Origin of the sequence: uncultured Paracoccus sp., assembly GCF_937873615.1 — a bacterium.
GTDB lineage: Bacteria > Pseudomonadota > Alphaproteobacteria > Rhodobacterales > Rhodobacteraceae > Paracoccus.
Window position 1 is genome coordinate 1 of record NZ_CALMYP010000006.1, and the last position, 57,671, is coordinate 57,671.

Below are 57,671 nucleotides of genomic sequence, written 5' to 3' on the forward strand. Positions count from 1 at the left end.
GAGTATCCCAAACCGCATGGGCCGGCCCGGATACACAAAGTTCAGGACACTCCCCCTTTGACAGCGCTTCGGCCAGTGTCGTCATGATCGTGGTCTTCTTCGTCTCGCTCGCACTCGGCGTTCCGGTCGCCTTCGCAATGGTGCTGGGTGTCGTCACCACAACATGGAGCGGCGGTCTGCTGCCCACCTCGGGGATCATTCAGAACATGGTTGCGGGATCGAGCAAATTCATCCTGCTCGCCATCCCGTTCTTTCTGACGACAGGCTATTTGCTGAATATCGGTGGCCTGTCGACGCGGCTTATCGACTTCGCTTCGGCCCTGTTCGGTCATTTCCGTGGCGGCCTTGCGCAGATCAATGTCTTCAACAGTGTGCTGGTGGGTGGCATATCGGGATCGTCCGGCGCAGACGCGGCCAGCACGACCAAGGTGCTGGTGCCGCAGATGGTCAGTTGCGGTTATTCACCCGCCTTCGCCTGCGCCGTCACTGCCGCGTCGTCGGTGCTGCCCAATGTTCTGCCTCCGGCCATCGCCATGCTGGTCTACGCGTCTGTCTCCAACGTCTCGATTGCCAAGCTGTTCGTCGCGGGCATCGTGCCGGGCCTGCTGATCGCGGCAGCCCTTATGATCTGCAACAATCTGATCGCCCGCAAGCGTGGCTACGAGAAATCGGGGACGCGTGCGTCTTGCGAAGTCGTGCGCAGGACCTTCCTGCGTGCTCTGCCGGCGCTGGTCATCGCTGTTGCCGTGCTTGGGTGCATCCGCTTTGGCATTACAACGGCAACCGAGGCCGGCGTCATTGCGCTGGTTTGGGCCTTCATTCTCGGCAAGTTCGTGTTTCGCGAATACAACTGGCGCCAGCTTGGCCGGTCTTTGGCCGATTGCTGCGTCGACAGCGCGCTGATCGGCTTTCTGATCGCCGCGTCGGTGCCATTCGCATGGGTTCTGATCGCCGACGGCCTGCCACAGCAACTTGTCGGATTCGCCCGCGATTACGCGCTTGGGCCAACGGCGCTGATTGCGGTGTTGGTGCTGACCCTCTTCGTGGCCGGTTTCTTTCTCGACCTTACGCCTGCAATCCTGACCGCAGCGCCGCTGTTTCTGCCTTTGCTTACTGCCGCAGGGTTCGACCCGGTGCAGATCGGGATCATCATTGATCATCAATCTGCAGCTTGGCGGTCTGACACCCCCTGTGGGCATCCTTGTCTTCATTACGGCCCAGATCAGCAAAACCCCGGCTTCGTCGGTCTTCCGCGAGGTGATGCCTTTTCTCGCTGCGATCATGCTGGTGTTGATGCTGGTATGCGCAATCCCCGCCTTGACGCTAGGACTGTGGGCGTTGATCGGCTGATCATGGCTTCGGCGTCCGGTCGGCGAGATATTGATAGTCACTCCGGTCCAAAGTTCGGACACCGCGCGATTGGCGAAGTGTCGTGTCTGGCTTGGGTCCCCGTGGTAAAGGAACGCTTACCTGTGCCGAGGTCGACTTTTTGATAACGGCTTTACCACCTGACTTGCGGATACCTTCGCCGGCACAGACAAGACTGCGCATCTGCGTCGAAGGGCAGAGTTGTCCCGCAATGCGGCCATCCCCAACCGCCTCCACAACGACGCCTTGCCGCGCAACTGACCTCGTACAAACCATACCCGCGCCCCTCCCGAACCCGCCTTCAAAACTTGTCGACAAATAAAATACAAACCATATAATCGCCCCATGAACAGGCCGATTCTGGCCCTCGACGACGTGACACACAGGAGACGCGACATGGACAGGCAGATCTTCTTTGGCACCATCCCGGCGCTGATGACCCCGTGCAGGGACGACCGCACGCCCGATTACGACGCCCTTGTCGCCACCGGCAAGCGCATGATCGAGGCCGGCATGTCGGCCGTGGTCTATTGCGGGTCGATGGGCGACTGGCCGCTGCTGACGGATGAACAGCGCATGGAAGGCGTCAAGCGCCTGTGCGACGCGGGCGTTCCGGTCATCGTCGGCACCGGGGCGATCAATACCGCCAGCGCCGTGGCCCATGCCGCCCATGCCCAGAAGGTGGGCGCAAAGGGGCTGATGGTGATCCCGCGGGTGCTGTCGCGCGGCCCTTCGCCCGCCGCGCAGAAGGCGCATTTCAAGGCCATCCTCTCGGCCGCGCCGAAGCTGCCGGCGATCATCTATAACAGCCCCTATTACGGCTTCGTCACCAAGGCCGACCTGTTCTTCGCGCTGCGGGCCGAACATCCGAACCTGATCGGCTTCAAGGAATTCGGCGGTCCCGCCGACATGACCTATGCGGCCGAGAACATCACCAGCGGCAATGACGAGGTGACGCTGATGGTCGGCGTCGATACCGGCGTCTATCACGGCTTCGTCAATTGCGGCGCGGTGGGTGCGATCACCGGCATCGGCTCGGTCCTGCCGAAGGAGGTGCTGCATCTGGTCGCGCTCTGCCAGGCGGCAGCCAAGGGCGATGTCGAGGCCCGCGCCCGCGCGAAGGAGCTGGAAGAGGCACTGGCGATCCTGTCCTCCTATGACGAGGGGCCGGACCTGGTGTTGTATTTCAAGCATCTGATGGTGCTGAAGGGCCACCCTGAATTCACCCTGCATTTCAACGAGACCGACGCGCTGTCGGACAGCCAGCGCGGCTATGCCGAACAGCAGCTGAAGCTGTTCGACGCCTGGTATGCCGACTGGTCCAAACAGGGTGGTGCGGTGCGGAAATACGCCGCCTGATCCCAAGGTTCTGAAACGTCAGACGCGCCGCAATCGCTTGCGGCGCGTCTTGCGTTCAGCCGGCCAGCAGCGCCGCATTGCCGCCCGCAGCCGTGGTATCGACGCAGAGATGCCGTTCATGCGCGACATGGGCGAGGTCGGGCATGGCGGTGATCAGCGGCTGGATCTCGCCCTCGCGCGCTGCCAGCGCCTGCGCATAGGCGCGGCCGGTGTCGGCATCGCCCCACCAGATCGCCGCCGAAAACCCCTGCAATTCGCCAAGCGCCGCCGCATCCAGCGCGCCATCGACGCGCAGGGCCTGCCCGCCAAGCGCCTCGACCGCCGCCGCCTGCGCCGCCGCCGCGACCTTGCCGGGACCGAGACACAGAACCGGCGCCCGGGCATGGGTGGACAGCCGGTTCAGCTCTCCGGTCGGGCCGGGCATGATCTCCTCGGTCAGTTCCTGCGGGCTGGCCTGCGCGAGGGCTTTTGCGATGGCAGCCGGATCGGCGGCACCGGCGGGCTTGCCGGCAGGCAGGCTTGCGGTTTCGGGGGCGTAGAAGCGCGGCAGATAGTTCGGCCCGCCCGCCTTCGGCCCGGTGCCCGACAGGCCCTCGCCCCCGAAGGGCTGGCTGCCGACGATGGCGCCGATCTGGTTGCGGTTGACGTAAAGGTTCCCGACATGGATCGCATCGGCGATTTCCTGCACGCGGCTGTCGATGCGGGTATGCAGCCCGAAGGTCAGCCCGAAGCCGCGCGCGTTCACATCGGCGATCACCCGGTCCAGATCGGCGGCGCGGAAGGCGGCGACATGCAGGACCGGGCCGAAGATCTCGCGCTCCAGATCGCCGATGCCGTCGACCTGGATCAGCGTGGGCGCGATGAAGGTGCCGGTTTCGGGCGCGGGCCGCTGGTGCAGCACGCGGCCGCTTTGGGCATCGACATAGGCGCCGATGCCGTCCCGGGCCTCGGCGTCGATCACCGGGCCGACATCGGTCGACAGAAGCGCCGGATCGCCGACGACAAGCTGGTCCATCGCGCCTTTCAGCATCTCGACCAGATGGGGGGCGACATCCTCCTGCACATAAAGGCAGCGCAGGGCCGAGCAACGCTGCCCGGCGGAACGGAAGCTGGAGGCGACGATGTCGCGCACCGCCTGTTCGGGCAGCGCGGTGGAATCGACCACCATCGCGTTCAGCCCGCCGGTCTCGGCGATCAGCGGCGTGCCGGGGGCCAGGTTCGCGGCCATGGCGCGCGCGATCCGCCGCGCGGTTTCGGTCGAGCCGGTGAAGACCACCCCCCCGATCCGCGCGTCCGAGGTCAGCGCCGCGCCCACCGTCGCGCCCTCGCCCGGCAGCAGTTGCAGCGCATGGACGGGCACGCCCGCCCGGTGCAGCAGGCGCAGGGCGATGGCGGCGATCAGCGGCGTCTGCTCGGCCGGCTTGGCGAGCACGGCATTGCCGGCCATCAGCGCCGCGGCGATCTGGCCGGTGAAGATGGCCAGCGGGAAGTTCCACGGGCTGATCGCGGTGACGATGCCGCGCGGCGCGCCACCCTGCCTTTCGCCTTCGGCGGCGTAATAGCGCAGGAAATCCACCGCCTCGCGCAATTCGCCCACGGCGTCGGGCAGGGATTTCCCGGCCTCGGCGGTCAAGGCGGCGAAGATCTCGCCATAAGCGGCCTCATAAAGATCGGCGGCGCGGCGCAGGGTGGCGGCACGCTCGGACGGGGTCGCGTCCCAGACCTGCGCATCGGCGATGGCGCGGGCGGCGGTGGCAGCATCGGCCTCGGTCACCTGGGCCACGGTCTCGCCCGTGGCGGGGTTGAGGATCGGCCGCGTCGCCCCCTTTGGCACCGAAACGGTGATCGGGGCGGCATCGGGCAGCTGTGCGGGCGCGGCGGCGGCGATGTCGGCCAGCACGGCCTCGTCGCTCAGATCGAAGCCCTGCGCATTCGCGCGGCCCGCGCCGAACAGATCCGCCGGGGCGACAAGCGCTGCCGGTGCCGCCGCCGTTGCCAGCGCGGCGAAGGGATCGCGGGCGATTTCGGTTGGCGGCACGTCCTCGTCGACGATCTGATGCACGAAGGAGGAGTTCGCGCCGTTTTCCAGCAGGCGGCGGACCAGATAGGCCAGCAGGTCGCGATGCGCGCCGACCGGGGCATAGATCCGGCAGCGGCCCCTGGTCTGCCGGATGACGATCTCGTGCAGGCGCTCGCCCATGCCATGCAGGCGCTGGAATTCGAAATCCGTGTCCCCGACCATGTCGAGGATCGCCGCGACCGTATGGGCGTTATGGGTGGCGAATTGCGGATAGATGCGGTCGGCATGGCCGATCAGCCGCCGCGCATTGGCGATATAGCTGACATCGGTTTCGACCTTGCGGGTGAACAGGGTGAAGCCTTCCAGCCCCTCGACCTGGGCGCGCTTGATCTCGGTATCCCAATAGGCGCCCTTGACCAGCCGGACCATGATCCGGCGGTCCAGCCGTTCGGCCAATGCGTGCAGCCAGTCGATGACCAGCCCGGCGCGCTTGCCGTAAGCCTGCACGACGACGCCGAACCCGTCCCAGCCGGCCAGCGAGGGGTCCGACAGCACCGCCTCGATCACCTTCAGCGAGATGACCAGCCGGTCCTGTTCCTCGGCGTCGATATTCATGCCCATGTTCGCGGCCTTGGCGGCACGGGCGAGGTCCAGCACCACCGGGACCAGTTCTTCCATCACCCGCTCTTCCTGCGCGACCTCGTAACGCGGATGCAGCGCCGAAAGCTTGATCGAGATGCCGGGATTGGCCTGCACCGACCCCTTGTCGCAGGATCCGGCGATGGCGCGGATGGCGGCGCCGTATTCGCGGGCATAGCGCGCCGCATCGGCCTGCGTCATCGCCGCCTCGCCCAGCATGTCATAGCTGTAGCTGTAGCCCTGCTTCTCCATCTCCTTCGCGCGATCCAGCGCCGCGCCGATGGTCTGGCCCAGCACGAATTGCCGGCCCATCTCGCGCATGGCGCGGGTGACGGCGGTGCGGATCACCGGTTCGCCCAGCCGGCGGATGGCGCCGCGCAGGGTGCCGACGATGCCCGGCTGGTCGTCGTCCAGCACCTTGCCGGTCAGCATCAGGGCCCAGGTCGAGGCATTGACCAGCGACGAGGTCGCCTCGCCCAGATGCCGGCCCCAGTCCGAGGGGGCGATCTTGTCCTCGATCAGCGCATCCATGGTGGTCTTGTCGGGGACCCGCAGCATGGCCTCGGCCAGACACATCAGCGCCACGCCTTCGCGCGTCGACAGCCCGTATTCGCCCAGGAAATGCTCCATCAGCGTCGGCTTGTCCTCGGCCCGGATGCGGGTGACCAGTTCGGCCGCATTGGCGCTGATCCGGGCGCGCGCCTCGGGCGAGAGGGCGGCTGTGGCGACGAGTTCGTCCAGCAGCGGCGCTGCGGGGCGGAATTTCGCTTCGGTGGTGAAGGCGTGAAGGCTGGCGGCAGGCATGGAAATCTCCCTTGATCGGGCAGATGTAATCGCTTGACGGTGGACGATGCGCCCATAATGGGCCAGATTGGCAGGCAGACCGACTTATTTTTGCAAGGGCGATAGACCATGACCGGGATGGACAGCATCAATCGCAGGATTCTGGCCGAACTGGTGTCGAATGCCCGCATCCCGATCACCGAACTGGCGCGCAAGGTCGGCCTGTCGAAGACCCCGGTCGCGCAGCGCATCCGCCAGATGGAGGAGATGGGCCTGATCCAGGGCTATCGCGCCATCCTGTCGCCGCTGTCGCTTGGCCTGACCCATGTCACCTATGTCGAGGCGCGGCTGAACGACACCCGCCAGAAGGCGCTGGAGCAGTTTAACGACGGCGTGCGCGCGATTTCCGAGATCGAGGAATGCTACATGATCGCCGGCGGCTTCGATTACCTGCTGAAGGTGCGCTCGCGCGACATGACGCATTTCCGGCAGATCATGGCCGAACGCATCTCGGCCCTGCCGCATATCCACGCGACGACCAGCTATGTCGCCATGGAGGCGGTGGTCGAGCAGAACTGGACCGAGATCTGACGCGTGAAACAAGCCGGCCGGATCGTCCAAGGGCCTTGACGTCACGCCGAATTATGACGCGCCGCCTTGCGCCGACAGGTTTCAGGTAGGAACCTGAAGTCGCACCTGTCCAAGCGATTCGGAAGACCGAGATGACCCGCATCCTTCACCGTAATATTGGCCCCGAACTGCCCCGCGCCGTCGCGGGCGATGGGGTCTGGATCACCGATGCCGGGGGGCGGCGCTATATCGACGGCTCGGGCGGGGCGGCGGTGACCAGCCTCGGCCATGGCAATGCCGAGGTGCTGGACGCGATGCGCGCGCAGATGGACGCCATCGCCTATGCCCATACCTCATTCTTCACCACCGACGCGGCGGAATCGCTGGCCGAGAGGCTGATCGGTCTGGCGCCCGAGGGGCTGGACTATGTCTATCTCGTCTCGGGCGGGTCCGAGGCGGTCGAGGCGGCGCTGAAGATGGCGCGGCAGTATTTCGTCGAAATCGGCCAGCCGCAGCGCCGCCATATCATCGCCCGCCGGCAAAGCTATCACGGCAATACCATCGGCGCGCTGGCGACCGGCGGCAATGCCTGGCGGCGGGCGCAGTTCCAGCCGATCCTGCCCGAGACGCATCACGTCTCGCCCTGCTACGCCTGGCGCGACCAACGCCCGGAAGAGACGCCGGACGATTATGCCGCCCGGCTGGCGCAGGAGCTGGAGGACAAGATCCTCGAACTCGGCGCCGATCAGGTCATCGCCTTCGTTGCCGAGCCGGTGGTCGGCGCGACGCTTGGCGCGGTGCCGGCGGTGCCCGGCTATTTCCGGCGCATCCGCGAGGTCTGCGACCGCTACGGTGTGCTGCTGATCCTCGACGAGGTGATGTGCGGCATGGGCCGGACCGGCACCATCTTCGCGCAGGAACAGGAAGGCGTCAGCGCCGATATCACCACCATCGCCAAGGGTCTCGGCGGCGGCTATCAGCCGATCGGGGCGACGCTGCTTTCGGCTAAGATCTATGACGCGTTCAGGAACGGCTCGGGCCTGTTCCAGCACGGCCACACCTATATCGGCCACCCCATCGCCGCCGCAGCCGCCGACAAGGTGGTCGAGATCATGTCGCGCCCCGGCCTGATGGAAAACGTCAACGCCATGGGTGCGCGTTTGCAGGAAGGTCTGGAAGCCGCGCTCGGGCAGCATCCGAATATCGGCGATATCCGGGGCAGGGGGCTTTTCCGCGGCATCGAACTGGTCGCCGACCGCGACACCAAGGAACCGCTGGACCCGGCGCTGAAGACCCATGCGAAGATCAAGAAGGCGGCGATGGCGCGCGGGCTGATGTGCTATCCGATGGGCGGCACCATCGACGGAGTGCGCGGCGATCATGTGTTGTTGGCGCCGCCTTATATCATCGCCCCCGAGGAGGTGGACCAGATCGTCGAGCGGCTGGCTGGCGCGATAAAGGATGTGATCGGATAGACAAGCGCCGCTTGTCCCGGCGGTTTGTGTCATCGTCCCGGTGCGGCGCAGTCCCCTGCGGCCGCGCAGCTGCTTCCATCCTGCCGGTTCAAACTTCGGGCGGATACCAGAGGCCGCTCTCGCCCCGCTCAAGAAGCGGGGTGGCGAAGCAGCCTCGGGTCCTGCTCGTCCAGTCGTCGGTTTCGGACAACAGGTCGCGCCACCGATCAGATTGCAGCATCGCCGCACCAATGACGACTGGCGCGACATCGACCGCATCAAGCAACCGCAGCGCGGCTTGCATCGATGCACCGCTGGAAATCACATCGTCCACCAGTGCAACCCTGCGCCCCTGAATCAGCGGCAGCATCCGAGGATCTACATAAAGCCGCTTGGTCTGATCGGGCGTGGTGATCGAGGATAGCGGAACAGAGAGCGCCTCCTCGTACCAGAACTTGCGCGAATTCCCGAGCGGTACATAGCGGCCATGTCCAAGCCGCTTCGCAACCTCGGCCGCAAGCGTCAGACCGAGCGTCGGCAGCCCGACCACGATTTCGGGGTCCAATGGCGTCAGGCGGGCCGCAAGATCGTCGGCCAGGGCGCTGACGACCGGGAAGCTCGCCTGGTTGATGATCAGCGAGGCAAGGGCGTGCCGGCCATCGGCCAGCGGTCGGATCGGCAACATGATCTGCCGGCCATCGGCCAAGGTCGCCGGGTAGGCGCGTTCGTGACCGATGGTCGCCGAAAAGCTGCCCGGCGGGAAGATCTCTTGCCAAAAATCATGCGGTTCCATCCGGTTCCCTTACCTATCCGCAAGCTCACGCTCGACCAGGCGGGTCCAGAAGCGGACGCCATTTTCGATGGCCGCATCGTTGAAATCATAGGCCGTATTATGGTGCAGCGCGCCATCTTGCGCCGGACCGTTGCCAAGCCAGACATAGCAGCCGGGTGCCTCATGGGCGAAGAAGGCGAAATCGTCGCCGGCGGTCGAGGGCGGGAAGGCCGTGCGAACCTTCTGACCGAAAACCTCGCGCGCCGCCGCGAGCGCCCGAGCGGTGGTGTCGGCCTCGTTGATGACCGGGGGAATGCGGCGGATGAAGCGATATTCGGCGGCAATTCCGAACATCGCAGCCGTGCCTGTTGCGAGCCGCCCGATCTCTGCTTCAAGCTGGTCGCGGACTTCGGGGGAATAGGCGCGCGCCGTGCCGCCGATCTCGGCGATGTCGGGGATGACGTTCAGCGCCTGCGGATCGCCCGCCCGGACCGAACAGGCGCTGACCACCGCCGGTTGCAGCGGATCGACGACACGGCCGACGATGGTCTGCAGCGCGGCAAGAAAACTGCCCGCCGCCGTTACCGGGTCGCGCCCCAGATGCGGCTTGGCGCCATGTGTTCCAGTGCCGCGAAAAGTCACCAGCCAACTGTCGGACGAGGCAAGCTGCGGTCCTTCGACCACGGCGATCTCGTCCACGTCGAGGCCCGGCATATTGTGCAGCCCATAGACGGCATCGCAGGGGAATTTCTGGAACAACCCCTCCTCGACCATACGCCGGGCGCCGCCCCTGCCCTCCTCGGCTGGTTGGAAGATGAAATGCACAGTGCCCGAGAAATTCCGGCGCCGCGCCAATGCGCGCGCAGCGCCGATCAGCATGGCGGTATGGCCGTCATGGCCGCAGGCATGCATCCGGCCCGGAATCGTGGAGGCATAGGGGCGGTCGGCGGTTTCCGGCATTGCCAGCGCATCCATGTCGGCGCGCAGGCCGATGGTCCGCCCGCCCGTGCCCGCACGAAGCGTTCCGACGACGCCGGTTTCCGCCAGCCCGCGATGAACGTCGAGGCCGGCTTCCTCCAACAGCCCGGCAACGATGTTGCTGGTCCTGATCTCCTCAAAGCCCAGCTCTGGATGGGCGTGCAGGTCACGGCGCAGCGCGACGAGGAAGGGCATATCTGTGTCAGTCATCTGTATATCCAGCGCAGCGTTCGTGTGTCATGGCAGCACCTCGATCACCGGCGAGGCGATGACCTCTCCGGTTTCGACATCCGCGATGCCCCGGTCGGTCTGGTGGGGTCCGGTATTGCAGGCCAGCGTTGCGCCGAAACAGGCCTTGAAGACCAGATAGGGCGGCTGCCACGTCACGATTTCATCCATTGCGCTGCGCAGGGCCGCGAAGTCCCGTGCCACCTGTCCTAATGCCGCGGGCGAGATGAGGCCTGAAACCGGCAGTTCCAGCAGCGCCGTGACCTCGCCCCGGTGGACCACGGCCATGCCGCCGCCTGCCGCGATCACGGCATTGGCGGCGGCGGCCATATCCTCGGGCGATGCGCCGAACACGGTCAGGTTATGGCTGTCATGCGAGACGGTGGTGGCGAAGGCACCCCGCCAGTCGCCCCATTCACGCAGGAAACCAACCCTCGGTCGGCTGTCGGCAAGCCCGTGGCGATGGGCGACGGCGATCAGCGTGACCCCCGGCGGCGGGACCACGAAGCCGCCTTCGACCTCTGCCTCGATCTTGCCCCAGCGGGTGAAGCGTGGGCGGTCGATGCTGCGCAGGATGACGCGCCGCCCCTTGGACGGAATCCGGAAATCGTCCGGCACCAGCGGATCGAGCTTCACCGAATGTTCAAGCCCGACCCTGTCCGCCTCGGGTTGTGGGGTTTTCAGGCGGCCAGCCTCGGCCACGACCGCGCCGCTTGCGATGACCGCCCGCGCCCGGAAGTCGGAGAGGTCATCAAAGATCGCGATATCGGCCCGCCGCCCTCCCGCTATCAGCCCGAGATCGTCCCGCCCAAGCCGGCGCGCGGCATTCAGCGTCGCCGCCTGAAGCGCCCATTCCGGTGCCAGCCCGTATCGCACCAGCCGCCGCACCACATCGTCCAGCCCGCCGCCGGTTTCCAGATCGTCGGGGAAAACGTCGTCGGTGCAAAGCGTCACCGTCTGCGGCAACTGGCCGAGCGCGTTCAGCGCCCCAACAAAGCCCGGCAACAGGTGGTCGTGAGAGCCGCGAAGCTCGATGGTCAACCCGGCGCGCAGCTTTTCCAGCAGGTCCGCGCCCGAGGTCAACTCGTGATCCGACGATACGCCCGCCGCCTGAAAGGCCGCGAGATCGGCGCCCGACAGACCGCGCGCGTGGCCGCAGACGGGCTTTCCGGATGCGAGGCCGGCATTGACGATGCCGCTCATACGCGGCCCGCTGTCGATCACACCGCGCATGTCCATGACCTCGGCCAGACCGCCGATGTCGGGCCGGGCCAGCATCTCGGCAACCGCATCCGGGCCAAGATCCGCCCCCGCCCGTTCAAGGCCGGGGGCTGACGGGACACAGGACGGGGCCAGCACGATGAAGCGCAATGCCAGAGAGCGCGTGGCCGCAATGGCGTGATCGACACCGGAAAGGCCGTGGACATTGGCCAGTTCATGCGGGTCCCAAACGACCGTGGTGACCCCGCGCGGCAGCACCGCACCGGCATAGCTTGCCGGGGTAATCATGGAACTTTCGACATGCATATGCGTGTCGATCAGTCCGGGCGTGACAAAGCCGCCCGCCGCATCAAGCGTGGTCGCGGCATCCGTGCGGCTGCCCGGTGGATGAACCGAGGCGATGAGCGGACCGACGATCCCGACATCGGCGGGGCGATGTTCCAGCGTCACCATGTCCAGCACCGTGCCGCCCGCGATCAGCAGATCGAAGGGGGCATCGCCACGCGCCGCCGCGACCGCACGCCGCCGCAACGCCGCATCGGTAAGGTCGCGGATGTCGCATGCTTGGTCCGTCATGCCCGCCCCGCCTCGGCCAGCAGCGCCGAAAGGATGAGGCCGCGCACCGCCTCCGCGTCGCAATCGGCGGCATAGGCGGCATTGAACTCGGCATGGCTCGGGCGCGTCTCGACAACGGTGCGGCCACGGGTCAGCGCACCGCAGCATTCGACGGCGATATGGGCGGGCGCGAAGGTGACCAGATCGGGTCGGGCGAAGGCAACCGCCGCCGCCGGATCGTAAAGCGCCATGGCAGGCCGTCCGCGACTGGTGGCGATCTCGACATAGCCGGCCAGCAGATCGGCCAGCAGATCGGCATTACTTCCGCCCGCCGAACTTAGCGGCGCGATATCCTCTGGGCCGACCAGAATCCGGCGGCAGAAATCCAGATCGACCATGCGAAGCGGCAGGCCATGCGCCAGAATGATCGCCAGTGCCTCAGGGTCCGCCAAAGCGTTGAATTCGGCCGAGGCGGTGTGATTGCCACGGCTCAACCCGCCGCCCATCCAGACCAACTCATCAATCCGACCGGCAAGGTCGGGCCGCGCCAGCGTCAGCGCGGCGAGGTTGCCAAGCGGGCCGAGCGCCAGGATGCGGCGCGGTGCCGGTGCCGCCTCCAACCAGCGGCAGAGCGCGGCGAAGGCGTCATGCGCCGGGCTGGTTGTCACGTCCGGCAGCGTTTGACCGCGCGTCGGGATGCCGCTTTGGCCAAGAATGTACTCAGCCGTCTGCAACTGCCCCATGACCGGACGCGCCGCCCCGGCATGGATCGGGAAGTCCCAACCGAAAGCCGTCGCTGCGCCAACGGCGTTACGGCACACCTGTTCAAGGGTGCTGTTGCCGAAAGACAGCGACACGCCGTCGATGGTCAGCCCGGAATGCTGCACCACCAGGATCGCGGCAATGTCGTCAAAGCCCATGTCGGTGTCGATCCAGACCCCCATCGCATCAACCCAGCACTTGCAGCGGGGCGGCGCTGTCGACCGGCAGGTCGAAGGCAACCTCGGCCCCCAGCGGATAGGCGGGCAATGCGGCATCGGTCTCTGCCTTGATGGTGCCGAGCGGGGTTTCCAGAACATATTCGCGGCTCGACCCGGCGAAAGAGACCCCGCGCACCCGGCCCTGCAACGGTCCGGTGCCGAGCGGCACGGCGCGCGGGCGCCAGGCCAGCCCGGCGGCATCAGGCAGGGGCCGACCGGGTGCGATTTCGCCGGCATCGGTCGCCAGACGATCGCCTTTGATGCGGGCGATATTCTCGAATCCGACGAAATCGGCGACGAAGGCAGAAGCCGGGCGATTGTAGATGTCTTCCGGCGTGCCGATCTGCTCGATGCCACCGCCGCGCATCACGACGATCCGGTCGGCAAGCGCCAGTGCCTCGACCTGGTCATGAGTGACGAAGATCATCGTCACGCCGCTTTCCTTCTGCACGCGCTGCAATTCGGTCCGCATCTCCAGCCGCAGCCGGGCGTCCAGATTCGACAGCGGCTCGTCCAGCATCAGCAGCTTGGGCTGCATCACCAGAGAGCGTGCCAGCGCCACCCGCTGCTGCTGGCCGCCGGAAAGGTCGGGCGTCTTGCGCCCGGCAAAGTCCGACAGCCCGACTGTGGTCAGCCCTTCCTCGACACGGGTTCGCAGCGCCGTGCCGCTCAGGCCGTGCAGCTTCAGCCCGAAGGCGACGTTATCGAACACGGTCAGATGCGGGAACAGGGCGTAGGACTGGAAGACCAACCCGATCTCGCGCCGGTTGGCCGGCACGCGGGTGATCTCGCGCCCGTCGAGTGTGATGCGCCCGCCAGCCACCGGCATCAGCCCGGCGATGGCGCGCATCGTCGTGGTCTTGCCGCAGCCGGATGGCCCCAGCAGGGCCACAAGCTCGCCAGCGGCGATGGACAGGCTCAGCCTGTCGACGGCGACGGTTTTACCGTAAGCGAGGGTCAGCCCCTCCAGCACGAGATAGGCATCAGACATAGCGCGAGAACCCCAAAAGACGTTCGGCGGCAAAGACGACCGCCATGGACATGAAGGCGAGAAGCGACGACAGCGCGGCGATGGAGGGATCGAAGACGATCTCCATATAGCCCAGCATGTCGATGGGCAGCGTGCGGACGCCCGGCCCCGACAGGAACAATGAGACCGGCACCTGGTTGAAGCTGGTCACGAAGCCGAGGATGAAGGCCGCAAGGATGCCACCCCGGATATTCGGCAGGATGACGCGGAAGAAGGCGCCCATCCGCGACGAACCGAGAAGGACAGCCGCCTCTTCGATATCGGTGCGAAGATTGGCCAGACTGGCCGAGACGACCCGCACCGCATAGGGCAGCACCAAGGCCGTATGGGCAAGAAACAGCGCCAGCGTGATCGACAGCCCGACCGGAATGACGAAAAAGCGCAGCAGCGCCAAGCCGACGATGATGCCCGGCACGATGATCGGCATGGAGACCATGAAGCGCACGGTCTCGGACCCCGGCAGGCGATAGCGTGACATGGCGTAAGACGCCGGAATACCGAGGATCAGCGCCGCAAGCGTGCTGCCGACAGCGAGGAACATCGAGATCGCGAAGCTCTGCCGGAAGCTTTCCACCGTGAAGACCTTGACGATCCACTTGAGCGAGAACCCCTGCGGCGGGAAGGCCAGCGTGTCGCCGGCCGAGAAAGAGGCGGCGACAATGATGATGAAGGGTCCGATCAGGAACCCGAGAACCAGTAGCAGGACGATAGGGCCCGCAGTATTGCGCATCATGATTTCCTCCGCACGCTCGCGATCCTGCGCAGCAGGATATTCGCGGCAAAGCTCATCGAGATCAGGATCAGGGCGATGACACTGGCCGAGGCGAAATCGCTGGCGACAGTGACCCGCTGGTAAAGCAGCGTCTCCAGCATCAGCACCTTCGATCCGCCGAGGATCGCGGGGGTGATATAGGCCGTCATGGCGCCGGTGAAGACAAGCGTGCCGCCGATCACCAGCCCCTCGCGGGTCAGGGGCAGGATCACTTTCCAGAAGACCTGAAACCAGTTCGCCCCCAGCACCCGCGCCGCAGGCACCACATCGCGCGGCAGGTTTTCCAGCGCGCTGATCAGCGAAATGATCATCAACGGCAGGAACAGTTGCAGAAGCCCGATGAAGACCGCCGTCTCGGTGAACAGGATACGCAGCGGCTCGTCAGTCAGGCCGACGAAGGACAGCGCCTGATTGACGATCCCGGTGCGTCCGAGAATGACGATCCAGGCATAGGTCCGCGCCACCGGCGAGATCATCAGCGGCAGCACCACCAGCCCGATCATCCGACCCTTGGCCGAGGCGGGCAGGGGCACGATGGCGTAAGCCGCCGCATAGCCCAGAACCGCCGCAACCGCAGTCACCAGGAAGCCTAGCTTCAGCGTGCGCAGGAACACTGCCCGGTTGAGCGGTGAGGCGAAGAAATCGATATAGGCCGAGATGCTCCAATGCCCCGGGGCGCGGAACCCCTCGGAAAGCAGAAGCACCACCGGCACCAGAAAGACCGTGGCCGCGAAAAGCGCGGCAGGCAGCGCGAGCGCCAGGGCCTCCTTGCGGTTCTGGAACATGTCGGGGAATCCTTGCTTGGTCCGGCGGGGCGAACGGCCCCGCCGGATCTATCAGGTAAATGTGCTTACTGGCCGACCTTGGCGTTCCATTCCTCAAGCCAGGCGTCGCGATTATCGAGCAGCATCGCCGAGGGCATCAGATCAAGGCTTTCGGCGGTTTCGGCGCCATAGGTGATGTTGTTCGCCACCTCGTCCGAGACCTGCACCTCGGCATTGGCCGGGCTGTCAACCATGGCCTCGGCCAGTTTGGTCTGCACTTCGGTCGACAGCCAGAAATCCATGAACTGAAGGGCGAGGTCGCGGTTCTGCGAGCCCTTGGTGACGACCATGACATTCATGCCGCCGCTTTGCCCTTCGCTCGGCGTCGCCCAGGCGATCGGCAGGTCCAGCTTCGCCAGCGGCGCCCATGCAAAGCGCCCGATGGGGGCGGCCCAGATCTCTTCCTGCTGCATCAGCTGCACGAGTTGCGAGGATTTCACATAGAAGGTGACAATCTCGTCCTTCTGCTCGCCGATGGCCGCGATCGGGGCCTCAAGGTTGGCGGTGTCGGAACCGAGCGCCTTGCCAAGCATGTAAAGCGCCGGCGGTCCCTGGTTGGTGGTCACGTTGGGAAAGGCGATATGCGATACCACGTCTTCCTTGAGCAGATCAGCCCAGGATTCGACCGTCATCTTGTCGCTGCGATAGGCAATGGAGGTGGCGTAGAAAGTATAGCCGACACTCATGCCGTCGCCGTTCGGATCCTTGGCGAAGTCGTAAAGCTTGTCGTAATTCGTCAGCTTCGCGTGGTCGACCGGATCGATCAGCCCCTTCCGGCTGGCATCAAGCGCATCCGCCATCGACACCACCGCCATGTCGATCACCGGGCTGGCCTTGTTGGCCTCGATCTTGGCAAGGCGCTCGACGCTGTTGCCGGTTTCCACGACCAGTTTGCAGCCGCACTGGGCCTCGAACGGGTCATAGACGATTTCCTTGAACTCATCCTGCGCGAAGGCATAGACCGAGATCGTCAGCGTCTTTTCCTGAGCCTGTGCAAATCCTGCCGAAAGGACGAGGGCGGCTGTGCCGGCAAGCAGTGTCGTCTTCATGTTGGTTCTCCTTGTTGGGGTGTTTTCTTTGCTTTGATCCGGGCGGGCGCGGTTGTCTGCCGAATGACCAGGGTCATCGGCACACGCGGATGTTCGGCGCGCGCGGGCGATGGTGCGGAGGGCGCGCCAGCGGCGTCCTCGTCGATTGTGCGCAGCAATGCGGCGATGGCCCTTTCTGCAACCGCCTTCATGTCGGTGCGCGCGGTTGTAATGCCGGGTGCGATCACCGAGGAAAAGGACAGGTCGTCAAAGCCGGTCAGGCTGGCCTCCTCGGGGACGCGGATGCCCGCACGCTGCAATTCGGTCAGAACGCGCAAGGCGATAAGATCGGAAACCGCGGCAAAGGCGGTGATGCCCTGCCCGACCAGCGACGGCAGCCCCAATGGTGCGGTCTCGCCGTGGCCCCGCGCATGGTCTTCCAGCCAAAGGATGTCCATCTGCGCCCCGGCCATGCCGAGCCGCGAGCGCAATCCGCCGATGCGGTCATTCTGGACCACCGACCCAGGATTGTTGCCGATCAACAGGAAACGGCGGTGACCGAGCGACAGCAGGTGATCGGCGACCAGTTCGCCACCCTGCCAGTGATCGGCGGACACCGTGTTGCCGGGGGTCGAGGGGCTGTCGATGACGGCAAAGGGGCAGCCGATATCCGTGATTCGGGTGCTGTATCGCGGCACGATGACGACGCCGTCCACACCCAGCTCCATCAGATGGCTGATGGCCTCGGTCTGCCCTGCGATGGTCCCCCGGGCGTCTGCGATCAGCACACCGTGGCCAGCCTCGGAAGCGGCATTTTCGATGGCGCGCGCGATCTGCGGGAAAAGCGGGTTGCTGATATCGGGCAGCACCAGACCAAGCACCTGCGCCCTGCCTGTGCTGAGGGCCCGCGCCGTTCGGCTGGGTCGGTAGCCCAGTTCGCGCGCCGTATTGCGGATCCGACCGGCAAGCGCCTCGGACACGCGACCCTTGCCCGAAAGCGCGTTCGACACCGTCGCCACCGAAACATCAAGCGCGGCGGCAATCTGGTTCAAATTCGGTCGAGGGCGTCCGGCGTTCATCGATCCGCGAGGTGATTAAGCGTTTAACCTACGCTAGACGATTCGTTTCGCCTTGTCGATTCTCGAATTTCGACCTGCTCGGCGAACCCGTGGCACCGGACCACCGCATGACGCGGATGATCCTGGCGGCCATATGGTCCAAAGCCGTCGCTTCGCCGTTCCGGGGGGTTATTCCATGCACGCTCCCGCGACAGTCTGATTCACCGGCTGCTCATGTCGCGGGAGCGGCATAACCCGTCGTTCTATGTGGGGGAGGGACACAGACGGGTTGGCTGTTTCATATCGAATCTCGTCTTCTAGAGGCCCGCCCGCCGCGATGTAGCGGTCGTTTCGGTTCGGGGGTCAGGCCAATCCTTTGGATCTTCGCGGCGATCTCCATGAATTCGCCGCTGAGTGTTGCGCCCAGATAGGGGGCGAGGTCAAAGACGCCAGTCTCGATCTGCTTCCCGGCCCTTTTGAGCAGCACGAGTGCTGCCTTGGCCTGGGGCGGCAGGCCCGCAGGATCGCCTGACTGGATGTCGTGGCTGATGACGTTGTCCAAGATGCTGCCTTTACGTTGCTGATTGAGCGAGCATTCGGCCCAGGTGGGTTGATTTCAGATTATCCGCAAAGGTCCCGTCTCCGATAGATTCGCAGTTGTAGAGAGCGGGAACGATTCCGTATCTTTGTGGGCCATTCGATGGGGCCAGACGACAGAATCCGGGTCTTGCTGCTACTGTTGGGTGCAATTGCCAGACGTTGCGACCGGGGCTATCATTCAGGAATGAACGATGGATCCTTTGTCGATGGGTGAAAGCAAGCTCGAAAGGCACTCGACAGGACGCGCGCTCGCTTCGGCGGTGCTCCTGGAGAAGGTCGTGCGCGACGCGTATGAGAAGCGGCAATCCTCGGAAGTTCAGCCGCTGCAATGGTCCATCCTGCGCTATCTCAGCATGTCGAGCGAGGACCGCAGCACGATCAGCTGGATCGCGGGCTTTCTGGGCATCACCCATGCCCCCGTCGTGCGCGCCGTTAAGACGTTGCAGCAGCGCAATTACGTCGCCTTGCACCCCAACCCTGCCGACGGTCGCAGCAAGATTGTCCGGCTGTCCGAACAGGGTTTGGCCCAGTTGAACGACGACCCGCTTCTGGCCGTGGCCGAGCGGATTGAAATGCTGGCGGAGGATGAAAAGATGGCCTTGATCTCGTCTGTCAAACAACTGATTTCGAATAGGAATTTTGAAGGGGAGGAAAGCGATGGCGTCGATCCTTCTCGTTGACGACAACACATTGGTCATTGCTGCCTTGACGGACCTGCTTGAAGCGGACGGCCATGACGTGATCGCGCATGAAGGCGTGGCCTCGGCCGTCGCATTCATCGAGGGCGGGACCCATGTCGATGTGGCCTTGATTGACTACTGGTTGTCCGGAGAAACGGCTGAGCAGGTGCTCGTTGCCTTGCGCCGGACACGCCCGGATGTGGCGGTTGTGCTTATCACCGGCGGCAGCGAAACGGCCAGTGTGGAAACAACCCGTTGGCTGGGCGTGTTGGACGGCATCGACGGCTTTCTTCAGAAGCCGTTTCTGCGCGAGGATCTGCGCCTGCTCTTTGAGAAACTCGGGCTGTGATCAGGCGGGCGGCGTGCTTAGCAGATCGGCATAGGTTCTGGGCAAGTCGCTCAGGCTGAAGAATGAGGGCGTATGCGCCTCCTCGATCAGTTTGCGTGGCGACATGTCCAGCTTCTCGATGACGAGACGCGAAAGCCTGGGCATATCCGGCAACTCATCCCGGGTGATCGCGTGAAAGCCGATCAGCGTGTTGGACGAATGTTCCGAGAGCCGCGTCGGCTTTGCATAGGCCATGGAGATCATTTGCGACGGCTGCGCGAAGAACGTCAGGAAGACATAACCCTGATCGGCAATGTGCAGGCAGATTCCGCGATACTCGCGATCCTTCAACCGGGTTCCTTTGGGGAAGAATTCGCGCGGGGCATAGCCCCGGATGACCATGGCGCCATCCTGTCGCGAAATCCGAAACAGCTTGCGAAGGATGGTATTCTTGCGCGCGGCACACCATTGCCACATGGCATATAGCCCGTCGTCCAGGGCGCCGCCATCGTCGAAGAAATCATGCTCGGATACTGCAAAGCCAATCGCGGACATCCACGACACACTATGCGCGGGCTTCGGGCCAGAGCTTTTCACCAGCATCATCTCACCCAGAAGACTTTCGTTCAGCGGATCGGTGAGGATGCGGGCATCAACCATGAAATAGTCGCAGATCTTCTTGAGGACATGGGGTTTGGGAAAGCTCTCGGCGCGAAGATAGCGTTGAAACTGAATGCGCCCGATATCCAGATCGTTGCGGACCTTGGTCTGGGTGCCTACCAGCGAGGTCAGCAGACGAAGATTGTTGCCGAAGACCGGCAGAACCGATGTGGCTGCGACGAAATTCGTGGGCGCCCGCTCTCTCTTGAGCTTCAAAATGTTCTGTTCCAGCATCTTTGGATCCGGCAGCTGGCAGCTAGGCCTGTCAGCAACCGCCTTCTGCTATGAAAGGAATATTAAGTGCTAATAGCACATAATCTACCGTTAAGCAAGTTTGACGGCATTTCACAAGCCGTTTCCCGCTCATTCCGCGACGTCGCGGGGCAAACTTGTCAATCGGGGCTTACTTGTGAAGGCCACTGACCCAATCACAGGTTTTGAATGAGAAGGTCCAGTTCCGACCAGGCAAAGGGCTTTTCAAGGCGGGCGTCAAACAGGCTTGCCGTTCCGTTGGGCCGTTCGCTTTCCATGTTTCCGCTGATGAGAATGACCCTGCTGCCACTTGCGCCACCACGGATGAGCCGGGCAATATCGACCCCGCTGCCATCGCCAAGGCGGAGATCGGTCACGACGACATCGAAGGGTCCGTCGGCCTGCAACCGATGCGTGGCTTCCGCAACAGATGTGGCCGTGGTCACACGATATCCCCGGCCGTCCAGATAGGTGCGCCCGACCTCGCAAATGTCGGGCTCATCATCCACGAGCAGCACCGTCCTGCCTTGATCCGGCGCAACAAGCGGGCGCTCGCCCCGCTCCTCTGCGGCTTCGACCGCGTCCCAGGGGGCGCGCGGCACGGCGATCATGAAGCAGGCGCCGTGCCCGACCTCGCTGCGGAATGACAGCTTGCCGCCGAATTCTTCGGCCACGTTATAGGCCAGCGTCAGCCCAAGCCCGGTGCCCTTCTCGGCCGGTTTGGTGGTGAAGAACGGGTCCATGATACGCTGACGAATATTCTCTGGAATGCCAGGGCCGTCATCCTCGACGGTAAAGACGATGAAATTCTCGCGCGCGGCGCCAACAGGCAGATCGTCGTCAGGTCCGGCCTCGCGCAAGGTCAGCCGGATAGGCCCCTTGTCGTCGATCGCATCGCGCGCATTGATCACGAGGTTGAGCAGCGCATTTGTCAGCCGGGGGCGGTCCACGCTGATATAGGCATCATGGACGCCAATCTCGCTGCTGATGCGGATTTCATTGCCGATCCGGCCCTTGAGAAGCACCTGTAGATCCCGCAGGATCTCCGCTGCGTTTTCGATACTGACCTCGGCTCTGGATTTGCGCAGGAAGGTCAGCAGGGTGCGGACCACCGACCTGCCCTGCCCAACGGCGGCCATGGCGATGTCGAGGCTCCGCTTGCTTTCGGGCGAAGGGTTGCGGCTCTGCTCCAACTCGATGGTGCCAGACAGGATCGCGAGGATATTGTTCATGTCATGGGCGATACCGCTGGCGAGGATGCCCAGGGATTCCAGCTTTTGCCGCTGAAACAATTCCTGCGCGAAGGCGCGGGCCTCGGTCTCGTCCGAAATCATCAGGGCCTCGCCGCCATCGCCCAGATCGATGCCGATCAGATGCAGAATGCGGTTATCCTTGAGTTCGACGTCGATGTCGAAAAGGTTTTGCCCATCGTTGCCCGACGCCATCCGGCGGGTGATCCGGCGTGTGACCGAGCGGACCCCCTCTGCGGCTTCGAGCCTGTCGATGAAGGCCTGAGCATCCTTGCCGAATTTCTCGGCCGCAACTTCGCTCAGGCAGTCCAGAATTGGCGCATTGCGGTTGTACCAGGTCAGATCCCCGGTCGGAGAAATGTGCAGCGCAGCGCGATTGGCCACGGACAGGATCTGCTGGATAATGCGGATATACTGCTCGTTCAGCGAAATCTGTTCTTCAAGCCGGGTGACGGTCCGGGCAAGGTCGTGGCGCTGTTCCAGCAGATCCTCGATGATCGAGTGGATGAAGCGGGCACTGTCGTGGATTTCGGCGAAGCGGAAATTCTCCGCGCTCGGCAATGGCACGGTATCGCTCTTGCCAGCCCGGCGAATCCAGCTTGAAAGCGCGCGCAGCCCGGAAATCAGTGGCAGGCTGGTCGTCCAGTAGATCGACGCCGACACCAGCACGATGATCATTGCCGCTTGCAGCAGGATTGCCAGCAGGCTCGGCTCGATCAGGTTGCCCGCAGTTTCACCGACCATCACCTTGACCGACAATTCGCCCTGGCGACCCGAAGAGACGTCGATCTTCCTTTGCATCTCCAGGTTCGATTCCCCCCAGATCCCCTGCAGCATGTCGATGACCCAGGAAGTCGGCGGCGGCGGACGTTCGGAATGCGCGAGCACCTCGCCGAAATCGTCTTTCAGCGTCGCCGAGAAAATGCCGGTCGCGTTCAGCAAGCCGTCAGTGACCTTCTGCGCCTGAGTGCGGTCCAGATATTCGACCGCCAGTTCCGCCGGTCCATTGGCGCCGATCAGGACGGAGTTGACGGTTTCAATCTCCCACCGATGCAGCGCCCCTCCCGCAAGGAGCACGGTGATGGCAACCACAATGACGGTCAGGCCCGCGACCAGGCCAGAGGTCAGGCGAAAGATGCGGTTGACACTCGGGATCGGCGAACCATTTGCGCCGATCAGCCGCCCGGTTTTGTCCTGCTTGCTGTCGGCTTGCGTCTGCGGCCTTACCCGTTGGTCGAGGTCCATGTGACGATACTAGCGCTGCTGGCCCGGCGAGCAGTCCCGGTGCTGGCTTTGGTGCCAAAGCGCATCGGCTTCACCAGTTGCGCCGCCATGACCCATCCGATCACTGAAGCCCAGGTAACTGACGATCATCATACCACTCCTTCCAGATCTGATCGAATGTCCCATCGTGCCGGGATTCCCGATAGGCGGCGCGCAAATCGTCGCGCAATCCGGGATCGACATGCAGGCTGGCGGTCAGGTGATTCGTTGCCGGCTTGAACTACGGGGTCTCGATGCCGACCAGCTCGTTCGGATCGAATGGCAGGTCAGGCCCCGCCATCCGTTTAAGCGCATGATAGCTGAACCAGTCCGTAATGGCGCCAAAGACGCGCCCGGTCGCCACACGCGTGCCAAGTGCCTGAACCAACCCCTCGGCCTGCAATGACCCCGCCGAGACCGTGCCGATGAAATGCGCGGCAAAATCGGGGTCCGTCTTCAGCCTGCGGTCAAATTCCGGCTCGATCACTGCGGCAGAGACGCTTTCGAAGATGCGGTCCCCAATGGTGAAATCATCCAGGGATTCGAAGCGGGTATCGGCATTTTCCTTGCGAACGACGATATAGAATTCGGCCTGTCCACAGGGGCCGATGAAATCCATGACCTTCGCCCGCTCCTCCCGCCATGTCACATTGGGCAGAAGCTGGATTTCGCCGGTTTCCAGCATCTTGAGCGCGCGCGCCCAGACGAGGTATTCCTGCATGGGCTGAAGCGTGACCCCGATCCGGTCGCACAACAGGCGTGAAAGCTCGATCTCGAACCCTGTCCACCTGCCGTCGCCCAGGGAAACGCAACGCGGCGGCGCATCGAGCGTGCGCTGAATCAGGACCGTGCCGCCGGGCGCGGCGCGAGAGAGAAGCGGGGCCGCAAAAGTACCCGCAGCCAACCCGGAGAGGAGATCACGACGTTTCATCACATGCTCCGACGCGTATTCTGTGCTGGTCCCTGCCAGATCGGGCTGCTCTGGACGGAGGCTGGGCCATACTACCGCATATCTGGCGATTTGTCAGTTCCCCGACGCATCGGTATAGGACCAACTGGGCGTGTTGAGGTTTAATGATATTGCATCTACACCGCTCGGTGTAGATGGTGCGAGTCGCGGGATGTGGTTGACGGTCGCAACTGTCTGCACGGTCTCAGGCTAACGACGGACAGTCCAAGTGCTTTATATTTGCGTTCCGGTTCGTCGCAAGAAATGCGAGAAGACCGGAGAGTATCGGTTTGCCACTCTCCTAGAAGGCGAGCTTCAGAAGCTGGGACACCAGACCGAGCTTGTTCTGGCCGATGACATCGCACCACAACCTGTGCCGGGATCTGCCGCACTGCATATCTGCGGCGCATCCATCAACCTGCCTATCACCGGTATTCCCAACCTTCTGTGGCTGGTCTCCAGCCCGCATCTGCTGACATGGCCGCTGGCGCGGGCTTATCAGCACCTTTTCGTCGCCTCCGCCTTCTTTGCGGAGCGTCTGAAGGAGCTGGGGCTGACGCATGTCAGCTATCTGCCGCAATGCACCGATCCTGATATCTTCACGCCACCCGATCCCGCAGCGCCACGCGAACGCGACTTCTTCTTCGCCGGAAACCTGCGCAACGACTTTCGCCGCACCACCGTGGAATCGCTGCTGCGCCTTGGCGCCGAGATCGAAATCGTCGGGCAGGGATGGAGATCCGCTTACCCTGATGCCGGCGTTCGGCAACGCTGGATCGACACGGACCAGCTCGCTGGCAAATATCGCGCGAGCCGCTTCGTTCTGGACCATCACGAGCCGGCGATGTTGCGGTATGGCTTTCTGAACCACCGGGTTTATGACGCCCTTGCCTGCGGCGCCCGTGTAATCAGCGATCAGGCTGCCATCCCGCCTGAGCTGGCCGCTGCGGTCATGGTCGTCAACCCTCGCCGCATGACCGCCGATGTCATTCGCGAGGCGCTGAGCCTGCCTGACCGGACGCCGGCAGAGATTGAGGAAACGCGTCAAGTTCTGGCGCGAGACTATTCGTTCAAGACAGCCGCCAAGGTGATTTCCGAACAGGCAAGCGCACTTGTCGCACGCGCGTCCTGTCATCGCCGGCCTTTGGAAGGTCTGGACACGGCGGTGGGGCCATTTGCCGCCACCAACCAAGCGGAACCCAGGTTGTATGTGACGGACGACCGGGGGCTTCATCAGGAACTTGTGGAAAAAGCCGGAAGCTGGAAGCTTTGGGACGGCGGCGCACAGGATAGCGATCTGCTGGTCGCGGCGCATGACCTGTCGGCGGCGATGGAAGCCATGCCGGAACGGCAGGCGGTGGTGATGCTGACTCCGACCGGTCGGGCGAAAATGCAGCCGGGCAGTTTCGAAGATCAGGAGGCAATGCTGATCGTGCCACGCCTCAATATGATCGGAACTCTGGCAACGGATGCCAAGCTTCGCTCACGCCTGCGCTTCGCGACGGTCGGGACCCGCAACGAAACGTCCGGCTTGATGCAGGCCGCCGCAGAGATATTGGAGAGTTGGCCGAAGGCGCCAATCGCGCATTTCACCTATGTGGTCGAAACGCTCCACCAGGCCTTGCTTACCGGGCAGTCCGTTCCGCCACAGGTTCTGGCCGTGTTGGAAGGCGCGATGCTGCGCTTCGACCCGGAGGGCAGGCTGCCTCCCACGGACATGAATGGCATGAAGATCGTCCGGGCTTCGGCGTCGAATGGCCGTTACTTGCTTGGTCGCAGCGACGTTCAGCATGACTCAGCCGAGGCGGCATCGGAATGGCATCAGCCGAATGGTCGCTCCGAAGGCACGGGGCCTCAGTCACCGGAAGATTTCGTCGTCCTCGCCCCGCGTGAGCGGACGCCGCGATTTGCCGGTGAGATCGGCGTCTTCCTTCATATCTTCCATGTCGAAGCGGCCACGCGGCTCAGACAGGTCATTGATCGCTTGCCCACGGCCCGGCGCATCTATATCTCGACCGACCGCGAGGAAAAGGTCGGGATCATTGCCAAAGCGTTCGAGGCAGACATGGCCTCGCAGCGCGCAGAGATCAAAGTGTTTCCAAACTGCGGTCGTGACGTCTTTCCGAAGCTGTTCGGCTGGATCGAAGAACATCGCCGGCACCCGTTTGTCCTGCATCTGCACAGCAAGAAATCAGCGCATCTGACCGACACTGAATTGTCTTGGTTCGACGATCTGGAACAATGCCTCGCGCCCGACGCGGGCACGGTGAATGCGATCATTGCCGCCTTCAAGAATGCGCCCGGGCTGGGCATGTTTGGCCCACGGCCATTCCCCAAGGTCGCGGGCAACATTCGTTGGGGACATAACATATGGCAGGGGCGCGAGTTGCTGCGGCGGATGGATCTGCCGCTGGCACTGGCCGAGGAGCCGGTGCGCTTCCCGGCGGGCAGCATGTTCTGGGCGCGGCCCGAGGCGCTTGAACCGCTTTTCGCCTTGAACCTGACGGCGGCGGATTTCCCGGCCGAATCCGGCCAGCTGGACGGCACGGTTGCGCATGCGCTGGAACGCTGCCTGGCATTGTCGACCATGCGGGCAGGTCTGCGCTATCTGGAAATCGGGCCATCATCCGAAGGGCAGGAACTTGTCGATATTGCTGGCATTCGCGGACTGATCAAGGATCTGGTCGCCAGCACGCCGAATTAGGAAAACGGCGACCTTCCAGAAGGGTATGGTCACAACGCGGCACGCTGTTCCAGCCCCTGCAGCACTTTGGGCAGGTGCCGCAATGCAACGGGTCTGGCAGTCCGGATGCTCAGCAATTCGGCCATTTGCGACAGCCGTCCGAAACCGATACGGTTTTCCGCCATGCCGTGGCGGATATAATGTTTGAAGCCGCTGCGCACCCTGCCCCCGGCGACGGCGCTGGCAACATCTGCGTAGCGCGCGAGGTATTCGGTCTCGTCCGCCTGTGCCGCAAGCTGCTCGATCCTGAGTGCCGCGTCGCGGTCCCCAACTGCAAGCGCCAGGCGGAACATGCAGTCCTGAAGCCGCTGATCGGGATGGCTGAAAAGCGGTGCGCTGCGCAGCGCCGCCATGACCCGGACATGATCGGGCGAGGTCGGTGCTTCCAGCATGTCGCGCAGCAGCGCACTTACGTCGTCATAGGGGCATGGCCTTGTCGGGGAACAGGTCGAAATGAGATCGAGAAGCCGGCTGGCCGCCGATTCTGTCGCGACCCTTTCCCTCACCGGGTTTGACTGCGTCATTGCCTGCCCCGACATCGGGGCCCGCATCGCGCTTATGCGCGGCACCGAATCCGATGGGTCAGCACCGACTGGATGCAGAACGACGGCGCTGCCGGTCAGGATCAGGCCACGACTGCTGGCCGCAAGCGTGTCATAGGCAAGCCAGGGCGCGCCGAGGAAATAGACGGAATCATAGGCATCCTGCGCGGCGAGGTGACGGGCGACGAGATGTGATTTGCTGCGACCTGTGCTGACGCCGTGCGGCAATTCCAGAAATTCAATGAAGGTTCCGGGCAGGCTCAGCCCGATCGCGATGGCTTGCCGGGCTGTGGCGGGCAGCGTGCTGCTGACCGGCACGAAAATGTCGATCAAATGCTCTCGTGCGGCTTCGGCCATCATATCGGCATATCGGGGGATGATCGGTTGCCCGTCGGCCGCCATCTCTGGCTCATCGAGGATGAAGCAGAGCCGTCCCGGCGGGCGGGCGATCATGTGCTGGACCCTTCGCCGGGAGGCCCTGCCTGAACCATCGCCACATGGCCTTGGGCCTTCAGCCAGCGCAGGATTTCCGACAGCCGCATGACCGAGCCGTTCATGTCGTTGAACAGTTTTGCGACCTCGTAGGCAGAATCGAAACCCTGCCGACCCTCGGTTTCGCCGCGGCGCAGGAAATGCTGCAACCCGCCCGCAACCTGCTTTTTTGCGACAGCTGCGGCGACATCGGGGTTCCGGTTCAGGTAGTCGGCTTCCTCCTGTCGCAGAATATCGCGGATCAGTTTGTGCACCTGTTGATAACGCCCCGACCGCAGCAGCAGCTCGACCAAGGCGACCCGGATGGCCAGTTCCTCTGCCGGTCCCGGCTTTGCGCGCAGCAGCGCATCGATCATGCCAGATTGGTCGGTATCATCCGATTCGGATCGGGCAAGGGTCCGCAGGTCGTTGAGGATGATACCGATTTGAGGTTTGGCCTCATGTAGCCTCTGCTGGATGCGCGACGCCAGCGTATCGGCATTCGCGACCGGCGTTTGCCCGCGGATCAGTCGATCTTCCAACGCCTGCCGGGCGGCGACTGGTCCGATCTCGGTGCGGGCAACATTGGCGGGCGTCTTGCCCCCTGCCGGCTTGCCTGCCTCGCGAAGATGCCGGCGCTCGGCATCAACGTCCCGCGCCCGCCGACCGCTTCCGAGAAGCAGATAGTCGCGCCAACTCTCTGGCTGCGCCGTAATGTCTATTTCATTCGCAACCCGCGCGAAATTGCGGATGGCCGATGTGCTGGAGATCATGCTGGGGCGACCGACCTCGTAGAGAAAGGCCGGATAGGGGCAAAGTTCGACCCGCATTCCCTGCTGCACGGCGCGCAGGTACAGCTCGAAATCCTCATGGCCGACACCCTTCAGCGTGGAATATCCGCCAAGCCTGTCAAACGCCTTGCGCGAGATCAGCGCGGTTGCCGGCCCGAAGACGTTCTCCTCGACCGCCAGCGAAAGCGGGCCGCCGCCGAGCGGGTGGTGGTCGATCCGGCCGGGAAATCTGTCCGGGTCGGGCCAGGCCTCGAAACGACGGGCCTCGTCCATCGGGACCTGCAGGCCGGTGACGATATCTGCGCCAGTGGTCGTGGCTGCGGTTACCAGCCGGCGAACCATCTCTGGCAGCGCGATATCGTCATCGTCCAGAAAGCACAGATAATCGCCCGTGGCCGATCGGGCAGCCGCGTTACGGGCAGCGCCCAGATAGCCGTTGGATTGGCGCAGCAACTTGCCGCCAAGTCGTTCTATTGTTGGCTCGATCTCGGTCAGCGCAGCCTGCACCCTCGCATCGGGAGAGCCGTCATCGACCACGATCAACTCAAGATCGGGATAGGTCTGACGCGCCACCGAAGCAATGGCATCGACCAGCTTTTCAATCCGCTGATAATTGGTAATGCAGAGGCTGACGCGTGGCGGCAGCGCGTCGGTCGGGGATATGTTTTTCCTGGGCGTTGGCTGTCCGGCATGAAAATCCAGCCCGCCAGACGCGTCGGGGATCATCAGGCAACGCTCCGGCGGCGGCGTGCTCCAACGCTTTTCAGCCAGCCATTCGAACATCTGGCGGTCCGGTCCGATCAGATAATCCGTCCGCGCAATGCACTCACGCTCCATGTAATCGGTCTTGAGTTGCGCGGCCTCGGTGAAAAGGCTGTCATCACGTTCCAGCATCCAGCGACAGGGTCCGCGCAAATGGAGGGCGAAGACAGCCTCATTGAAGGCAAGACCCTGATCGCGCGCCAGCAGGCAATGAAAGGCAAGACCGCCACGATCTGCGAAGTGGAGGATGTCGAATTCCTGCTGCATGTTCAGCAGATGCTGGAACACGCCATAGCTGATCGCTGCGGGCGTGCCGGCGTCACGGCTGTAGCGCGCCGGGTCCGGGTTCTGCACGCGGATGTTGTGCTTGGCAAAGCGGTCCGTGATGTCGGTTTGCGCCGCCCTGTCGAGGCGATGGGGCGACAGATGAAGAATGGTAACACGATGGTTCGGCGCAAGCCGTTCGGCCAGTTCACAAAGACCGGGGTCGAGGCAGTCTGTCGGCCCCGCTGCCGCCAGTTGGTCAGTCACAAGGCAGACGGAAAGCGGTCGGTCGATCATGCGCCCGGCTGCCGCTGCGAAAGCTCGGGATAATCGAAACCCAGCCAGTGCTCCTGCGAAAGATCGAGCGTTGCCGCGATGAAGCGCAGGTCATCCGGGGTCATCTCAGCATAGGGCCGGTTTCTGCGATCGGCCCATGCGGACTGTGCCATGTCCTCATCCACCGGCACCAGTTGCTCAACCGGCTTTTGCCGGGTCAGCCGGGACAGGGCGGCCACGAATGTCGCCGGGTCGTCGCGCACCTCTTCATAGCACAGGATCATCCAGTTCCTGTAGAGGTGGCGCACCTTGAGCTGGCTGCGGATCTTGAGATTGCGCAGCTCAACCACATTGGCGATGCGCGCACCGGTCATTGGATGGCGATCCAGCATCAGCTCTCGTCCGGTGACATCTTCCATGACCTGACCGCTGATGAGTTCGGTGTTGAAGACAGAGGACCATTCATGGCGGATGAAGTCGCTGAAACCCGCGGGTTTGAACCAGTCACCTGCCTGATGTGGGTTGCGGTGGATGCTTCTGATCCAGTCAAGTGCCCCGCGCACGATCACCAGGCCCAGTTCATCGTCATGACAGAAGGCCGGATTGACGAAATCGTGCTTTTCCCAGTTATAGCTGTTGGAAAAGGCCAGATCCGGCAGGTTGCGCGCGATCAGTGCCCGTAGGAAATTGGTTCCGCTGCACCGTTCGCCGTAAAGCCGATAGCGCGTGAGCGTGACGTCATTTGTCCTTGCGAGGCGCATAGTTAACAACCGGAAGCCCGTATTCCAGATCAGGCTTGTTGCAGGATTTCCGGCAGATGTCTATCGGTGTGCGATCTTGTCCGCCGGATCTGGACAGGCGGCTTACAAATGGGAACGGGTGGAGCAGTTGGACAGCATGAGGTCGGGCAAGGTGAAGAAGAAGGTTTGCCTGGTTCTGGACGGACCTGAACCAGGAGATGACGGCCGCCTTGCATTGCTTGACGAATTTGACGGGCTGGCCGATCTGTGCGGCGCTTTCCATGTCGATATCCTCATTGTCGGCTGGCCAAGCATTTCGAACGGCCTGAGACAGCGCATGACCGAGCCGCTCAGATCGCTTGGGGCAGCTATCCGCTTTGTCGACCCCTCGGATTATGCGGACATTCAGCCCGAGACCGCCCATCGCGGCAAGAGCCTCGCCATATTTCGCCATCTGTCAGAGGAGGGCGACTACGATATAGTTCACTTCCTTGGCCTGCCTTGGCTGGCTTTCTACACGCTCTGCGCCCGCAGTCAGAGCACGGCTTTCGTCGATAGCGTCATCGTGTTGCAACCGGACAGCCTGGATTCCTGGCGCTTTCGCGAGGGAGACGGGCTTCCCGTGGATGCGATGGACCTGATCCTTGAATTCATGGAACAAGGGGCCGTCGCCCGCGCCGACTATCTGGTCATGCCGAGCGTCTATTCGCTGGATTGGATGCGAGAAAATTGCTGGACCCTGCCGCCAGAGGAACGCTGCCGGGTTATCCTGCCGGCGGCTGCGCCAAGCGAAGCGGTATCCGGCAGGGTCGACAAGGTTGAAGAACTGATCTTCGTTACCTCCGAGACCGCGCCGAACGATTCCCGGGTGATGATCGGCGCGCTCAACCGTCTTGCCCCACGGCTGGTGGACGACGGGATCCGGGCGTCCCTGCTGACTCGCTTTCACACGGACGAGTTTTACCATTCCGGCACCGACCTGATCGAGGGCGCCGAGGGGTGGGATTTTCCGTTGGCGATCTTTCCAGCAGACCAAAAGGCGGCACTGAAGGCCCGGCTGTCTGCCGCGCCGAATGCCGTGATGATCCTGGCGGAAGAAAAGCCCTTCAGCGCGCGCGGTGTCGCGCCGGCTATCACGCATGGGGTCCCGGTCGTCACCTCCTGTCTGGGTGGCGCGAACGAAGTGATTGCATCGACCCAGCGGGCCGAGTTGACTTGCGAGATGACGGCGGAAGCTTTGGCCAAGCACCTGGCATCCGCCCTGGAAAACGGGCTGCCCAGACCCATCGTCAGCGAGGCGGCGCGGAACAGCCGGGCCATTCATTCGCTCTATGACGAGGCGACTGGCCGCTTTTCCCCACCCGCGTCAGCCAGCGTCGACCTTCCACTGGTGACGGTCTGCATCACCCATTACCAGCGTATCGGCAAGTTGCGAGAGGCGCTTCGATCCGTTCTGGCGCAGACCTATCCCCGGATCGAGATCATTGTCGTCGATGATGGTTCGCCAGATGCAGAGGTCCAGGCCGAGCTTGATCGGCTGGAACCGGAACTACACCGGCATGGCGGTAGGCTGATCCGGCGCGAAAACGGCTATCTCGGCGCTGCCCGCAATAGCGGCGCTGCAGCCGCGCGGGGTCTTTACGTCTGCTTTCTCGATGATGACGATCTGGCTCTGCCAGACATGGTTCAGACACTGGTTACCGCTGCCCGTAGCACCGGCGCAGAGATCGTCAGCGGACTGCAAACACCGATGCCGAACAGCCGTCGCGACGAGGCCCTGCCCGATCCGTTGGCCTTTCCGGGGAAGGTGGAATTCTTCCCGCTTGGCGGTCCACTTGCGCTGACCCTGACGCATTATTGCCTGGCAAATGCATCCTCGCTGATCCTGTTAAGCGCCTTCCAAGAGATCGGCGGTTATACGGAACTTCGCGATGTCGGCGGAGAGGATCACGAATTTTATACACGCGCCCTACAGAACGGGATGCGGATCGAGATCAGCCCGCATCTCGCCTATCTGTATGAAACCGGCATTCCGAGCATGTGGGGAAAGCACTCGCATCGGCGACATATGGCGCGCGTTGCGACCAGTATCGAGTTGGATCACCGGGCGCCGCAACTGCGCGACCTGTTGCTACTGACGGCCAGCGACCGCGCCCGGCAGTTAACTTCCAGTATTCGAAGATTGCAAATGGTCAACAGCGCGCATGTCGACATTCTGCAACAGCTCCACGGCGCGAACGACCTGCCGGACCAGTTGCGGCATCTGAGCAATTATGCGCATCAGCTTGGTCGGGATGGGATTGCCCGCGCATATCATGCCAGTCTGACATCGCGGAAGAAGCAATCCGCGCCAGAGCACACGGTCCCAAAACCGGCTGCTGTCAGCCCGGGGGCCAAAGCTGCAGCCTCTCATCGGAATGCGCCCAGAGATGAGAATTTTCCGGAGCATCTGCAACGCCTTCTGGGTGATCTTGCTGCCGACGCCGATGCGCCAGTCTTCGTACAGGATGCCCGCCTGGGCGAGATCGGGGACATTGTTCGACGAGGCATGTCGCGATCGTCGTGCCTAAACCTGATGGCGGAGCTTGGCGGGTTTTCTGCGACCTTCCGGGACCGCCCCCTTTTCGCGGTAACCATGTTCGAGCTCGCGATGCGCGCCGAGGATTGGGTCGAGGCGAAGAAACTTGTCGATTCGGCGGCAGCGATGGGTGAGACAGCCTATCTGGCGCTTTATCCGGATGTCGCAGGTGCCGTCGAACAGCGCCTTCAAGAGCGGCCTGCAGCACTACGCGACATGGGGCCGGAAAGAGGGCCGAGAGGGATTCGCGCTGGTGACGGCGTTGAGCACGGTTGCCACGTCAATCACTGGCCAGGACGTTCAACTGGACCGACTGCACAAGACGCTGCGGCAGTTATCACGCGGTCGCCTGAGCAGCCAATAAAGTGCGACACGCCGGAATGACCAAGGACAGGACAAAACCGACCCCGGGAACGCTGGCCTGAATGAGTCTATGGCATCCACTCCAGCGAGCAGTGCCTTGCGAAGCATCTCGCCCAGAGGAGACCCGGAAGGTCCTGAGCGCAGAGCGGTAAATTCGGTGCTCCCGCCGGCCGGTATCCATCGGGCTGTATCGCCGTCGCCTGTTACTCCGCGGACGGATCCGGTGGCTTGCTCATCCAGATTTCGCGCAGCATGACGTGTGTCCCAAGCTGCGCCGCCAGAGAGAAGGGCTCAACCCCGCTGCGCACATGCGCACCGGCGATCAGGCTGTGATCCGCCAATGTCACGGCGCGATGCCCACGCGCGTCGAACTCCAGCCAGAAGGCCCAGTCGATCCGCTCTCCATTCCGCCGCGTCGAATCGAAACCGATGGAGCGGAGGGCCGAGGTTCCGATCAATGCCGTCTGACCGCGCAGCTCGTCCAGACGGCGGGCCACGGCTGAAGGCAGAAGCTGATGCGCGAGCGGATCGTGCCGGCACCCAACCGCTTCCGGGACGATCAGCGCATCGGTTGGCATGTTCAGGCCGTTCCAGCTTGTCACCATGCTGGACAAGGCAGTCGCCGCCAGGCGCTGCCCGGGCCTTAGAACCAGTGCCAACTCGGTGGCGCAGGTCTCGGCCAGGGTATTGAGAAGGGCCGGTTCCCCCAGTCGCGGCTGCGAAATGACCCGCAGATCTGGCAGCCTGTCCAGCAGGGCACGAATCCGGGGCCCGAAGCTTATTCCGGATCCGTCACAACACAGAATTACCTTCGGCAAGCCGGGCGATTGTGCGGCAATGGAATCGAGCGTTGCGGCGAGGGCATTCGGTTTCAACTCGGTCAAGGGAATGAGGATGGTGACGTCCCCCGCCCCGATCGGTCGGCTGGCGCCGGGATGAAGACTGCGACCGCGCTTGCGATCCAGTTCCTGCAGATAGACATCCGAAAGCGCCTTGGCGACCACCTCGGGCGCGAGGGTGTCCTGACAATGCGCCCTGATCCTTGCGCGGATGGATGCTGAATCTTCCAGCATTCCTTCGATTTTCGTCCGTATTTCCCGGATGCTCTGCATCCTGCAATCCAGCGCGATTTCTCGCAGATCGGCAGGCAGGAATTCGAACATGGCATTGCCGTCGTGAACGATTGGAATCAAGCCTGCGTCGATGGCCTCGACACAGGCATAAGAAAAGGTCTCGTTCAGTCCCAGATGCGGGGCGAAGGCGCCAGGCTCCATCAGATCCAACACCGCTTGTCGCGGCAGTTGCTGATGATGGTGCATCCTTTCCGCCAGTTCAGGCTCCAGTCGCTCACGCAGAAAATCGAGCGCGGATTGCCCCGAAAACTCGACCGTTTTGGCCTGTCCGATCAGGTCGATGCGTCCAACCGGCACTATGGAATTTATGACATTGGCGACCATGGCCAGCCGGTTGATGCCCTTCTGCAGCGACAAGCGGCCCTGAAACTGGATGTTGTGGGTGGGCGCGGCATCGGTCAGCACTTCCGGTCGAAAGACATAGGGCTCTCGGACAAGGCTGACCGGCGTGCGCACCCCGATCTCGCGCAGCATCTTCCGCGAGGCTTGCGACGGAACGATCAGGTGATCGCTGATACGCATCAGCATCCGCTCGGCCACAATGGCCGCATGATCGCTGGCAGAGGGATATTGCTGATTGGCTTCCGCAATGACTTCGTGCAGGCCGTGATTGAAGGTGGTCAGCAGGCGCCGCGCACTGTTCTTGCTGCTTTGAAGCTTCCGAAAGGCGATCAGGCCGGGGGCGTGGAAATCCACACTTTCGATAACGTCGACATCCCATTGATCGGCCAGCTTGATCACCAGATCGGACAGGTGATGCGAGACCATCTCGGAATAATGTCGTTCGCCTTCGCCCAGTTTCGCAGGATTCACAGCCTCGATACGGACACGGTCGGCATGGAAGGGCACGTAATTGCGGGGGCGTTCCACCACATCGCCGCTTTGCCATGTAAGAAGGTAGACCTCATGCCCTGCCGCCTCCAGCGCGGGCACGACGTAATGAAAATAGACACCAATCCCACCACCGGGGAAGAGTGGAGTCTCAGGTGACAGGAAAAGGATCTTCATCTGCCGATTCTGACTTTGGGCCTGGCTTGGTAACGGGAAGAACCCTGCGGTGGCGCAAATGCAAGTGGATTCGCGCCGCCGCGCCCCTGACAGCCCGCAACCTGCCTCAAGCCGTGCGCCGGGCCAGGTTTGTCACCCGCATTTCGAATGCCCGCAGCTCGGGCAGGTCATGCAGCCCTCGACCATGCGCATGCCGTATTGGCCGCAGCTCGGGCAGGCCGGGCCGCGGGGGCGTTCGCCGACGGCCACGACCTCGGCTTTCGGGTCGGATTTCAGGCCCATGCCCTCGCCGGCGAGGAACCCCGTCGCGATCATGTGGCGCTCGATCACGCCCCCGATGGCGGCAAGGATCGAGGGGACGTAACTGCCCTGCATCCAGGCCCCGCCGCGCGGGTCGAAGACGGCTTTCAATTCCTCGACCACGAAGCTCACATCGCCGCCGCGCCGGAACACCGCCGAGATCATCCGGGTCAGCGCCACGGTCCAGGCGTAATGTTCCATGTTCTTCGAATTGATGAAGGTCTCGAAGGGCCGGCGGTGGCCGCCCTGCACGATGTCGTTGATGGTGATATAGATGGCGTGCTCGCTGCCCGGCCATTTCAGCTTGTAGGTGGCGCCTTCCAGCGCGCCGGGCCGGTCCAAGGGCTCGGTCAGATAGACCACATCGGCGCCGGTATCGGCCTCGGGCGCGGCCTCGGTCTTTTCGCTGACCGACAGCACGCTGCCGGTCACATCGTTCGGGCGATAGGTGGTGCAGCCCTTGCAGCCCAGATCCCAGGCCGACAGGTAGACATCCTTGAAATCCTCGAAGGAAATATCCTCGGGGCAGTTGATGGTCTTGGAGATCGAACTGTCCACCCAGTCCTGCGCCGCCGCCTGCATGGCGACGTGATCCTTCGGCGCGAGGGTCTGGGCGTTGACGAAGTAATCCGGCAGCGCCGCCTCGCCCTTCAGGTCGCGCCACATCTGGACGGCGTAATCGACGACCTCCTCCTCGGTCCGGCTGCCGTCCTTCTGCAGCACCTTGCGGGTATAGGCATAGGCGAAGACCGGCTCGATCCCCGAACTGACATTGCCGGCGTAAAGGCTGATCGTCCCGGTCGGCGCGATCGAGGTCAGCAGCGCGTTGCGGATGCCGTGCCTGGCGATCGCCTCGCGGACATCGGGGTCCATCCGGCTCATGAAACCGGATTTCAGATATTCATCGGCATCGAACAGCGGAAATGCCCCCTTCTCCTTCGCCAGATCGACCGAGGCGAGATAGGCCGAGCGCGCAATCGCCTTCATCCAGTCCCGGGTCTGTTCCACCGCATCCGGCGCGCCGTAACGCAGGCCCAGCATCAGCAGCGCATCGGCCAGCCCGGTGACGCCCAGCCCGATGCGACGCTTGGCCTCGGCCTCGGCCGCCTGCTGGGGCAGCGGGAATTTCGACGCATCGACGACATTGTCCATCATCCGCACGGCAGTCCGCACCAGCTCATCCAGCGCCTTCCGGTCCAGCTTCGCGGCATCGGTGAAGGGGTTTTCGACCAGCCGGGCGAGGTTGATCGACCCCAGCAGGCAGGCGCCGTAAGGCGGCAGCGGCTGCTCGCCGCAGGGGTTCGTCGCGGCGATGGTCTCGGCATAATGCAGGTTGTTGGCCTTGTTGATGCGGTCGATGAAGATCACGCCGGGCTCGGCGTAATCATAGGTCGCGCGCATGATCCGGTTCCACAGGTCGCGGGCCTGAACGGTGTGATAGACCCGGCCCTCGAATTTCAGGTCCCAGGGCCCGTCGACCTTCACCGCTTCCATGAAATCGTCGGTGACCAGCACCGAAAGGTTGAACATGCGCAGCCGGGCGCTGTCCTGCTTGGCCTCGATAAAGGCCTCGATATCGGGGTGATCGCAGCGCATCGTCGCCATCATCGCGCCGCGCCGCGATCCCGCCGACATGATCGTGCGGCACATCGCGTCCCAGACATCCATGAAGGTCAGCGGTCCCGAGGCATCCGCCGCCACCCCCTTCACCGCCGCGCCGCGTGGCCGGATGGTCGAGAAATCGTAACCGATCCCGCCACCCTGCTGCATGGTCAGCGCAGCCTCTTTCAGCATCTCGAAGATCCCGGCCATGCTGTCGGGGATGGTGCCCATGACGAAGCAGTTGAACAGCGTCACCGCCCTGCCTGTCCCGGCCCCGGCAAGGATGCGCCCGGCGGGCAGGAACCTGAAATCCTCCAGCGCGGCATAGAAGCGGTCCTCCCACTTGGCCGGGTCCGCCTCGACCCGGGCGAGGTCGCGGGCGACGCGGCGCCAGCTATCCTCGACCGAGGCATCGACCGGCTGCCCATCTGCATCCTTCATCCGGTATTTCATGTCCCAGATCTGTTCGGCAATCGGGGCGGCAAAGCGGCTCATGAGGGCATTCCTTGTGGTTTTATGCGGCTGCCCCACTAAATATTGATTTGACACGCGCACTCAAGCAGAATTTTTGCTCAGCATGTCGCAGCAGGGCCAGATTTTCATCTGGCCACGACAGAGGGCAAAAATCAACGCGCCGATCCACTTCGCAGACAACTGAAAATAGCCTGACAATGCCGTTCGAGGCCATGCTACGCGCCGCGCGTGCGAGCGGGTGCCGAAATCGACCCGTCCGATCAGCTGCGATGACACAGCCATCGCGGTACCCGGGGCCGCGTTGCGTCGATGCTGGGCTGGAACGTGCTCCTCACCATGCCGGAACGCGTCGCCTCCATCACGTCACGCGAATGGGCGCAGGTTTCCTCACCCGCACAGCTGACGAATGGCAGGACTTCCTGCGGCAGCACCAGTTGCCGGCGGGCCGGATCCGCACGATGCAGAAGGCGCTGGCCGACCCGCAGCGTGCTTCAGGAAACCCCGGCGCCGCTTGGTCGCAGCGGCACCCATAAGGTGCCCGTGGCGCCCTTCCTGATGTCCGATGGCAACCCCAGCATCGAGCGCCCCGCCCCCGCCATCGGCGAGCACACCAATGAGGTTCTGGAGGCGGCGGGCTTCACACCCGAGCAGATCGAGGCCCTGATCGCCTCGGGCGCCGCGAGCCGCCATACTGCGGGATAGCTTGCGACCGCTTGTGCTGGGAGGCGGATGGAACGTGGGGATGCCGTGCGGCGGCGGTCCGAGCCTGGCCAATGATTGCTGCGGCCTTGACTTTGCACCTTCAACTACGGCTTCTTCTGGCGCACAGATCGAACAGATTGGCCTTCAACGTGACTGACGCCCGCAAGAACATCATACTTTTCAGTTTCGATGACTGCATCGCTCCGAGGAAATATCGCACCGTATTCGGTGAACCGTTGTACACGCCGAACCTCGATCGCATCTGCGCGGAATCCACGTCGTTTCACGCCGCCTATTGCCAGGCGCCGATCTGCGGGCCGTCGCGCGCGAGTTTCATGTAGGGACGTACCCCCCATCAATCGGGCGTATTCGACAATAGCGAGGATATCTTCGCCCATGTTCCGGTCACGGAATTCTGGTCGCACAGCCTGAAGGATGCGGGTTATTTCTGTTCCTCGGGTGGCAAGGTGCATCACCGCTACAAGCCGGTGCGGCGGCGCTTTCACTATGCGCTTTATTCGGCGATTGTATATTTGACAAACCCATGCCTCGCAGGTGATTATTGCCCTGCGTGACAGGCCGGATCAGTCGGACGATTTCTTGTCGTCCGGCTTCTGCTTCACGATCTGCTTCAACCGTTCCTCAAACCGCTCGTCGTCGTCGTCCGTCTCTAGCTGGCGGGCGGCTTCCTTGAACTTGTCCAATTGACTCTTTTTCGCGTCAGGTGTTCCCATGTGTCATGCCCGGTATTTCAGAACCATACGAGTATGTTCTCTACATTGATGAAGCCGGGGATGACGGCCTCAAACGAGTTAAGCCTATAGATGAAAGCGGTGGAAGTGAATGGCTGTGCATCGGCGGCCTGTTGATCCGCTCCCAATATGAAGCCGATACAGTTAAGTGGGTCAAAGACATTCGCAAAGATATCAATGCCGTCCAAGGCCCGGCCCTGCATTATCGCGACCTGTCCCCAACGAAGCGACGCCGAGCCTGCGAGTTGCTGGCTGAGCATCCGTGTAGGTTTTTTGCTGTCGTGTCTAACAAGAAGAATATGCGCGGCCACAACAATATTCGCGCATCCAGGCGCGGGGGCAAGCAGTGGTACTACAATTATTGCGTGCGACTACTGATGGAGCGCGTCACAGACTTCTGCTTGCGGGATAGCACGAAACGATACAAAGAACCGCGCTTTGTGAAGGTAATATTCAGCGCGCGAGGTGGACACTCTTACGGCCAGACCAAAGCTTATTGGGAGCTTCTAAAGGCGCAGGCAGCAGGTGGCTCGACCTTCCTAAGCAAACGCGAGATTGCCCATCAGGTATTGAAATATGCGTTGGTTGATTATGTACCGCATTACAGCGTTGCGGGATTGCAACTGGCCGATGTCATCGCGAGTTCTGTCTACCAAGCTGCCGACGCCTTGGGTCCGAAATGGGCGCTGGAGCCTGCTATAGCGCTTGAGCCAAGAATGAGCAGAGAGGCGGGTGTGATCGCAGATTACGGTATCGTACTTCAGCCATCACCGCCATGGAAAGCCGAGCTGACCGACAATCAAAAACTGATCTTCAAGCATTATGGATACCGCTTCTAGGGCGCGTGGGCCCCGGCCCCAAGTTGCATCAAGTCTGTTAGGCTGCCATCCATCTGGACAACCGTACCTGATACCGCCAGAGCCGCTTGCTGCGCTCCGACATGGGGTGATCCGGCGTATCCCACGCCATGAATCGTCGCATATATGGTGGAATCTGTCACTAGAAATATTTGATTCCGCGACATCTAGTCCTTTCCCCGCTTATGAGATCCAGTTAGCCCGACCATAGGTGAGGCGCTTTCCGACCATCCCGCGAAGCGCAATTTCGGCGCGCTCCATATCCTCAACCCCATTGTCTGCGCGGCTGTTATAGCGAAACTCGAACTCTGCCGCGTAACGGTGCAGGTGCTTCTTGCCGCAATGCTGGTAGACGCCCTTCATGCCGCGCTTGAAGATGCTGAAATAGCCCTCAATCGTGTTGGTGTGGACGACGCCACGACCATACTCGCCCTTGCTGTGCGTGGTGAAATCGTGGCCAGCAAAGTCAGCCGCGATGCCGGTGTATTGCTTCGCTTCGTCGGTGTAGACGGTCGCCTCTTTGGCGATGTTCTCGCGCAGGATCGGAAGAAGCGTTGCCTTGGTCACATCGTCCACGACGATAGACTTTGCGCGGCCCGTGGTGCGATCCACGAGGGACAACATGGCGTTCTTGTGGGCATAGCCGCGTGCGCCCTTGGCTTTCTTGTGCTTGGTGCCGATGAAGGTTTCGTCAACTTCGACCACGCCACCGCCGTTGCCGAAATTCACGGCGCCGTCGCCGCGCATGGCTTCGCGGATGCGGTGAGACATGAACCATGCGCTCTTGTGGGTGATTTCGAGAACGCGGTGAAGCTGGTGGCTGCTGATGCCCTTCTTGCTGGACACCATCAGGTGAATGGCTTGCAGCCACTTGTGCAGCGGAATGTGGCTTTCTTCAAAGATCGTGCCAATGCGCACGGTGAACTGCTTGCGGCACTCGGCGCATTTCTTGAGGCCATGACGTTCAACGCCTTCCGGGTTCTTCTTGGACGGCTTGGAGCGAACGCCGGTCAGCACATAGACCTTGCCGCAGTTGCCGCAATGCGGGCAGACCGGACCATCGGTCCAGATGATGCTTTCGACGTGCGCGAAGGCTGCGGCTTCGTCGTGCATGTAAGGCCTGGACAGAACGGACATGGCGGCTTCCTCAACTCTATGACCTCAATATAGGATCATGAGTTGGGTTTGTCAAATATACAATCGCCCTTTATTCCGACGAGCAGAAGCACTTCAAAGATGACATGCATATGCCGCCAGATGTCGAGAAGAAGAAATATGGCGGCAATCGCGGCGGTTGGGGCACCACGAACGAGAAGGACGACGATATCTATTATGACCATCAGTCGGCCGATTCCGCGATCGAGTTCCTGCAGAACCGCGCGCCCGGCGGACCTTTCTATCGCGAGGTGGGCTTCTATAGTCCCCACGGTCCGCATTATACACCCGCGCGATTCAAGGAAATGTATAACCAGAAGGCCTTCAGGATGCCCGAGGAATGGGCCGGGGGCTTCGACACCAATGCTTACGCGGACGAGATTTTCCTGCAGAATATCGACCCCGCGAAGAAACAATGGTGGCAACAGAGCGTACGCAACTATTATTCCGCACTGAGCCATGGCGACTATCATCTCGGCAGGGTGTGGGATGCGTTGAAGGCTTCGCCACATGCCGAGAACACGATTTTCATCATTGTCGCGGATCACGGTTTTCATCTCGGCAACCTGAACCGTTACAAGAAGACGACGCAGTGGGAGCAGGTGGCGGGCGTGCCGCTGATCGTCCACGACCCCAGCCACCCCGAGGCGCGTGTCGTGCAGGATCCGGTTGCCATGCTGGATCTCGGTCCAACGGTGCAGGATTATTGCGACATCGCCCCGGCGCCGGGCACGATGGGTAAATCGCTGCGACCGCTCGTCGAAGGCGGCAGCGATCCCGACCGGGCCATTGCGACCTTCTATTTCGACAATGTCTCCATCCGGAAGGGCGATTTCCGGTTGATCCGCTATGTCGACGGCAGCACGCAGCTTTACGATCTGCGTACAGATTACTGGCAACTGCACGACCTTGGCCCCGACCATGAACAGCATGAACCGATGCTTCAGGCGCTGATCGAATGCAGCCGCGAATCCGGGCTGGAAATCGCCTGACCGATGCAGGCGGGCCGCGTCCTCGCCAGCTCTTGGGTCTCGGCAGGAGACGGCGTAGCAACACCTATGCCGATCCGGCCTTGCTCAGCAGGTTGACAAACAACCGGAATGCGCCGGGGACAAGCGCATCCATCTGCTGCGGCAGCGACAGCGCGCAATAGCTGTGCTGCCCCTGCCCGATCCGGGCCGAGATCAGCGCGCCCAGAAGCGGCGCCTCGCCCCGGTCGTGCAGCGACAGAAGCGGCTGATAGGCCGGGTCCCACTCGGCGGCGAAGTAAAGTCCGCGATCCTTGACCCAGCCGGTCCAGTCCCCGGCCCCGATGCGGTTCGGGCCATTGAGCAGCGGGTGATCGGGCAAGAGCACATCCACCGCAGCCTCGGGGTCGGTGACGCGCCAACGCAGCGATGGCGTGCCGACGCGCAGGAAACGCGGCCCGCTGTCGGCGGCACTCCAGCCCCGGTCGGGCCGCTGATAGAAGCTGAGAAGATTGCCGCCGCCCTCGACATAGGCGCGCAGCAAGCCGGAGGAAAGATCGCCGCGCGCCATGGCCATGACGCCCAGAACCACGCTGTCGAATTCCGCCAGCCGGCCCGGATCGGGGCGTTCGATCAATTCGATCTGCGCGCCAAGGCGCTCCAGCCAGTCGGCGCTGCGGTCGGTTCCGGCAATGACGCCGATACGCCCTGGCGGCGGCGGGGTGTCGACCGCGAGCACAGTCAGGATCGCCGGCGCAAGCAGCGCCTTCTGCCGACCATCCGGCAGGGCGAAACGGCGGATGGCGGTGGCCTCGGTGCCGTCCGGGTTCTTGACCGCAAGACTTTGCCGAGCGGGCGCGGCTCCATCCGGCCATGAGAGGCGCAGGGCATTATCGGGCAGTTTTTCGACCGAAAGCCCCGCGACCGGCGGCAAGCGGGCGCTCTCGGGAGTGAGCACCACGCGGGTGCTGCGACGGGATGGGAGCAGCAGCACCGCATCGGGCGAAATTTCGGCGGTTTCTGCCGGCAGGATGCGCAGACCCGTCTGCGCCGCGACCGGCAGGGTCAGGCGGTGGCCGTGCAACTCCGCCTCGATCCCCGCGTAAAGCGTGGCGGTATCGCCAAGGGGCGACCAGAGCGGCGAGAAATTGGGCGTCGGCGGGGCATCGGGGGCGATGGCCAGCCCGGACTCGCTGACAGCAACGCCATCCGGCGCATGAAAGCGGGTGTTCAGGATGCGGATATTGTCGGCTTGCTCGACGGCAAGGGTCAGCGCCGCTTGTGTGCCGGTGGCGGGATCGCTCGGCGCGACGGTCAGTTGCGGGCGAATCCCTGTGGCCTCGGCCAAGGCGAGGTCGATTTCGCGGCGCTTGTTGGCGATGCGGTGGCCGTGGGCAGCCGCGAAGGCCGGGGGAAGCTTCGCCTCAGCCGCGCGCAGGCTGTCTGCGGCGCGCAGCAGGGGCGTCAGCACGGCCTCAGTATCGGGAAAGGCAAGGATCGCCTGATCCATGGCCTGCGCGGCCTCAGCAAGCTCCGGCAGGCCCACCATTGCGGCAAGCTGGTGCAGATCGGCGGGCAGCCCCTCGGTCAGGTCGCTTTCGGGCGCGCCACCGACAAGATGCAGCGGCCAGTCGCGCTGCGGCGGGTCGGGCCAGATGCCCATACCCTGAGACGCATGGCGACGGCGCGACCATTCGCCGATGCGGTCGTAGGGAACGCCGAAGACCGGGGCGCGCGCATCGGCATGGACCGTCAGCGTGGTCGCGGGCGGCGGCACCTCGTCGTCATAGGTGCCGCCACAGCCGGACCAGCCGGGCAGGTAGAATTTCGTCACCGTCCAGGGTGCCAGCGCGCCGCCATGGACATCGCCAAGCTGCGCCTCCGGGTCGGCGGCAAGTGCCAGCGCCGCTTGCGCCGCCCGTGTCATCGCCCGGTGATGGCCGTGCTGTCCGGGCACGTCCAGAAAGGTCGGCAGCACGATATCGGGTCGCAGCGCCCGATAGGCCCCGGCCAGCCGCCGCACCACCAGATCGCCCTGCCAGCGGCGCAACGTATCCTCGCCATCCTTGGAAAAGCCGAAATCATGGACCGGATCGGAGGTGCCGAAGCCCAGCCAGGCGATATGGGCATCCAGCACCTCGGCAGCGGCCTCCATCTCTGCGGTGCGGATTAGGCCGAGCGCATCGCCGCGTTCGGGGCCGAGCGCGTTCTGCCCGCCCTCGCCCCGGGTCGAGCAGGCAATGGCGATCCGCATCCCCCGCCCGAAGCGCAGCCAGGCCAGAAGCCCGCTATGTTCGTCATCGGGATGGGCGCCGGTATTCATGAAGGTGACGGTGGACCGCAGCCGGCCAAGCGCCCGCCAAAGGCGCAGGATGCCGGGCTGCGCCTCGTCCCGGATCAGCGATTGCAGGGTCGTGCTATCGGTCATGGCTGTCATCCATCAGGCGGGCAAAGGCGGGGCATCGCCGGGATCGGATCGCGCTGTGAGCACGTCGAAAAGGGGCAGCGCCGCCGCCCCGGTTGCCGCCGTCAGCGGCCCGGCCATGCCGGCAATGGGACCGGGCGGGGCGATACCGCCGGCCAGCAGGGCATCGCAGAAACGCTCCACCGCGCCGGGGGGAAGATCGCCCGAAACGATCACCCGCTCGGGGTCGAAAATGTCTTCCAGCAGGCTCAGAACCTGCACCAGGGGCGGCACCGCGCGGGCGATCCAATCGGAAACCGCCGCATCGCTGGCATCGTCGCGCAGCCCCGCCGCCGAGGCCAGGGCGTCAAGCGGCGCGTCCCCCTCGGCCAGATGCATGAGGCCGATCTCGCCGGCATTGCCATAGGCGCCGCGCAGGGGCCGACCGCCGGCAACGATACCAAGGCCCACGCCTTCGCCGAAATAAAGCGTCAGGAAATCGCTCATCCTCGCGCCGGCACCGAACAGCGCCTCGGCCAAGGCGGCGGCATTGGCGTCATTGTCCAGATGAACCGGCACATCCAGCACCGCCTGCAGGGGCGCAATCGGGTCAGGCCCGGACCAGGCAGCGGCCCCACCCAACCCCGCGCGGCGGCGCAGGGGCCCGAAAGGACCGGGCGCGACCACGCCGACCCCGGCAAGCGGCGCGGGAATATCCTTGCGCAGCGCCTCGGTCCGGGCGGCCAGCAGGGGCAGCACCGTGGCTGGCGCGGCATCCGCGACCCGGAACCGACCGGAGGCGCGCAGGCTGCCGGCAAGGTCCATCACCACCCAATGCACCCGGTCCTGCGCCAGCTCATAACCGATCGAGACCGCGCCGCCGGGATTGACCGCATAGCGCGCGCCCGGCTTGCCACGACCCTTGCGCTCGGGACCGAGTGCGCTGATCCAGCCATCGGCCAGCAGCGTATCGACGAGATTGCCGATGGTCTGCGGCGTCACCCCAAGAGCCAGGGCCAGCTTGCGCCGGCCCATCGGCCCCTGCGCCCGCAGAAGATCCATCAGCCGTCCGGCATTGCGTCCGCCGCCCGGCCGGATGGCGCGCTGCTGGGGATCGGCTGGCTGGCTGGCTGGCTCGGACACCGTCCCCTTCCCTTCCGATTACAGGTGAAGCCCGCAGCCAGACTGCGGGCCAGACCAGAAAAAGACAAGCGCCTTTCATTATTATTGACAGAACCCCCGTCGCGGCGCAGCCTGCAGAGCCAGAGAGATCTGCAACGAGCGCCCCGCAGGACGCGCAACCAGAAGCTGACCCCGAAGGGAGGACCCATGACCTATCGCATGATCGCCGCCGCAGCCCTCGCCGGCTCAACCATCTTCGCCAGCCAGGCGGGTGCCGTCGAGATCGAGTATTGGCAATATGTCTATGACACCCGCGTCAAGGCGATGGACCAGCTGATCGCGAGTTTCCAGGAGGCCAATCCCGACATCACCGTCAAGCAGGTGACCTTCCCCTATGCCGATTACCAGACCCGCATCGTGGCGGCGAACATGGCCGGCCAGGCGCCCGACGTGATGCAGCTGTTCTATGGCTGGGCCGACAAGTTCATCGAGGGCGGGCTGATCCAGCCCCTGCCCGAAGAAGCCTTCCCCACCGCCGAGATCGAGGCCGAATTCTTCCCCATCGTCAGCGCCATGCAGCGCGACGGCAAGTATTACGGCCTGCCGACGGCGGTGCGCTCGCTGGCGCTTTTCTACAACAAGAAGCTGCTGGACGAGGCCGGCGTGGCACCGCCGACCAATCTGGATGAGCTGGTCGCCGTCGCCAAGGCCACCGCCAAGGCCGATGCCGGCGGCAATCTGGAAACCGTGGGCATCACCATGGACCCGGCCGGTCAGGACCACCACTGGTGGCGCGAGGTGCTGGACCGCCAGATGGGCGGCGCGCCCTATAACGAGGATTACACCCAGGTCACCTATGCCGACGAGGCCGGGGCAAACGCGCTTGGCTTCTATCTCGGCCTCGCCCGCGACGAGAAGGTGACGCAACTGGGCTTCATGGACGAGGGTCAGGCCGCCTTCAAGGCGGGCCGCGCCGCGCTGACCATCGACGGCACCTTCCGGCTCGGCTCTTTCGGAGAGATCACCGATTTCGAATGGGCGGTGACGGAATTGCCGGCCAATGCGGCAGGCGAGCGATCGAACTATGCCAGCTATTTCGCCAATGCCATCGGCGCCAAGACCGAGGGCGAGGAGTTGGAGGCCTCGATCAAGTTCCTGCAATATGTCAGCTCGCCCGAGGCGATGAAGATCTGGCTGGAGGTGGTCGGCGAATTGCCGGCGCGCCGCAGCGCCGCGCTGACCGATGAGAACCTGGCCAATCCGATCTACGCGCCGTTCCTGAAAGGGCTGGAATACGCCCATACCACGCGCTTCGTGGACGAGGCCGGGCAGCGTCAGGTCGCCATCGACATGATCAACCGCGTCATGCTGGAAGACCAGCCGATCCCGGATGCCCTGGCCGAGGCCGCTGCCGCCGAGCAGAAGATCATCGACGACGCGGCGAAGTAAAGCCGTCAATGACAGCCCCCTGCCCGCCTCGGTGATGGCGCGGGCGGGGGTGCCGCATCCCTTGCGCAGGATCGCAACCGATGACCGCTGAAACCCACGAACAGCCCGGACGGCGCGGGCTGACGCTGGCCCGCAGGCAGGCGCTCTGGGCCTGGGCTTTCCTTGCCCTGCCCGTCGTCTTCTATGTGCTGATCCGCTTCTATCCCACGGCGCAGGCCTTCTGGCTGTCGCTGACCGATTGGGACCTGATGTCGAAGCCGGAGTTCATCGGGCTGGAGAATTATCGCCAGATGCTCGCCGATCCGGTGTTCTGGAAGGTGTTCAAGAATACCTTCCTTTACCTGATCATCGGCACGCCGCTCAGCCTGCTGATGTCCTTCGCCATCGCCTATTATCTCGATAAAACGCGATTTCTTCACGGCTTCCTGCGCGCGCTTTACTTCGTGCCCTATATCACCACGGCCGCCGCCATGGCCTGGGTCTGGCGGTGGTTCTATCAGCCCGCGCCAACCGGCCTGATCAATGACCTTCTGGGAAGCTTCGGCTTTGCGCAGATCCCGTTCCTGAAATCGACGACATGGGCGCTGCCCTCGATCCTGGTCACGGCGATCTGGGCCGGTCTGGGCTTTCAGATCATCATCTTCCTGGCCGGGCTGCGCGCCATCCCGACGACCTATTACGAGGCCGCCCGCATCGACGGGCTGGGCGAAGGCGCGATCCTGCGCCGCATCACCCTGCCCCTGCTGAAACCGACCATGGTGTTTCTGGTCGTCTTCAGCTCGATCGGGTTCCTGCGCATCTTCGATCAGGTCTATAACATGACCTCGAACGATCCGGGCGGGCCGCTGAATTCCACGAAGCCGCTGGTGCTGATGATCTATCAGACGGCGTTTTCATCTTACGACATGGGCTATGCGGCGGCGCAGACGGTGGTGCTGTTCACCATCCTGCTGATCGTGTCGCTGTTGCAGCTTTGGGTAATGAGGGACCGGGCATGAGCGATGGCAGCCATTGGATGCACCGGGTCAGCCCGGGTGCGACCCTTCGCTGGACGGTGCTGTTCATCGGCGGGCTGATCATGATCACGCCGCTTCTCTACATGTTCTCCAGCTCGTTGAAGCCGGGGGCAGATATCTATGACCTGCGCCTGATCCCGGCGCGGGCGACGCTGGACAATTACCGCGCCGTGCTGTCGGACGGCCGCTTCATGCGGTGGTTCCTGAATTCGACCTTCATCGCCACCTGCGTGACCCTCTCGACGCTGTTTTTCGACAGCCTGGTCGGCTATACGCTGGCGAAATTCCGGTTCCGGGGCAGGCAACTGGTCTTCATCGCCATCCTGTCCACGCTGATGATCCCGACCGAGATGCTGGTCATCCCCTGGTATCTGCTGTCGGCGCAACTCGGCTGGATCGACAGCTATTGGGGGATCATGTTCCCCGGCATGATGACCGGCTTCGGCACCTTCCTGATGAAGCAGTTCTTCGAGACTGTCCCCGACGATTTCCTTGAGGCCGCGCGCATCGACGGGCTCAGCGAATTCGCGATCTGGTGGCGGGTGGCCATGCCGCTTGTCACCCCTGCCCTTTCGGCACTGGCGATCTTCGCCTTCCTCGGCAACTGGACGGCCTTCTTCTGGCCGCTGATCGTGACCACCTCGCAGGAGCTTTACACCCTGCCCATCGGCCTGTCGTCCTTCGCGGTCGAGGCGGCAATCAAATGGGAGATGATCATGACCGGTGCCGCCCTTGCCACCATCCCGACGCTGATCGTCTTTCTTGTCCTGCAACGCTATATCGTCCGCGGCGTCATGCTGGCCGGGCTGAAAGGCTGAAATGGCCGATTACGACCGCTTCCCCGACCCGACCTATGCCCGCACCGTGCTGGCGCCGCTGTTCGAAGGCGCCAAGCGTTTCCATGCCGGCGCCTTCGACGCCATCGACCGCGCCCATCTGGTCATGCTGGCCGAAACCGGGATCCTGCCCGCGAAAGAGGCCGGACAGATCGCCCGCGCGCTCGACCGGATCGCGGCCGGGCGCGACCTCGACGCCATGACCTATACCGGCGAGGTCGAGGATTATTTCTTCTTCATCGAGGCAGAACTGAAGCGCCGCCTCGGCCCCGATCTGGGCGGGCGGCTGCACACGGCGCGATCCCGCAACGATATCGACCATACCATCTTCAAGATGGCGCTTCGGGTCAGGATCGACGCGCTGCTGGACCAGATGCGCGACCTTGCATCGGCCCTGATCGCAACCGCAGAGCGGCAAAGGGATACGCTGATCGTGGCCTATACGCATGGTCAGCCGGCCCAGCCCTCGACCTTCGGGCATTACCTGTCGGCGGCCATCGAGATCCTGCTCAGGGATATTCAACGCATTGAATATACTCGTGAAATCGTTGATCTGTCCTCGATGGGTGCTGCTGCCATCACCACATCCGGCTTTCCCATTGACCGCGATCTGGTGGCGCATCTGCTGGGCTTTTCGGCAGCGCAGCAGAACAGCTATTCCTGCATTGCCGCCGTCGATTACATGACCGCCACCTATGCGGCGCTGGAACTGCCAATGCTGCATCTGGGCCGGCTGATCCAGGACCTGCAATTCTGGTCCGCCTTCGAGGTCGGCCAGATCCATGTGCCCGATGCCTTCGTGCAGATCAGCTCGATCATGCCGCAGAAGCGCAACCCGGTCCCGATCGAGCACTTGCGCCACCTTGCGAGCCAGGCCGCCGGGCGCGCCCGCACCCAGATCAGCATCGTCCATAACACCCCGTTCACCGACATGAATGACAGCGAGGGTGAAACCCAGGAAGCCGGATATGCCGCGTTCGACGTGGCCGAGCGGGTCCTGTCGCTGCTGACGGCGCTGATCCCGGCGCTCAGCATCGACGAGGACCGGGTGGCCGCGACCACCGCACGGGCCTGCATCACCATCACCGAACTGGCCGATACGCTGGTGCGCGACGAAGGCCTGTCCTTCCGCATCGCGCATGAAATCGCCGCAGCAACCGCCCGCGCCGTGGTGGCAAGCGGCAGCAGCCTGTCCAAAGGATATGCCCCCTTCGCCGATGCCTTCGCGCAAATCGTATCCCGCCCCCCTGCCCTGTCGCCCGAGGCTTTCGCCGAAGCCGTCTCGGCCCGGAACTTCGTCAACCGCCGCGACCGTTTCGGCGGCCCTGCCCCCTCGGCCCTCGACGCCGCCTTCGCCGGATACAAGGCCGCGCTTGCGGCGCTTGACAGCCGCATCGCGGCCAGACGGCAGGTGCTGGAAGCAGCCGCCGCCGAACTCGTGACCTGTTTCGACCGTTTGAAGGACAATGCCTGATGGCCCGCATCCAGATTTCCGACCTGATCAAGCGCTATGGCAAGGCCGAAGTCATTCACGGCATCGACCTCGACATCGCCGATGGCGAATTCGTCGTGCTGGTCGGCCCCTCGGGCTGCGGGAAATCGACGACGCTGCGCATGATCGCCGGGCTGGAGGACATTTCCGGCGGCACCATCCGCATCGGCGACCGGGTGGTGAACGACATGCCGCCGAAGAACCGCAATATCGCCATGGTCTTCCAGAATTACGCCATCTATCCGCATTTGAGCCTGCGCAAGAATATCGGCTTCGGGCTGCATACCTCGCCGCTGTCTGCCGCCGAGAAGGACCGCAAGGTCGACGAGGTGGCAGCCCTTCTCGGCCTGACGCCCTATCTCGACCGGCGGCCCGCAGCACTTTCCGGCGGACAACGCCAACGCGTCGCCATTGGCCGCGCCATGGTGCGCGACCCGCAGGCCTTCCTGTTCGACGAGCCGCTGTCCAACCTCGACGCCCAGCTTCGCGCCCAGATGCGCATCGAGATCAAGGAGCTGCACAACCGCCTCGGCACGACCATCGTCTATGTGACCCATGATCAGGTCGAGGCAATGACCATGGCCGACCGCATCGTCGTCATGAAGGACGGCCATATCCTGCAGACCGGCACCCCGATGGAGATCTATGACCGCCCGCAGGATGTCTTCACCGCGCGCTTCATCGGCACGCCCTCGATGAACATCTTCCGGGCCAGCGAAGGCGCGGATGGCTTTGCGCCCGATCCGGCTGGCACGGCCCTGATCGGCATTCGCCCGCAGGAGTTGCGGGTCGCTGCCGACGGCCCCACCAGCCTGACCGCCGCCGGGCCGGTGACCGTGGTCGAAACCCTCGGCCCCGAAACCCTGGTCCATTTCCGGCCCGAAGGCATGGATGACGCATTGATCGCCACGGCCCCCGCCCATGACATCCCCCATGTCGGCGCGCAGGTCACCGCCCGGGCCGCCCCCGGCGCGCTGCACCTGTTCGACCCGAAGACCGAGGTCGCACTCGGCCGGCGCTGAGCAGTTGACGGCTGTCTCCTCAGCAATGCGGTTCTGAAATGGCTTGACCATGCAGATCGGGAAGCAGGCGCGCGCGCCTTTGTCTTCGGGGAAGGTCAGTCACCGACCCCGGCAGCCCTATGCACCTGCGCCCGGAACTGGCGCCGCATTGCGCCTCAGAACCGGACGCAAGGCCGCGATTCCCATAACCGGGCCGAGCGCCATCAGCGCCAGCGTGCCCGGCCAGCCGATCCATCCCGCCACGACCGGCGTTGCCTGCACGGTCAGGATGGTCAGCGCGAATCCCAAGGCCGTCTGCATGGTCATCAGGCTGCCCGCGACCTCGGGCGGGGCGGCATCCGCGATCATGGCCGAAAATTGCGCGCTGTCCGGGATCACCAGAGCCCCCCAGGCGAGGATCAGCAGAAAGCTCAGCCAGACCGGGCCGCCGAAGCTCAAGGCCACGGCAATCGCCATGCTGCCCGATCCGAGCATCGCCCAGGCCGAAACCCGCGCCTTGCCGACCCGATCCGCCAGCCGCCCCGCCGGCGCGCAAAACGCCGCGCCAAGCGCAATCGCCAGAAAGGCGGTCATGGCCGCCAGTTGCCCGGCCTGATCGCCGGGCATACGCCGCCCAAAGCCGATGGCGGCGGCCGTGCCGATCCAGCCCCACATGGCATAAAGCTCCCACATGTGGCCCAGATAGCCGCCGGTCGCGCTGCGGATCCGCTGGTCCGACCACATCAGCCCGATGGCGCGCGCCGAAAACGCCGTCGCCCGCACGTGATGAGGCCCGAGCCGCAGCGCGAAACTGCCAAGCGCCGCCAGCAGGGACGCGATTGCCGCCGCGGCGACGACCGGTCGCCAGGCCGTCCCACCCGCCCAGGCGAACAGATAGGGCATCGCCGAACCCGTGGTCAGCGCCGCCACCAGCAGCCCGACCAGAAAGCCGCGGTCGCGCTGGCTCCAACCCACGGCGATCTTCATGCCGGGCGGGTAGATCCCGGCAAAACCTGCCCCGGCCAGAACCCTGAGCGCAATGGCCGCGTTCGAGCCAAGCGGCACCAGAAACAGCCCCGCCGTCGCCGCCGCGTTCATCAGCGCCGCGCAGGCGATCACCCGGCGCGGGTCGAAGCGATCCGAAAGGCCCAGCACCGCCGAACTGACCGCCCCGATCACGAAGCCCGCCTGCACACCCGAGATCAGCAGCGCCTGCCGGACCGGGCCGAAGCCGCCTTCGCGCGCCATGTCGGACAGGACCGCCGCCGTCGCGAACCAGGGCGACATGCCGCAGACAAGAACGAGGCAAAGCAGGGCAAGGGCAACGCGCTTGGTCATCACCCGCTTCTATGCCGGATTTGCGGACATGCAAATGTCGCCCCTTCCCTTCACCGCCAGTCCCCGCCAGACTGCGCGCCATGACAGACACAAGCCGCCCCGCCCGCATTGCCATCCTCACCGTTTCCGACCGCGCCGCCTCGGGCGCCTACGAGGACAAGAGCGGCCCCGGCGCCGAGGCCTGGCTGCGCGAGACCGTCACCTCTCCGATGGAGATCACCCGCGTCATCACCCCCGACGGGCGCGAGGTCGTAGCTAACAAGCTGCGCGAACTGGCCGAAACCGCCGACCTGATCCTGGTCAGCGGCGGCACCGGCCCCGCACCACGCGACCTGACGCCCGAGGCCGTCAGCGACGTGGCCGAACGCGAATATCCCGGCTTTGGCGAGGAAATGCGCCGCGCCTCGCTTCTGGAAGTGCCGACCGCGATCCTGTCGCGCCAGACCGCCGTCAGCCGTGGCAGGACCCTGATCATTACGCTTCCCGGCAAACCCTCGGCCATCGCAACCTGCCTGAATGCGGTCTTTGCCGCCGTGCCCTATTGCCTCGATCTGCTCGGCGCGGCTCGGATCGAGACCGACCCGGCGAAGATAAAGGCCTTCCGCCCGAAGGCGAAGTGATGCGGGCGCTTCTGGTCACCACGCATCCGGTCGCGGACAGCCTGAACCGGCACCTCGCCCGCGCGGCGGGCTGAGGCGGTTCAACCCTGTCTGCCCATTGCCTGCCGGGCAAAATCGGCAATCGCCTGGGCCGGGCGCGCGCCCGCCGCCCGCGTCACTTCGCGCCCCTTGCGGAAAGCGATCAGCGCCGGGATACCGCGAATGTTCCATTTGGCCGAGGCATCGGGAAATTGCTGGGTGTCGATCTTGGCCAGCCGGATCTCGCCCTTCAGCATGGCCGCCGCCTTTTCGAATTCCGGCGCCATCGACCGGCACGGCCCGCACCAGGGCGCCCAGAAATCGACCAGCAGCGGCACATCGTCATTGCGTGCCGCCTTCTGCAGCGTGTCGAAATCCACGACCGAGGGCTTTGCCGGCATCAGCGCCGCCCCGCAGACCCCGCATTTCGGCCCGGAGGCCAGCTTCTCGGCCGGCACCGCATTCACCTGCGCGCAGTCCAGGCAGGTCAGTTTCAGCTTCTCGGCCATGGCGGATCCCTTTCGCTGCATCCGCCGACTATATCAGCCCGCCATGGTCCCGCTTCAAGAGGTCGCCACCGCGGCGCGGCGCTGGATCAGGCCGCTGCCCCAGACCAGCAGAGCCGATCCGACGACAAGCGCGCCCAACTCGACCAGAAGCGGCGGCATCAGCGGCGGCAGCGACACCGGAATGGCGCCAATCGCATAAAGCACCCCGCCGATCCGCAGCTGCCCGCCCATGCGCCATGTCACCGCGCAGACCGCCAGCGCCGACAGCAGGAAGGTCACGCCGATCACCTTCAGATGCGGGCCGATGACGGCAAGGATGGCGCCGATCTCGGCGCCTTGCAGCGCGGGGAACAGGAAGTTCATCAGGAAGGTCACGACCATCAGCCCGGCCAGCCCGGCCATGGTCAGCACCAGTGCCAGCAGCGACAGCGGCCCGTCATTTTTCAGCGACAGCCAGAAACCGGGAAAGCCGATCAGCCCCATCAGCGGCACAAAGCCCCCGATGCCCGGATTGGCCGCCGGCGCGACCGCGTCCACCAGCGTATCCGCGAAATAGGCCAGCCCCGCTGCGCAAAGCGCCATGCCTGAAAGATGAAGAAACGCTCGGGAAGTCATGATATGCACCTGTGTGAAGAACCGTTCTGTCCTATATAGGACTACACATATATGATTCGTCCAGTATAAATTCGGAGCGCCATGTCCCTGAACCACGCCATTCTCGGCCTTCTGACCTATCAGCCAATGTCGGGTTATACGCTGAAGACCCGGTATTTCGACCGCTCCATCGCGCATTTCTGGCCCGCCGATCAGGCCCAGATCTATCGTGTTCTCAATGTGTTACAGGCGGACGGCCTGGTCACAGCCGAGACCGTCGCCAGCGACACCCGCCCCAACCGCCGCGAATTTTCCATCACCGATGCCGGCCGCGCCGCGCTGACCGGCTGGCTGGCCGAAAACCAGACCCCGCCGGTGGTGAAGGACCCGTTTCTGGTCCAGCTTTATTTCGGCCGCCTGCTCAGCCGCGAGCAGATGCTGCGCGTCCTCCACACCCGCCGGGCCGAACACGAAAAGCTGCGCGATTACTTCGATGCCCTGGAAATCCCTCAGCCCGACAGCGCCGAGATGCGCCGCCAGGCCCTGTTCGGTGCCCTGACGCTGGACTTCGCCCGCCGGCGAGAGCGCATGACCCTCGAATGGCTGGACGCCTGTATCGAGGTGGTCAGCACCCTGCCAACGGACCAGAGCATATAAGCCGCGCCCTACTCCGCCGCTTCGGCGTAATCCTCCAGCGGCGGGCAGGTGCAGATCAGGTTGCGGTCGCCATGGACGTTGTCGACGCGGCCCACGGGGGGCCAGTATTTGTCGACGCGGAAGGCGCCGGGCGGGAAGCAGCCCTGCTCGCGGCTATAGGCGCGGTCCCATTCGGCGACCAGATCCTCGACCGTGTGGGGGGCGTGGCGCAGGGGGCTGTCCTCGGCCGCGATCTCGCCATTGGCGACCGCCTGGATCTCGGCGCGGATGGCCAGAAGGGCGGTGATGAAGCGGTCGATCTCGGCCTTGGTTTCGCTTTCCGTGGGTTCCACCATCAGCGTGCCGGAAACCGGCCAGCTCATCGTGGGGGCGTGGAAACCGTTATCGATCAGGCGCTTGGCGATGTCATCCACGGTCACGCCATGCTCGGCAAAGGGGCGTGTGTCGATGATGCATTCATGCGCCACCCGACCGCGATTGCCCATGAACAGGATCGGATAGGCCCCGGCCAAGCGGCTCGCGATATAGTTCGCGTTCAGGATCGCCACCCGCGTCGCCTGGGTCAGCCCGGCCCCGCCCATCATCAGGATATAGGCCCATGAAATCAGCAGGATCGACGCGCTGCCATATTGCGCCGCCGACACCGCACCCTCTCCGGTCTGAGGATCGCCCGGCAGATGCGGCGCCAGATGCGCCTTCACGCCGATCGGCCCCATGCCAGGGCCCCCGCCGCCATGCGGGATGGCGAAGGTCTTGTGCAGGTTCAGGTGGCTGACATCGCCGCCGATCTCTCCCGGGCGGACCAGCCCGACAAGCGCGTTCATGTTCGCACCGTCGATATAGACCTGCCCGCCGTGATCGTGGGTGATACGGCAGACCTCGCGCACGGTATCCTCGAAGACGCCATGCGTCGAGGGATAGGTGATCATCACCGCCGCCAGCTTCTCGCCCGCGGCACCCGCCTTGTCGGCAAAATCCTCCAGGTCGATATCGCCATTGGGGGCGGATTTCACCACCACGACCTTCATCCCCGCCATCTGGGCCGAGGCCGGGTTGGTGCCATGGGCCGAAACCGGGATCAGGCAGATATCGCGCTGGGTGTCGCCATTCGCACGATGGTAAGCCTGAATGGTCAGCAGCCCCGCATATTCCCCCTGCGCGCCGCTGTTCGGCTGCATGGAAAACGCATCATAGCCGGTGATCGCGCACAGTTTCTGCGTCAGGTCCTCCAGCATCTCGGCATAGCCCGCCGCCTGATCCGCCGGGGCGAAAGGATGCAGCGCGCCGAATTCCGGCCAGGTGATCGGCATCATCTCGGCTGCCGCGTTCAGCTTCATCGTGCACGACCCCAGCGGGATCATCGCCCGATCCAGCGCCAGATCACGATCCGAGAGGCGGCGCATATAGCGCATCATCTCGGATTCCGCCCGGTTCATGTGGAAGACGGGATGGGTCAGGTAATCGCTCTCGCGCAGCAGCGCCTCGGGGATCGCCGGCGCCGTCGCCGGCTGGGCCGCGTCCTCGATCCCGAAGGCGTCCAGCAGCCGGGCGATGACGCCGGCATCGGTGGTCTCGTCAACCGAAATCCCCACGCGGTCGCGCCCGATCCGGCGCAGGTTGATGCCGTGATTGCGCGCCGCCGCAAGGATGCCCAGTTGCCCCACGCCCACCCGCACGGTGATGGTGTCGAAAAACGCCTCCGGCTCGACCTCGGCCCCGGCCGCGCGCAGCGCATTGGCCACCGTCACCGCGTTCAGATGCACCCGCTGCGCAATCGCGCGCAGGCCGACCGGCCCGTGGAAGACCGCATAGAAGGACGCCATCACCGCCAGCAAAGCCTGCGCCGTGCAGACATTGCTGGTCGCCTTCTCGCGCCGGATATGCTGCTCGCGCGTCTGCAGCGCCAACCGGTAGGCCTTGTTGCCCTTGGCGTCGATGGAGACGCCGACGATCCGCCCCGGCATGGCCCGCTTGAACTCGTCCCGGCAGGACATGAAGCCGGCATGAGGCCCGCCATACCCCATCGGCACCCCGAAACGCTGGCTGGAGCCCACGCAGATATCCGCCCCCATCGCCCCAGGCTCGCGCAGAAGGCACAGCGCCAGCAGATCGCTTGCCACCACCGCCACCGCACCGACGGCGTGCAGGGCGTCGCATTCCGCCGTCAGATCGCGGATATGCCCGAAGGTCCCGGGATATTGAAAGATCGCCCCGAAGACGGTGGCCGGGTCCAGATCCTCGGGCCGCCCGCGAACGATCTCGATCCCCAAGGGCTCCGCCCGGGTCTCGATTACCGAGATCGTCTGCGGATGCAGGTTGTCGCTGACGAAGAAGGCCTTGGACTTCGACTTCGCCACCCGCTGCGCCATCGCCATGGCTTCCGCCGCCGCCGTCGCCTCGTCCAGCAGGGACGCATTCGCCACCGGCAGCCCGGTCAGGTCGCTGACCATGGTCTGATAGTTCAGCAGCGCCTCAAGCCGGCCCTGCGCGATCTCGGGCTGATAGGGGGTATA

The 57,671-nt window shown here is 63.8% G+C and carries 44 protein-coding genes and 1 pseudogene (1 of these 45 running past the window's edge); 19 read left to right on the top strand and 26 right to left on the bottom strand.

Translation table 11 applies throughout. The features are described 5' to 3' along the window. Nucleotides 1-137: 137 nt before the first annotated feature. The 3 genes and pseudogenes from Q0330_RS19200 to Q0330_RS01900 form a co-directional block, all read left to right on the top strand. Nucleotides 138-1,094, top strand: a pseudogene (locus tag Q0330_RS19200) (TRAP transporter large permease); the annotation flags it as partial. Between the two features lie 97 nt (nucleotides 1,095-1,191). Next, the gene (locus Q0330_RS19205) at nucleotides 1,192-1,350 is read left to right on the top strand and encodes a hypothetical protein (protein ID WP_366518284.1); all 159 of its coding nucleotides are present in this window, start codon (nucleotides 1,192-1,194) and stop codon (nucleotides 1,348-1,350) included. Nucleotides 1,351-1,764: 414 nt separating this feature from the next. Continuing rightward, complete coding sequence (locus Q0330_RS01900; RefSeq protein WP_299473703.1) at nucleotides 1,765-2,727, top strand: dihydrodipicolinate synthase family protein; 963 nt, start codon at nucleotides 1,765-1,767, stop codon at nucleotides 2,725-2,727. A 55-nt stretch (nucleotides 2,728-2,782) separates the two neighbouring features. On the opposite strand, the gene putA is transcribed toward Q0330_RS01900, so the two are convergent. After that, nucleotides 2,783-6,190 carry a bifunctional proline dehydrogenase/L-glutamate gamma-semialdehyde dehydrogenase PutA gene (gene putA / locus Q0330_RS01905; RefSeq protein ID WP_299473541.1) on the bottom strand — a complete coding sequence of 1,136 codons (3,408 nt, stop codon included), beginning with the start codon at nucleotides 6,188-6,190 and terminating at the stop codon, nucleotides 2,783-2,785. A gap of 108 nt (nucleotides 6,191-6,298) precedes the next feature. Between putA and Q0330_RS01910 the strand changes: the two genes are divergently transcribed. Both Q0330_RS01910 and Q0330_RS01915 read left to right on the top strand, forming a co-directional pair. Further along, complete coding sequence (locus Q0330_RS01910; protein WP_299473544.1) at nucleotides 6,299-6,760, top strand: Lrp/AsnC ligand binding domain-containing protein; 462 nt, start codon at nucleotides 6,299-6,301, stop codon at nucleotides 6,758-6,760. Between the two features lie 131 nt (nucleotides 6,761-6,891). Further along, entirely contained in the window at nucleotides 6,892-8,214 is a 1,323-nt protein-coding gene (locus Q0330_RS01915) for an aspartate aminotransferase family protein (RefSeq protein WP_299473547.1), read from the top strand. Between the two features lie 88 nt (nucleotides 8,215-8,302). Here Q0330_RS01915 and Q0330_RS01920 read toward each other — a convergent pair whose 3' ends face one another. The 10 genes from Q0330_RS01920 to Q0330_RS01965 form a co-directional block, all read right to left on the bottom strand. Next, nucleotides 8,303-8,986: a phosphoribosyltransferase gene (locus tag Q0330_RS01920; RefSeq protein ID WP_299473550.1), complete on the bottom strand. Its 684-nt coding sequence runs from the start codon at nucleotides 8,984-8,986 to the stop codon at nucleotides 8,303-8,305. Nucleotides 8,987-8,995: 9 nt separating this feature from the next. Then, the gene (locus Q0330_RS01925) at nucleotides 8,996-10,153 is read right to left on the bottom strand and encodes a M20 aminoacylase family protein (protein WP_299473553.1); all 1,158 of its coding nucleotides are present in this window, start codon (nucleotides 10,151-10,153) and stop codon (nucleotides 8,996-8,998) included. Nucleotides 10,154-10,180: 27 nt separating this feature from the next. Then, nucleotides 10,181-11,968, bottom strand: a complete 1,788-nt coding sequence (locus tag Q0330_RS01930) for an adenine deaminase C-terminal domain-containing protein (RefSeq protein WP_299473556.1) — start codon at nucleotides 11,966-11,968, stop codon at nucleotides 10,181-10,183. Continuing rightward, nucleotides 11,965-12,891: a nucleoside hydrolase gene (locus Q0330_RS01935; protein WP_299473599.1), complete on the bottom strand. Its 927-nt coding sequence runs from the start codon at nucleotides 12,889-12,891 to the stop codon at nucleotides 11,965-11,967. The genes Q0330_RS01930 and Q0330_RS01935 overlap by 4 nt, the downstream gene beginning before the upstream one ends. Nucleotides 12,892-12,895: 4 nt before the next feature. After that, on the bottom strand, nucleotides 12,896-13,918 hold the full coding sequence (locus tag Q0330_RS01940) for an ABC transporter ATP-binding protein (protein WP_299473602.1): 1,023 nt from the start codon (nucleotides 13,916-13,918) through the stop codon (nucleotides 12,896-12,898). Further along, nucleotides 13,911-14,687: an ABC transporter permease gene (locus Q0330_RS01945; RefSeq protein WP_299473605.1), complete on the bottom strand. Its 777-nt coding sequence runs from the start codon at nucleotides 14,685-14,687 to the stop codon at nucleotides 13,911-13,913. The genes Q0330_RS01940 and Q0330_RS01945 overlap by 8 nt, the downstream gene beginning before the upstream one ends. After that, nucleotides 14,687-15,514 (bottom strand): ABC transporter permease, encoded by an 828-nt coding sequence (locus Q0330_RS01950; RefSeq protein ID WP_299473608.1) that lies wholly within the window; start codon nucleotides 15,512-15,514, stop codon nucleotides 14,687-14,689. Before Q0330_RS01950 ends, Q0330_RS01945 begins: the two co-directional genes overlap by 1 nt. A 65-nt stretch (nucleotides 15,515-15,579) precedes the next feature. After that, nucleotides 15,580-16,602 carry an ABC transporter substrate-binding protein gene (locus Q0330_RS01955; RefSeq protein WP_299473611.1) on the bottom strand — a complete coding sequence of 341 codons (1,023 nt, stop codon included), beginning with the start codon at nucleotides 16,600-16,602 and terminating at the stop codon, nucleotides 15,580-15,582. Beyond that, the gene (locus Q0330_RS01960) at nucleotides 16,599-17,633 is read right to left on the bottom strand and encodes a LacI family DNA-binding transcriptional regulator (protein ID WP_299473614.1); all 1,035 of its coding nucleotides are present in this window, start codon (nucleotides 17,631-17,633) and stop codon (nucleotides 16,599-16,601) included. Before Q0330_RS01960 ends, Q0330_RS01955 begins: the two co-directional genes overlap by 4 nt. A gap of 304 nt (nucleotides 17,634-17,937) precedes the next feature. Next, nucleotides 17,938-18,201: a hypothetical protein gene (locus tag Q0330_RS01965; protein WP_299473617.1), complete on the bottom strand. Its 264-nt coding sequence runs from the start codon at nucleotides 18,199-18,201 to the stop codon at nucleotides 17,938-17,940. A 229-nt stretch (nucleotides 18,202-18,430) separates the two neighbouring features. On the opposite strand from Q0330_RS01965, the gene Q0330_RS01970 reads away from it, so the two are divergent. Together Q0330_RS01970 and Q0330_RS01975 are read left to right on the top strand one after the other, a co-directional pair. Continuing rightward, on the top strand, nucleotides 18,431-18,919 hold the full coding sequence (locus Q0330_RS01970) for a MarR family transcriptional regulator (protein WP_299473619.1): 489 nt from the start codon (nucleotides 18,431-18,433) through the stop codon (nucleotides 18,917-18,919). Beyond that, on the top strand, nucleotides 18,897-19,268 hold the full coding sequence (locus Q0330_RS01975) for a response regulator (RefSeq protein WP_299473622.1): 372 nt from the start codon (nucleotides 18,897-18,899) through the stop codon (nucleotides 19,266-19,268). Before Q0330_RS01970 ends, Q0330_RS01975 begins: the two co-directional genes overlap by 23 nt. Here the strand turns inward: Q0330_RS01975 and Q0330_RS01980 are convergent, their stop codons facing one another. The 3 genes from Q0330_RS01980 to Q0330_RS01990 form a co-directional block, all read right to left on the bottom strand. Next, nucleotides 19,269-20,141, bottom strand: coding sequence for a hypothetical protein (locus tag Q0330_RS01980; protein ID WP_299473626.1), 873 nt, complete (start codon nucleotides 20,139-20,141; stop codon nucleotides 19,269-19,271). Nucleotides 20,142-20,335: 194 nt separating this feature from the next. Beyond that, nucleotides 20,336-22,654 carry an ATP-binding protein gene (locus Q0330_RS01985; protein WP_299473629.1) on the bottom strand — a complete coding sequence of 773 codons (2,319 nt, stop codon included), beginning with the start codon at nucleotides 22,652-22,654 and terminating at the stop codon, nucleotides 20,336-20,338. Between the two features lie 259 nt (nucleotides 22,655-22,913). Then, nucleotides 22,914-23,603 (bottom strand): transporter substrate-binding domain-containing protein, encoded by a 690-nt coding sequence (locus Q0330_RS01990; RefSeq protein ID WP_299473632.1) that lies wholly within the window; start codon nucleotides 23,601-23,603, stop codon nucleotides 22,914-22,916. A gap of 247 nt (nucleotides 23,604-23,850) precedes the next feature. Here Q0330_RS01990 and Q0330_RS01995 point away from each other — a divergent pair, with 247 nt between their 5' ends. After that, nucleotides 23,851-26,325: a rhamnan synthesis F family protein gene (locus tag Q0330_RS01995; RefSeq protein WP_299473635.1), complete on the top strand. Its 2,475-nt coding sequence runs from the start codon at nucleotides 23,851-23,853 to the stop codon at nucleotides 26,323-26,325. Between the two features lie 29 nt (nucleotides 26,326-26,354). Here Q0330_RS01995 and Q0330_RS02000 read toward each other — a convergent pair whose 3' ends face one another. The 3 genes from Q0330_RS02000 to Q0330_RS02010 are packed head-to-tail and all read right to left on the bottom strand — an operon-like array spanning nucleotide 26,355 to nucleotide 30,231. Beyond that, entirely contained in the window at nucleotides 26,355-27,359 is a 1,005-nt protein-coding gene (locus Q0330_RS02000) for a hypothetical protein (RefSeq protein ID WP_299473638.1), read from the bottom strand. After that, a complete protein-coding gene (locus Q0330_RS02005; RefSeq protein ID WP_299473641.1) occupies nucleotides 27,356-29,491 on the bottom strand; it encodes a glycosyltransferase in 2,136 nt (711 codons plus the stop codon). The genes Q0330_RS02000 and Q0330_RS02005 overlap by 4 nt, the downstream gene beginning before the upstream one ends. Next, a complete protein-coding gene (locus Q0330_RS02010) occupies nucleotides 29,488-30,231 on the bottom strand; it encodes a hypothetical protein (RefSeq protein ID WP_299473644.1) in 744 nt (247 codons plus the stop codon). Before Q0330_RS02010 ends, Q0330_RS02005 begins: the two co-directional genes overlap by 4 nt. Nucleotides 30,232-30,382: 151 nt before the next feature. Here Q0330_RS02010 and Q0330_RS02015 point away from each other — a divergent pair, with 151 nt between their 5' ends. Continuing rightward, a complete protein-coding gene (locus Q0330_RS02015; RefSeq protein WP_299473647.1) occupies nucleotides 30,383-33,172 on the top strand; it encodes a glycosyltransferase in 2,790 nt (929 codons plus the stop codon). 182 nt (nucleotides 33,173-33,354) lie between these two features. On the opposite strand, the gene Q0330_RS02020 is transcribed toward Q0330_RS02015, so the two are convergent. Together Q0330_RS02020 and Q0330_RS02025 are read right to left on the bottom strand one after the other, a co-directional pair. Continuing rightward, nucleotides 33,355-35,292: a glycosyltransferase gene (locus tag Q0330_RS02020; protein WP_299473650.1), complete on the bottom strand. Its 1,938-nt coding sequence runs from the start codon at nucleotides 35,290-35,292 to the stop codon at nucleotides 33,355-33,357. Between the two features lie 132 nt (nucleotides 35,293-35,424). Beyond that, the gene (locus tag Q0330_RS02025; protein ID WP_299473652.1) at nucleotides 35,425-37,689 is read right to left on the bottom strand and encodes an adenosylcobalamin-dependent ribonucleoside-diphosphate reductase; all 2,265 of its coding nucleotides are present in this window, start codon (nucleotides 37,687-37,689) and stop codon (nucleotides 35,425-35,427) included. A gap of 465 nt (nucleotides 37,690-38,154) precedes the next feature. Between Q0330_RS02025 and Q0330_RS02030 the strand changes: the two genes are divergently transcribed. After that, entirely contained in the window at nucleotides 38,155-38,370 is a 216-nt protein-coding gene (locus tag Q0330_RS02030) for a hypothetical protein (protein WP_299473655.1), read from the top strand. A gap of 739 nt (nucleotides 38,371-39,109) precedes the next feature. After that, nucleotides 39,110-39,961, top strand: a complete 852-nt coding sequence (locus tag Q0330_RS02035) for a DUF3800 domain-containing protein (RefSeq protein WP_299473658.1) — start codon at nucleotides 39,110-39,112, stop codon at nucleotides 39,959-39,961. Between the two features lie 201 nt (nucleotides 39,962-40,162). On the opposite strand, the gene Q0330_RS02040 is transcribed toward Q0330_RS02035, so the two are convergent. Beyond that, nucleotides 40,163-41,116, bottom strand: a complete 954-nt coding sequence (locus tag Q0330_RS02040; protein ID WP_299473661.1) for an IS1595 family transposase — start codon at nucleotides 41,114-41,116, stop codon at nucleotides 40,163-40,165. Between the two features lie 104 nt (nucleotides 41,117-41,220). On the opposite strand from Q0330_RS02040, the gene Q0330_RS02045 reads away from it, so the two are divergent. Next, nucleotides 41,221-42,126 carry a sulfatase-like hydrolase/transferase gene (locus tag Q0330_RS02045; protein ID WP_299473664.1) on the top strand — a complete coding sequence of 302 codons (906 nt, stop codon included), beginning with the start codon at nucleotides 41,221-41,223 and terminating at the stop codon, nucleotides 42,124-42,126. Between the two features lie 64 nt (nucleotides 42,127-42,190). Here the strand turns inward: Q0330_RS02045 and Q0330_RS02050 are convergent, their stop codons facing one another. Together Q0330_RS02050 and Q0330_RS02055 are read right to left on the bottom strand one after the other, a co-directional pair. Continuing rightward, nucleotides 42,191-44,530 carry a PIG-L family deacetylase gene (locus tag Q0330_RS02050; RefSeq protein WP_299473667.1) on the bottom strand — a complete coding sequence of 780 codons (2,340 nt, stop codon included), beginning with the start codon at nucleotides 44,528-44,530 and terminating at the stop codon, nucleotides 42,191-42,193. 12 nt (nucleotides 44,531-44,542) lie between these two features. After that, the gene (locus tag Q0330_RS02055; protein ID WP_299473670.1) at nucleotides 44,543-45,649 is read right to left on the bottom strand and encodes an ROK family transcriptional regulator; all 1,107 of its coding nucleotides are present in this window, start codon (nucleotides 45,647-45,649) and stop codon (nucleotides 44,543-44,545) included. A gap of 186 nt (nucleotides 45,650-45,835) precedes the next feature. Here Q0330_RS02055 and Q0330_RS02060 point away from each other — a divergent pair, with 186 nt between their 5' ends. The 5 genes from Q0330_RS02060 (at nucleotide 45,836) to ugpC (ending at nucleotide 51,443) form a co-directional block, all read left to right on the top strand. After that, complete coding sequence (locus tag Q0330_RS02060) at nucleotides 45,836-47,077, top strand: extracellular solute-binding protein (protein WP_299473673.1); 1,242 nt, start codon at nucleotides 45,836-45,838, stop codon at nucleotides 47,075-47,077. A gap of 80 nt (nucleotides 47,078-47,157) precedes the next feature. Continuing rightward, nucleotides 47,158-48,075: a sugar ABC transporter permease gene (locus Q0330_RS02065; RefSeq protein WP_299473675.1), complete on the top strand. Its 918-nt coding sequence runs from the start codon at nucleotides 47,158-47,160 to the stop codon at nucleotides 48,073-48,075. Next, a complete protein-coding gene (locus Q0330_RS02070; RefSeq protein WP_299473677.1) occupies nucleotides 48,072-48,911 on the top strand; it encodes a carbohydrate ABC transporter permease in 840 nt (279 codons plus the stop codon). The genes Q0330_RS02065 and Q0330_RS02070 overlap by 4 nt, the downstream gene beginning before the upstream one ends. 1 nt (nucleotide 48,912) lies before the next feature. Next, a complete protein-coding gene (argH, locus tag Q0330_RS02075) occupies nucleotides 48,913-50,403 on the top strand; it encodes an argininosuccinate lyase (protein ID WP_299473680.1) in 1,491 nt (496 codons plus the stop codon). Next, nucleotides 50,403-51,443 (top strand): sn-glycerol-3-phosphate ABC transporter ATP-binding protein UgpC, encoded by a 1,041-nt coding sequence (gene ugpC, locus Q0330_RS02080; RefSeq protein ID WP_299473683.1) that lies wholly within the window; start codon nucleotides 50,403-50,405, stop codon nucleotides 51,441-51,443. The genes argH and ugpC overlap by 1 nt, the downstream gene beginning before the upstream one ends. A 117-nt stretch (nucleotides 51,444-51,560) precedes the next feature. Here ugpC and Q0330_RS02085 read toward each other — a convergent pair whose 3' ends face one another. After that, the gene (locus Q0330_RS02085) at nucleotides 51,561-52,760 is read right to left on the bottom strand and encodes an MFS transporter (protein ID WP_299473686.1); all 1,200 of its coding nucleotides are present in this window, start codon (nucleotides 52,758-52,760) and stop codon (nucleotides 51,561-51,563) included. An 80-nt stretch (nucleotides 52,761-52,840) separates the two neighbouring features. On the opposite strand from Q0330_RS02085, the gene mog reads away from it, so the two are divergent. Next, nucleotides 52,841-53,380 (top strand): molybdopterin adenylyltransferase, encoded by a 540-nt coding sequence (gene mog, locus Q0330_RS02090; RefSeq protein ID WP_299473689.1) that lies wholly within the window; start codon nucleotides 52,841-52,843, stop codon nucleotides 53,378-53,380. 80 nt (nucleotides 53,381-53,460) lie between these two features. Here the strand turns inward: mog and Q0330_RS02095 are convergent, their stop codons facing one another. Both Q0330_RS02095 and Q0330_RS02100 read right to left on the bottom strand, forming a co-directional pair. After that, nucleotides 53,461-53,907 (bottom strand): thioredoxin domain-containing protein, encoded by a 447-nt coding sequence (locus tag Q0330_RS02095; RefSeq protein WP_299473691.1) that lies wholly within the window; start codon nucleotides 53,905-53,907, stop codon nucleotides 53,461-53,463. A 54-nt stretch (nucleotides 53,908-53,961) separates the two neighbouring features. After that, nucleotides 53,962-54,522, bottom strand: coding sequence for a hypothetical protein (locus tag Q0330_RS02100; protein ID WP_299473694.1), 561 nt, complete (start codon nucleotides 54,520-54,522; stop codon nucleotides 53,962-53,964). Between the two features lie 81 nt (nucleotides 54,523-54,603). Between Q0330_RS02100 and Q0330_RS02105 the strand changes: the two genes are divergently transcribed. Further along, nucleotides 54,604-55,158: a PadR family transcriptional regulator gene (locus Q0330_RS02105; RefSeq protein ID WP_299473697.1), complete on the top strand. Its 555-nt coding sequence runs from the start codon at nucleotides 54,604-54,606 to the stop codon at nucleotides 55,156-55,158. A gap of 8 nt (nucleotides 55,159-55,166) precedes the next feature. Here Q0330_RS02105 and gcvP read toward each other — a convergent pair. Then, nucleotides 55,167-57,671: part of an aminomethyl-transferring glycine dehydrogenase coding region (gene gcvP, locus Q0330_RS02110; protein ID WP_299473700.1), annotated on the bottom strand (this coding region is incomplete at its 5' end). The annotated region continues 3 nt past the right edge of the window; the window shows 2,505 of its 2,508 annotated nt.

Coding starts and splice junctions, on each gene's coding strand:
- Q0330_RS01900 (WP_299473703.1), top strand. CDS start 1,765: ATGGACAGGCAGATCTTCTTTGGCACCATCCCGGCGCTGATGACCCCG.
- putA (WP_299473541.1), bottom strand. CDS start 6,190: ATGCCTGCCGCCAGCCTTCACGCCTTCACCACCGAAGCGAAATTCCGC.
- Q0330_RS01910 (WP_299473544.1), top strand. CDS start 6,299: ATGACCGGGATGGACAGCATCAATCGCAGGATTCTGGCCGAACTGGTG.
- Q0330_RS01915 (WP_299473547.1), top strand. CDS start 6,892: ATGACCCGCATCCTTCACCGTAATATTGGCCCCGAACTGCCCCGCGCC.
- Q0330_RS01920 (WP_299473550.1), bottom strand. CDS start 8,986: ATGGAACCGCATGATTTTTGGCAAGAGATCTTCCCGCCGGGCAGCTTT.
- Q0330_RS01925 (WP_299473553.1), bottom strand. CDS start 10,153: ATGACTGACACAGATATGCCCTTCCTCGTCGCGCTGCGCCGTGACCTG.
- Q0330_RS01930 (WP_299473556.1), bottom strand. CDS start 11,968: ATGACGGACCAAGCATGCGACATCCGCGACCTTACCGATGCGGCGTTG.
- Q0330_RS01935 (WP_299473599.1), bottom strand. CDS start 12,891: ATGGGGGTCTGGATCGACACCGACATGGGCTTTGACGACATTGCCGCG.
- Q0330_RS01940 (WP_299473602.1), bottom strand. CDS start 13,918: ATGTCTGATGCCTATCTCGTGCTGGAGGGGCTGACCCTCGCTTACGGT.
- Q0330_RS01945 (WP_299473605.1), bottom strand. CDS start 14,687: ATGCGCAATACTGCGGGCCCTATCGTCCTGCTACTGGTTCTCGGGTTC.
- Q0330_RS01950 (WP_299473608.1), bottom strand. CDS start 15,514: ATGTTCCAGAACCGCAAGGAGGCCCTGGCGCTCGCGCTGCCTGCCGCG.
- Q0330_RS01955 (WP_299473611.1), bottom strand. CDS start 16,602: ATGAAGACGACACTGCTTGCCGGCACAGCCGCCCTCGTCCTTTCGGCA.
- Q0330_RS01970 (WP_299473619.1), top strand. CDS start 18,431: ATGGATCCTTTGTCGATGGGTGAAAGCAAGCTCGAAAGGCACTCGACA.
- Q0330_RS01975 (WP_299473622.1), top strand. CDS start 18,897: ATGGCGTCGATCCTTCTCGTTGACGACAACACATTGGTCATTGCTGCC.
- Q0330_RS01980 (WP_299473626.1), bottom strand. CDS start 20,141: ATGCTGGAACAGAACATTTTGAAGCTCAAGAGAGAGCGGGCGCCCACG.
- Q0330_RS01985 (WP_299473629.1), bottom strand. CDS start 22,654: ATGGACCTCGACCAACGGGTAAGGCCGCAGACGCAAGCCGACAGCAAG.
- Q0330_RS01990 (WP_299473632.1), bottom strand. CDS start 23,603: ATGAAACGTCGTGATCTCCTCTCCGGGTTGGCTGCGGGTACTTTTGCG.
- Q0330_RS02000 (WP_299473638.1), bottom strand. CDS start 27,359: ATGATCGCCCGCCCGCCGGGACGGCTCTGCTTCATCCTCGATGAGCCA.
- Q0330_RS02005 (WP_299473641.1), bottom strand. CDS start 29,491: ATGATCGACCGACCGCTTTCCGTCTGCCTTGTGACTGACCAACTGGCG.
- Q0330_RS02010 (WP_299473644.1), bottom strand. CDS start 30,231: ATGCGCCTCGCAAGGACAAATGACGTCACGCTCACGCGCTATCGGCTT.
- Q0330_RS02020 (WP_299473650.1), bottom strand. CDS start 35,292: ATGAAGATCCTTTTCCTGTCACCTGAGACTCCACTCTTCCCCGGTGGT.
- Q0330_RS02025 (WP_299473652.1), bottom strand. CDS start 37,689: ATGAGCCGCTTTGCCGCCCCGATTGCCGAACAGATCTGGGACATGAAA.
- Q0330_RS02035 (WP_299473658.1), top strand. CDS start 39,110: ATGCCCGGTATTTCAGAACCATACGAGTATGTTCTCTACATTGATGAA.
- Q0330_RS02040 (WP_299473661.1), bottom strand. CDS start 41,116: ATGTCCGTTCTGTCCAGGCCTTACATGCACGACGAAGCCGCAGCCTTC.
- Q0330_RS02045 (WP_299473664.1), top strand. CDS start 41,221: ATGCATATGCCGCCAGATGTCGAGAAGAAGAAATATGGCGGCAATCGC.
- Q0330_RS02050 (WP_299473667.1), bottom strand. CDS start 44,530: ATGACCGATAGCACGACCCTGCAATCGCTGATCCGGGACGAGGCGCAG.
- Q0330_RS02060 (WP_299473673.1), top strand. CDS start 45,836: ATGACCTATCGCATGATCGCCGCCGCAGCCCTCGCCGGCTCAACCATC.
- Q0330_RS02065 (WP_299473675.1), top strand. CDS start 47,158: ATGACCGCTGAAACCCACGAACAGCCCGGACGGCGCGGGCTGACGCTG.
- Q0330_RS02070 (WP_299473677.1), top strand. CDS start 48,072: ATGAGCGATGGCAGCCATTGGATGCACCGGGTCAGCCCGGGTGCGACC.
- argH (WP_299473680.1), top strand. CDS start 48,913: ATGGCCGATTACGACCGCTTCCCCGACCCGACCTATGCCCGCACCGTG.
- ugpC (WP_299473683.1), top strand. CDS start 50,403: ATGGCCCGCATCCAGATTTCCGACCTGATCAAGCGCTATGGCAAGGCC.
- Q0330_RS02085 (WP_299473686.1), bottom strand. CDS start 52,760: ATGACCAAGCGCGTTGCCCTTGCCCTGCTTTGCCTCGTTCTTGTCTGC.
- mog (WP_299473689.1), top strand. CDS start 52,841: ATGACAGACACAAGCCGCCCCGCCCGCATTGCCATCCTCACCGTTTCC.
- Q0330_RS02095 (WP_299473691.1), bottom strand. CDS start 53,907: ATGGCCGAGAAGCTGAAACTGACCTGCCTGGACTGCGCGCAGGTGAAT.
- Q0330_RS02100 (WP_299473694.1), bottom strand. CDS start 54,522: ATGACTTCCCGAGCGTTTCTTCATCTTTCAGGCATGGCGCTTTGCGCA.
- Q0330_RS02105 (WP_299473697.1), top strand. CDS start 54,604: ATGTCCCTGAACCACGCCATTCTCGGCCTTCTGACCTATCAGCCAATG.